General features: G+C 64.5%; 53 protein-coding genes (1 of these 53 running past the window's edge). 33 read left to right on the top strand and 20 right to left on the bottom strand.

Annotated elements, in window-relative coordinates:
- The 8 genes from NOV72_RS27745 to NOV72_RS27780 all read left to right on the top strand — a co-directional run.
- The coding region (locus NOV72_RS27745; RefSeq protein ID WP_143281742.1) for a hypothetical protein at positions 1-93 on the top strand (93 nt) is incomplete at its 5' end.
- An 84-nt stretch (positions 94-177) separates the two neighbouring features.
- A complete protein-coding gene (locus tag NOV72_RS27750; RefSeq protein ID WP_106857736.1) occupies positions 178-918 on the top strand; it encodes a 3-ketoacyl-ACP reductase in 741 nt (246 codons plus the stop codon).
- Between the two features lie 154 nt (positions 919-1,072).
- Entirely contained in the window at positions 1,073-1,648 is a 576-nt protein-coding gene (gene phaR, locus NOV72_RS27755) for a polyhydroxyalkanoate synthesis repressor PhaR (RefSeq protein WP_106857737.1), read from the top strand.
- A 232-nt stretch (positions 1,649-1,880) separates the two neighbouring features.
- Positions 1,881-3,272 carry a 30S ribosomal protein S12 methylthiotransferase RimO gene (rimO, locus tag NOV72_RS27760; protein WP_106857738.1) on the top strand — a complete coding sequence of 464 codons (1,392 nt, stop codon included), beginning with the start codon at positions 1,881-1,883 and terminating at the stop codon, positions 3,270-3,272.
- A gap of 3 nt (positions 3,273-3,275) precedes the next feature.
- Positions 3,276-4,199 carry a sugar kinase gene (locus NOV72_RS27765; protein WP_106857739.1) on the top strand — a complete coding sequence of 308 codons (924 nt, stop codon included), beginning with the start codon at positions 3,276-3,278 and terminating at the stop codon, positions 4,197-4,199.
- A gap of 61 nt (positions 4,200-4,260) precedes the next feature.
- Positions 4,261-5,445 carry a beta-ketothiolase BktB gene (gene bktB, locus NOV72_RS27770; RefSeq protein ID WP_106857740.1) on the top strand — a complete coding sequence of 395 codons (1,185 nt, stop codon included), beginning with the start codon at positions 4,261-4,263 and terminating at the stop codon, positions 5,443-5,445.
- 11 nt (positions 5,446-5,456) lie between these two features.
- Positions 5,457-6,110, top strand: coding sequence for a hypothetical protein (locus NOV72_RS27775; RefSeq protein WP_106857741.1), 654 nt, complete (start codon positions 5,457-5,459; stop codon positions 6,108-6,110).
- Positions 6,111-6,180: 70 nt separating this feature from the next.
- Positions 6,181-7,380, top strand: a complete 1,200-nt coding sequence (locus tag NOV72_RS27780; RefSeq protein ID WP_106857742.1) for a cystathionine beta-lyase — start codon at positions 6,181-6,183, stop codon at positions 7,378-7,380.
- A 14-nt stretch (positions 7,381-7,394) separates the two neighbouring features.
- On the opposite strand, the gene serB is transcribed toward NOV72_RS27780, so the two are convergent.
- Positions 7,395-8,234, bottom strand: a complete 840-nt coding sequence (serB, locus tag NOV72_RS27785; RefSeq protein WP_106857743.1) for a phosphoserine phosphatase SerB — start codon at positions 8,232-8,234, stop codon at positions 7,395-7,397.
- 46 nt (positions 8,235-8,280) lie between these two features.
- Entirely contained in the window at positions 8,281-9,237 is a 957-nt protein-coding gene (locus NOV72_RS27790; RefSeq protein WP_106857744.1) for a LysR family transcriptional regulator, read from the bottom strand.
- A 100-nt stretch (positions 9,238-9,337) separates the two neighbouring features.
- Between NOV72_RS27790 and NOV72_RS27795 the strand changes: the two genes are divergently transcribed.
- The 11 genes from NOV72_RS27795 (at position 9,338) to NOV72_RS27845 (ending at position 22,037) form a co-directional block, all read left to right on the top strand.
- Positions 9,338-10,354, top strand: a complete 1,017-nt coding sequence (locus NOV72_RS27795) for a zinc-binding alcohol dehydrogenase family protein (protein ID WP_106857745.1) — start codon at positions 9,338-9,340, stop codon at positions 10,352-10,354.
- Between the two features lie 152 nt (positions 10,355-10,506).
- Entirely contained in the window at positions 10,507-11,058 is a 552-nt protein-coding gene (locus tag NOV72_RS27800) for a DUF6013 family protein (protein ID WP_106857746.1), read from the top strand.
- A gap of 243 nt (positions 11,059-11,301) precedes the next feature.
- Positions 11,302-12,213, top strand: coding sequence for a non-homologous end joining protein Ku (ku, locus tag NOV72_RS27805; protein ID WP_106857747.1), 912 nt, complete (start codon positions 11,302-11,304; stop codon positions 12,211-12,213).
- Between the two features lie 17 nt (positions 12,214-12,230).
- The gene (gene ligD / locus NOV72_RS27810) at positions 12,231-14,921 is read left to right on the top strand and encodes a DNA ligase D (RefSeq protein ID WP_106857748.1); all 2,691 of its coding nucleotides are present in this window, start codon (positions 12,231-12,233) and stop codon (positions 14,919-14,921) included.
- A gap of 22 nt (positions 14,922-14,943) precedes the next feature.
- Entirely contained in the window at positions 14,944-15,246 is a 303-nt protein-coding gene (locus NOV72_RS27815) for a hypothetical protein (protein ID WP_106857749.1), read from the top strand.
- A gap of 204 nt (positions 15,247-15,450) precedes the next feature.
- Positions 15,451-16,077, top strand: coding sequence for a biliverdin-producing heme oxygenase (locus NOV72_RS27820; RefSeq protein WP_106857750.1), 627 nt, complete (start codon positions 15,451-15,453; stop codon positions 16,075-16,077).
- Entirely contained in the window at positions 16,077-18,449 is a 2,373-nt protein-coding gene (locus tag NOV72_RS27825) for an ATP-binding protein (protein WP_106857751.1), read from the top strand. Before NOV72_RS27820 ends, NOV72_RS27825 begins: the two co-directional genes overlap by 1 nt.
- Positions 18,442-18,906 (top strand): response regulator, encoded by a 465-nt coding sequence (locus NOV72_RS27830; RefSeq protein ID WP_106857752.1) that lies wholly within the window; start codon positions 18,442-18,444, stop codon positions 18,904-18,906. Before NOV72_RS27825 ends, NOV72_RS27830 begins: the two co-directional genes overlap by 8 nt.
- A gap of 74 nt (positions 18,907-18,980) precedes the next feature.
- Positions 18,981-20,906, top strand: a complete 1,926-nt coding sequence (locus tag NOV72_RS27835; RefSeq protein ID WP_106857753.1) for a hybrid sensor histidine kinase/response regulator — start codon at positions 18,981-18,983, stop codon at positions 20,904-20,906.
- Positions 20,907-21,049: 143 nt separating this feature from the next.
- A complete protein-coding gene (locus tag NOV72_RS27840; protein WP_106857754.1) occupies positions 21,050-21,520 on the top strand; it encodes a VOC family protein in 471 nt (156 codons plus the stop codon).
- A gap of 40 nt (positions 21,521-21,560) precedes the next feature.
- Positions 21,561-22,037 carry a VOC family protein gene (locus NOV72_RS27845; RefSeq protein WP_106857755.1) on the top strand — a complete coding sequence of 159 codons (477 nt, stop codon included), beginning with the start codon at positions 21,561-21,563 and terminating at the stop codon, positions 22,035-22,037.
- A 1-nt stretch (position 22,038) separates the two neighbouring features.
- On the opposite strand, the gene NOV72_RS27850 is transcribed toward NOV72_RS27845, so the two are convergent.
- Together NOV72_RS27850 and NOV72_RS27855 are read right to left on the bottom strand one after the other, a co-directional pair.
- Complete coding sequence (locus NOV72_RS27850) at positions 22,039-22,854, bottom strand: ABC transporter permease (RefSeq protein ID WP_106857756.1); 816 nt, start codon at positions 22,852-22,854, stop codon at positions 22,039-22,041.
- Positions 22,851-23,564, bottom strand: coding sequence for an ABC transporter ATP-binding protein (locus NOV72_RS27855; protein ID WP_106857757.1), 714 nt, complete (start codon positions 23,562-23,564; stop codon positions 22,851-22,853). The genes NOV72_RS27850 and NOV72_RS27855 overlap by 4 nt, the downstream gene beginning before the upstream one ends.
- Before the next feature lie 145 nt (positions 23,565-23,709).
- Between NOV72_RS27855 and NOV72_RS27860 the strand changes: the two genes are divergently transcribed.
- Entirely contained in the window at positions 23,710-26,085 is a 2,376-nt protein-coding gene (locus tag NOV72_RS27860; RefSeq protein WP_106857758.1) for an AsmA family protein, read from the top strand.
- Positions 26,086-26,100: 15 nt separating this feature from the next.
- Here the strand turns inward: NOV72_RS27860 and NOV72_RS27865 are convergent, their stop codons facing one another.
- From NOV72_RS27865 to NOV72_RS27895, 7 genes are all read right to left on the bottom strand, one after another.
- A complete protein-coding gene (locus NOV72_RS27865; protein ID WP_106857759.1) occupies positions 26,101-28,209 on the bottom strand; it encodes a TonB-dependent receptor family protein in 2,109 nt (702 codons plus the stop codon).
- A 203-nt stretch (positions 28,210-28,412) separates the two neighbouring features.
- The gene (locus NOV72_RS27870; RefSeq protein ID WP_106857760.1) at positions 28,413-28,796 is read right to left on the bottom strand and encodes a DUF2946 family protein; all 384 of its coding nucleotides are present in this window, start codon (positions 28,794-28,796) and stop codon (positions 28,413-28,415) included.
- A gap of 513 nt (positions 28,797-29,309) precedes the next feature.
- Entirely contained in the window at positions 29,310-29,552 is a 243-nt protein-coding gene (locus tag NOV72_RS27875; protein ID WP_106857761.1) for a DUF2795 domain-containing protein, read from the bottom strand.
- A gap of 36 nt (positions 29,553-29,588) precedes the next feature.
- Positions 29,589-29,855 carry a hypothetical protein gene (locus NOV72_RS27880; RefSeq protein ID WP_106857762.1) on the bottom strand — a complete coding sequence of 89 codons (267 nt, stop codon included), beginning with the start codon at positions 29,853-29,855 and terminating at the stop codon, positions 29,589-29,591.
- Positions 29,856-30,083: 228 nt separating this feature from the next.
- On the bottom strand, positions 30,084-31,820 hold the full coding sequence (locus NOV72_RS27885; protein WP_106857763.1) for a ClcB-like voltage-gated chloride channel protein: 1,737 nt from the start codon (positions 31,818-31,820) through the stop codon (positions 30,084-30,086).
- Positions 31,821-31,964: 144 nt separating this feature from the next.
- On the bottom strand, positions 31,965-32,768 hold the full coding sequence (locus NOV72_RS27890) for an aldo/keto reductase (protein WP_106857764.1): 804 nt from the start codon (positions 32,766-32,768) through the stop codon (positions 31,965-31,967).
- 25 nt (positions 32,769-32,793) lie between these two features.
- Entirely contained in the window at positions 32,794-33,528 is a 735-nt protein-coding gene (locus NOV72_RS27895; protein WP_106857765.1) for a glutathione S-transferase, read from the bottom strand.
- A gap of 188 nt (positions 33,529-33,716) precedes the next feature.
- On the opposite strand from NOV72_RS27895, the gene NOV72_RS27900 reads away from it, so the two are divergent.
- A complete protein-coding gene (locus NOV72_RS27900) occupies positions 33,717-34,958 on the top strand; it encodes a cystathionine gamma-synthase family protein (protein WP_106857766.1) in 1,242 nt (413 codons plus the stop codon).
- Positions 34,959-34,971: 13 nt separating this feature from the next.
- Here NOV72_RS27900 and NOV72_RS27905 read toward each other — a convergent pair whose 3' ends face one another.
- The 4 genes from NOV72_RS27905 to NOV72_RS27920 all read right to left on the bottom strand — a co-directional run bounded on the left by NOV72_RS27905 (position 34,972) and on the right by NOV72_RS27920 (position 40,731).
- Positions 34,972-35,910, bottom strand: a complete 939-nt coding sequence (locus NOV72_RS27905; RefSeq protein ID WP_106857767.1) for a dimethyl sulfoxide reductase anchor subunit family protein — start codon at positions 35,908-35,910, stop codon at positions 34,972-34,974.
- 18 nt (positions 35,911-35,928) lie between these two features.
- The gene (locus NOV72_RS27910; protein WP_106857768.1) at positions 35,929-36,648 is read right to left on the bottom strand and encodes a 4Fe-4S dicluster domain-containing protein; all 720 of its coding nucleotides are present in this window, start codon (positions 36,646-36,648) and stop codon (positions 35,929-35,931) included.
- 11 nt (positions 36,649-36,659) lie between these two features.
- Positions 36,660-39,584: a molybdopterin oxidoreductase family protein gene (locus NOV72_RS27915; protein WP_106857769.1), complete on the bottom strand. Its 2,925-nt coding sequence runs from the start codon at positions 39,582-39,584 to the stop codon at positions 36,660-36,662.
- Positions 39,585-39,660: 76 nt separating this feature from the next.
- The gene (locus tag NOV72_RS27920; RefSeq protein WP_106857770.1) at positions 39,661-40,731 is read right to left on the bottom strand and encodes a YeiH family protein; all 1,071 of its coding nucleotides are present in this window, start codon (positions 40,729-40,731) and stop codon (positions 39,661-39,663) included.
- A 115-nt stretch (positions 40,732-40,846) separates the two neighbouring features.
- Here NOV72_RS27920 and NOV72_RS27925 point away from each other — a divergent pair, with 115 nt between their 5' ends.
- The 8 genes from NOV72_RS27925 (at position 40,847) to NOV72_RS27960 (ending at position 49,071) form a co-directional block, all read left to right on the top strand.
- Positions 40,847-41,737, top strand: a complete 891-nt coding sequence (locus tag NOV72_RS27925; RefSeq protein WP_106857801.1) for a LysR family transcriptional regulator — start codon at positions 40,847-40,849, stop codon at positions 41,735-41,737.
- Between the two features lie 139 nt (positions 41,738-41,876).
- Positions 41,877-42,686 carry a sugar phosphate isomerase/epimerase family protein gene (locus NOV72_RS27930; protein WP_106857771.1) on the top strand — a complete coding sequence of 270 codons (810 nt, stop codon included), beginning with the start codon at positions 41,877-41,879 and terminating at the stop codon, positions 42,684-42,686.
- A 43-nt stretch (positions 42,687-42,729) separates the two neighbouring features.
- Positions 42,730-43,731 carry a sugar kinase gene (locus NOV72_RS27935; protein WP_106857772.1) on the top strand — a complete coding sequence of 334 codons (1,002 nt, stop codon included), beginning with the start codon at positions 42,730-42,732 and terminating at the stop codon, positions 43,729-43,731.
- 54 nt (positions 43,732-43,785) lie between these two features.
- Positions 43,786-45,066, top strand: a complete 1,281-nt coding sequence (locus tag NOV72_RS27940) for an MFS transporter (protein ID WP_106857773.1) — start codon at positions 43,786-43,788, stop codon at positions 45,064-45,066.
- Between the two features lie 658 nt (positions 45,067-45,724).
- Positions 45,725-46,690 carry a 2-hydroxyacid dehydrogenase gene (locus NOV72_RS27945; protein ID WP_106857802.1) on the top strand — a complete coding sequence of 322 codons (966 nt, stop codon included), beginning with the start codon at positions 45,725-45,727 and terminating at the stop codon, positions 46,688-46,690.
- A gap of 104 nt (positions 46,691-46,794) precedes the next feature.
- A complete protein-coding gene (locus tag NOV72_RS27950) occupies positions 46,795-47,874 on the top strand; it encodes a LacI family DNA-binding transcriptional regulator (protein ID WP_106857774.1) in 1,080 nt (359 codons plus the stop codon).
- Positions 47,875-48,666, top strand: a complete 792-nt coding sequence (locus NOV72_RS27955; RefSeq protein ID WP_106857775.1) for a YhfC family glutamic-type intramembrane protease — start codon at positions 47,875-47,877, stop codon at positions 48,664-48,666.
- A 39-nt stretch (positions 48,667-48,705) separates the two neighbouring features.
- On the top strand, positions 48,706-49,071 hold the full coding sequence (locus NOV72_RS27960; RefSeq protein ID WP_106857776.1) for a DUF3022 domain-containing protein: 366 nt from the start codon (positions 48,706-48,708) through the stop codon (positions 49,069-49,071).
- Here the strand turns inward: NOV72_RS27960 and NOV72_RS27965 are convergent.
- Together NOV72_RS27965 and NOV72_RS27970 are read right to left on the bottom strand one after the other, a co-directional pair.
- Positions 49,068-49,496 (bottom strand): PGDYG domain-containing protein, encoded by a 429-nt coding sequence (locus NOV72_RS27965; protein ID WP_106857777.1) that lies wholly within the window; start codon positions 49,494-49,496, stop codon positions 49,068-49,070. The genes NOV72_RS27960 and NOV72_RS27965 overlap by 4 nt on opposite strands.
- A 119-nt stretch (positions 49,497-49,615) precedes the next feature.
- Positions 49,616-50,134: a Spy/CpxP family protein refolding chaperone gene (locus NOV72_RS27970; protein WP_106857803.1), complete on the bottom strand. Its 519-nt coding sequence runs from the start codon at positions 50,132-50,134 to the stop codon at positions 49,616-49,618.
- 164 nt (positions 50,135-50,298) lie between these two features.
- Here NOV72_RS27970 and NOV72_RS27975 point away from each other — a divergent pair, with 164 nt between their 5' ends.
- The 3 genes from NOV72_RS27975 to NOV72_RS27985 all read left to right on the top strand — a co-directional run bounded on the left by NOV72_RS27975 (position 50,299) and on the right by NOV72_RS27985 (position 53,026).
- Entirely contained in the window at positions 50,299-51,189 is an 891-nt protein-coding gene (locus NOV72_RS27975) for a LysR family transcriptional regulator (protein WP_106857778.1), read from the top strand.
- Between the two features lie 112 nt (positions 51,190-51,301).
- Positions 51,302-51,757, top strand: coding sequence for an Lrp/AsnC family transcriptional regulator (locus NOV72_RS27980; RefSeq protein WP_106857779.1), 456 nt, complete (start codon positions 51,302-51,304; stop codon positions 51,755-51,757).
- A gap of 159 nt (positions 51,758-51,916) precedes the next feature.
- Complete coding sequence (locus NOV72_RS27985; protein WP_106857804.1) at positions 51,917-53,026, top strand: saccharopine dehydrogenase family protein; 1,110 nt, start codon at positions 51,917-51,919, stop codon at positions 53,024-53,026.
- Here NOV72_RS27985 and NOV72_RS27990 read toward each other — a convergent pair.
- Both NOV72_RS27990 and NOV72_RS27995 read right to left on the bottom strand, forming a co-directional pair.
- Entirely contained in the window at positions 53,023-53,601 is a 579-nt protein-coding gene (locus NOV72_RS27990) for a P-loop nucleotide/nucleoside kinase family protein (protein ID WP_106857780.1), read from the bottom strand. The two genes, NOV72_RS27985 and NOV72_RS27990, sit on opposite strands and share 4 nt — an antisense overlap.
- A gap of 30 nt (positions 53,602-53,631) precedes the next feature.
- The gene (locus NOV72_RS27995; protein WP_106857781.1) at positions 53,632-54,945 is read right to left on the bottom strand and encodes a cation:proton antiporter; all 1,314 of its coding nucleotides are present in this window, start codon (positions 54,943-54,945) and stop codon (positions 53,632-53,634) included.
- Positions 54,946-55,164: 219 nt separating this feature from the next.
- On the opposite strand from NOV72_RS27995, the gene NOV72_RS28000 reads away from it, so the two are divergent.
- Positions 55,165-56,547: an FAD-containing oxidoreductase gene (locus NOV72_RS28000; protein WP_106857782.1), complete on the top strand. Its 1,383-nt coding sequence runs from the start codon at positions 55,165-55,167 to the stop codon at positions 56,545-56,547.
- Positions 56,548-57,213: 666 nt separating this feature from the next.
- Here the strand turns inward: NOV72_RS28000 and NOV72_RS28005 are convergent.
- Positions 57,214-57,671: the final stretch of an MFS transporter gene (locus NOV72_RS28005; RefSeq protein WP_106857783.1), read on the bottom strand. It continues 784 nt past the right edge of the window; only the last 458 of its 1,242 coding nucleotides appear in the window; its start codon lies beyond the right edge, outside the window — the gene reads right to left on this strand; its stop codon occupies positions 57,214-57,216.

The following is a 57,671-nucleotide window of genomic DNA, read 5'->3' on the forward strand; positions in this document are numbered from 1 at the left end:
CACGAAATGCAGAAGCGCGACGCGAAGAAGGGTCTGGCGTCGCTGTGCATCGGCGGCGGGATGGGTGTCGCGCTGGCCGTGGAACGTCCGTAATTCACCGGCAGTCACTGGCGGGATAGGGAAGGGCAAGCGGGCGGCAAGGAGATCGCCGTCCGCATAACGAAAATGGAGTGAGGAATGACGAAGCGCATAGCGTATGTAACCGGCGGGATGGGCGGCATCGGCACCAGCATTTGCCAGCGTCTGCACAAGGACGGCTTCACGGTCGTCGCGGGCTGCGGGCCGAATTCGCCGCGCCGGGTGAAATGGCTGGAAGACCAGAAGGCGCTCGGCTTCGACTTCATCGCCTCGGAAGGCAACGTCGGCGACTGGGAATCGACCAAGAACGCGTTCGACAAGGTCAAGTCCGAAGTCGGCGAGATCGATATCCTCGTGAACAACGCGGGCATCACGCGCGACGTCGTGTTCCGCAAGATGACGCACGAAGACTGGACCGCCGTCATCGACACGAACCTGACGAGTCTCTTCAACGTGACGAAGCAGGTCATCGACGGCATGGTCGAGCGCGGTTTTGGCCGCATCATCAACATTTCGTCGGTGAACGGTCAGAAAGGGCAATTCGGCCAGACGAACTACTCGACCGCCAAGGCCGGCATTCACGGCTTCACGATGGCGCTCGCGCAGGAAGTGGCCACCAAGGGCGTGACGGTCAACACCGTGTCGCCGGGCTATATCGGCACGGACATGGTGAAGTCGATTCGCCCGGAAGTGCTGGAGAAGATCGTCGCGACCATTCCCGTGCGGCGTCTCGGCACGCCCGACGAGATCGGCTCGATCGTCGCGTGGCTCGCGTCGGATGAATCCGGTTTCTCGACCGGCGCGGACTTCTCGCTGAACGGCGGCTTGCATATGGGCTGACGGGCGGAGGCTTCCCGCGCGCTTTCGGGCGCGCGGGAAGCCTCCACTCGCCGGGTACATCAACGATGCGGCGAACACGCAGCAGCGCTTTTTTGCGACAACGCAAGACCTGCTTGCTGCCATCGCAGTAAAGTTTTGCGTTTAAAGGCGTTAAATGACCACCACTACTACTACAAAGAAAGCCGCCGAACGACTTATCAAAAAGTATCCGAACCGTCGGCTGTATGACACGGAAACGAGCACTTACATCACGTTGTCGGATGTGAAGCAGCTCGTGCTCGATCAGGAAGACTTCAAGGTGCTGGACGCGAAGAGCAGCGACGACCTCACGCGCAGCATCCTTCTGCAGATCATTCTGGAAGAAGAGAGCGGCGGCCTGCCGATGTTTTCATCGGTGATGCTCTCGCAGATCATCCGCTTCTACGGTCACGCGATGCAGGGCATGATGGGCACGTATCTGGAAAAGAACATCCAGGCGTTCATCGACATCCAGCAGAAGCTGACGGAGCAGAGCAAGGGCATCTACGACGGCAACGCGCTCAACCCGGAAGTCTGGTCGCAGTTCATGAACATGCAGGCGCCGATGATGCAGGGCATGATGACGAGCTACATCGAGCAGTCGAAGAACATGTTCGTGCAGATGCAGGAGCAGATGCAGTCGCAGGCGAAATCGATGTTCAACACGTTCCCGTTCCCGACGCCCACGCCTTCGCCGACCGAGAAGAAGTAATCCATTTTGGGGGCGGGTTCGCGCGCCCGGGAGAGCGAGCGCGCGCCGTCGACTTTCACGAAGGCGTCGCTATCGATCGCGACGCGCTCGTGAATTCTCTTGCGCGAGCGTTCGCCGAGGCGGACGCGTAGCGGGACAGATGCGCTTGCTGCGACCGCGCGGAACCGGCGTCCCGGCAGTCCGGGGTAAAATATCGGATTGGCCTCGTGCGCTCCCCCAAGACACTGTCCCCGTGAAAAACTCTTTAGATTCAACCGCCAGAACGACTCCCGCGCCGAAAATCGGCATGGTGTCGCTCGGCTGCCCGAAGGCGCTCGTCGATTCCGAGCAGATCATCACCCAGTTGCGCGCCGAAGGTTACGAAATCTCCGGCACCTATGACGGCGCGGACCTGGTCGTCGTCAACACCTGCGGCTTCATCGACGAAGCCGTGCAGGAAAGCCTCGACGCCATCGGCGAGGCGCTGAACGAAAACGGCAAGGTCATCGTCACCGGCTGCCTCGGCGCGAAAAAAAGCGCGAGCGGCTCGGGCCTTATCGAAGAAGTGCATCCGAAAGTGCTCGCCGTCACCGGTCCGCACGCGACCAACGAAGTGATGAACGCCGTGCACACGTATCTGCCGAAACCGCACGATCCGTTCACCGACCTCGTGCCGCCCGCCGGCATCAAGCTCACGCCGCGCCACTACGCGTATCTGAAGATTTCGGAAGGCTGCAATCATCGTTGCACGTTCTGCATTATTCCGTCGATGCGCGGCGATCTCGTGTCGCGCCCCGTCGCCGAAGTCATGCTCGAAGCCGAGAATCTCTTCAAATCCGGCGTCAAGGAACTGCTCGTCATCTCGCAGGACACGAGCGCATACGGCGTCGACGTGAAGTACCGCACGGGCTTCTGGAACGGCAAACCGCTCAAGACGCGCATGACCGATCTCGTCGGCGCGCTGGGCGAACTGGCCGCGCAATACGGCGCATGGGTGCGGCTGCACTATGTCTATCCGTATCCCAGCGTCGATGACGTGATCCCGATGATGGCCGAAGGCCCGCTGCGCGGCCACGTGCTGCCGTATCTCGACGTGCCGTTCCAGCACGCGCACCCCGAAGTGCTGAAGCGCATGAAGCGTCCCGCCAACGCGGAGAAAGTGCTCGAACGCGTGAAGACGTGGCGCGAAATCTGTCCCGACCTGACCATCCGCAGCACGTTCATCGCGGGCTTTCCGGGCGAGACCGAAGCGCAGTTCCAGACGCTGCTGGACTTCCTCGAAGAAGCGGATCTGGATCGCGTCGGCTGCTTCGCGTATTCGCCGGTCGAAGGCGCCACCGCGAACGAACTCGACGGCGCATTGCCCGACGAAGTGCGCGAGGAACGCCGCGCGCGTTTCATGGAACTGGCCGAAGAGCTTTCGGCGAAGCGCATGAAGAAGAAGGTCGGCAAGACGCTGAAGGTGCTCGTCGACGAAGTGAGCACGGACGGCGGCATCGGCCGCACGGCGGCGGATGCGCCGGAAATCGACGGCGTCGTGTACATCGCGCCGGCGGCGAAGGCATCGAAGCGCTACAAGGCCGGCGACTTCGTGTCGGTGAAGATCACCGGCGCCGATGGCCACGATCTCTGGGGCGAGGTGTAAGCCATGGCGCAAACGCCGCACATTCTCGCGCTCGGCGAGGCGATGATCGAGTTCAATCAGTCAACGCGCGACCAGCCCGAGTATCTGCAAGGCTTCGGCGGCGACGTGTCGAACTTTCTGATCGCGGCATCGCGCCAGGGTGCGGCGACGGGCTTCGTGTCGGCGGTCGGCAACGATCACTTCGGCCAATTGCTGCTCGACTTGTGGCGCGCGGAAAACGTCGATACATCGACCGTGCGCGTGGACCAAGACGCCCCCACGGGCGTCTACTTCGTGTCGCACGGCGAGAGCGGGCATCGCTTCGACTATCTGCGTGCGGGCTCGGCGGCGAGCCGCTACGCGCCGCCGCATCTGCCGCTCGACGCGATCGCCGCGGCGAAGGTCGTGCATCTGTCGGGCATCAGCCTCGCGATCGGCGTATCGGCGTGCGACGCCGCGCTCGCCGCAATCGATCACGCGCGCACGCACGGCGTGAAGGTCAGCTTCGACACCAACCTGCGCCTCAAGCTGTGGCCGCTCGCACGCGCGCGCGCCGTGATGCTCGAAGCGATCCGCTCGACCGATATCTGCCTGCCGAGCTGGGACGACGTCACCCTGTTCACGGGCCACGACGACAAGGACGCGATCGTCGATGCGCTGCTGAATCTCGGCCCGAAAGTCGTCGCGCTGAAGCTCGGGAAGGAAGGCGCGTATATCGCGACGCCGGACGAGCGGCGCGTGGTGCCGGGCCGCGTCGTGCAGGCCGTCGATGCGACCGGCGCCGGCGATTGCTTCGGCGGCGCGTTCATCGCGCGCATCGTCGCGGGCGACGATCCCTTCGCGGCGGCGCGCTATGCGAACGTCGCGGCGGCGTTGTCGACGCAGGGCTTCGGCGCGGTGGCGCCGATCCCCGACAAGGCCACGGTCGAGCGCGCGCTCGCGCAGTGACGTATCGGCTATCGAACATCGAACGAATCACCGGATCAACACAACCAGCGGAGATGGCAACATGCAACGTGAAGTAGTGGTGGTGAGCGGCGTGCGCACGGCAATCGGCGATTTCGGCGGTTCGCTGAAGGATTTCTCCCCGACGGATCTCGGCGCGCGTGTCGTGCGCGAGGCGCTTTCGCGCGCGAATGTCGCGGGCGACGAAGTGGGTCATGTGGTGTTCGGCAACGTCGTTCATACCGAGCCGCGCGACATGTATCTCGCACGCGTCGCGGCGCTCGATGGCGGCGTCTCGCAGCATGCGCCCGCGCTGACGGTGAACCGCCTGTGCGGTTCGGGCCTGCAGGCGATCGTGTCGGCGTCGCAGTCGATCCTGCTCGGCGATGCCGACGTCGCGATCGGCGGCGGTTCGGAAAACATGAGCCGCGCGGCGTACATCATGCCCGCCGCGCGCTTCGGCCAGCGCATGGGCGACACGCGCATCGTCGACATGATGGTCGGCGCGCTGAACGATCCGTTCGACAAGATCCACATGGGCGTGACGGCCGAAAACGTCGCGCAGAAGTTCGGCATCACGCGCGAGATGCAGGATGCGCTCGCGCTCGAATCGCATCGCCGCGCGGCGAAGGCGACCGAAGCCGGCTACTTCAAGGAACAGATCCTGCCGATCACGCTGGCGTCGAAGAAAGGCGACACCGTGTTCGAGCGCGACGAGCACATGCGCATGAACGCGACCATCGAAGACTTCGCCAAGCTGAAACCCGTCTTCGCGAAGGAAAACGGCACGGTGACGGCGGGCAACGCGTCGGGCATCAACGACGCGGCGGCGGCCGTCGTGCTGATGGAACGGTCCGTCGCGGAGAAGCGCGGCGCGAAGCCGCTCGCGCGCCTCGTCGCTTACGCGCATGCGGGCGTCGATCCGAAGATCATGGGCATCGGCCCGGTTCCCGCGACGCAGAAGGTGCTGGAGCGCGCGGGCCTGACCGTGAACGACCTCGACGTCATCGAAGCGAACGAAGCGTTCGCCGCGCAGGCGTGCGCCGTGTCGCAGGAATTGAAGCTCGATCCCGCGAAGGTCAATCCGAACGGCTCGGGCATTTCGCTCGGCCATCCGATCGGCGCGACCGGCGCGCTCATCACGGTGAAGGCGCTCTACGAACTGCAGCGCATCGGCGGACGTTACGCGCTGGTGACGATGTGCATCGGCGGCGGGCAGGGCATCGCGGCGATTTTCGAGCGTATTTGAAGGACCGAAGGATGATGCAAAGCAAGAAAGGGCCGCACCTCTGCGCGGCCTTTGCGATCTCGGCGGCGCTGGTTGCGCTGTCCGGCTGCAATTCGCCGATGCCGCCGGGTTCGTCCGGCGCGTCCGGTGTGCTTCCAGCCGATCAGCGCGAACCGGCGGGCGCCGATGCGCACGGCGCGCAGGCCGCCATCGAGAAGCTTGCGCTGCCGCCGCAAAAACCGTTGACGCCGAATCCGGAATACGCGCGTTTTCCGCGCTATGTCGGCACGCTCGGCGACAAACAGATCGAGATGAAGCTCGGCGCGAAAACCGACGAGCCGTCCGGCGTGCACGGCGAATACAAGTTCGCCGGCAGCCCGAACGTGATTCTGGTCGCCGGCGATCGTGACGGCGACACGCTCGAAATCGAGGAATCGAACGACGGCACGCATATCACGGGCAACTGGGTCGGCAAATTCGCGGCGGACGGCAGCGTGTCGGGCGAGCGCATGGACCCGGACGAGTCGAACGCGCAGCCGTTCGATCTGCGCCCGGCGGTGCCCGGCAAGACCTTGCCGCGGACAAGCGCGAGCAAGCCATCGCCCGCGCCGTCGCTGGAACCCGCGCCGCCCGCGCCGCCGAAGAACGCCGTCGGCGGCACGAGCAACGTCACCATCGGCGAATAGCCGGTCCCATCTTCACGCCGCCGGGCGTTTCCGGCGGCGGCTTGTCCTTATTTCGCTCCATACCGCTCTCATGACCGATTCCACCAACAACGCCACCGACCGCGACCTGCAGACGCGCATCGTGCAGCCCGAGGATCGCATCACGCCCGGCTTCGAATCGTTCTCGGTGCCCGTCGCGCGCGCGTCGACGGTCGTGTTCCCCGATCTCGCGACCATGCGCTCGCTCGTCTGGAGCGACGATTCGAGGTGGCGCTACGGCCTGCACGGCACGCCGACGACCATCGCGCTCGCGCAGCGCCTCGCCGCGATCGAGGGCGGCGAATACGCGCTGTTGCAGCCGTCCGGGCTCGCGGCGATTTCCAACGTCTACTTCGGTCTGGTGAAGGCGGACGATCACGTGCTCGTGCCCGACAACGCCTATTCGCCGAACCGCGATCACGCCGACTGGCTCGCCGACGACTTCGGACTCGAAGTCACTTACTACGATCCGATGACCGGCGCGGGCGTCGCCGATGCAATCCGTCCCAACACGAAGCTGATCTGGCTCGAAGCGCCCGGCTCGGTGACGATGGAAGTGCAGGACGTCCCGGCGATCGTCGCGGTCGCGCGCGCGAAGGGCATCGTCACGGCGATCGACAACACGTATTCCGCGGGCCTTGCGTTCAAGCCGTTCGAACATGGCGTCGACATTTCCGTGCAGGCGCTGACGAAGTATCAGTCGGGCGGCAGCGACATCCTGATGGGCGCGACCATCACGCGCGATCCGGAACTGCACAAGAAGCTGAAGCGCGCGCGCATGAGAATGGGCATCGGCGTTTCGGCGGACGATGCGTCGCTCGTGCTGCGCAGCCTGCCGTCGATGAAGGCGCGTTACGAAGCGCACGACCGCACCGCGTTCGCGCTCGCGCAATGGCTCAAGACGCGCGCCGAAGTGACGGCGGTGCTGCATCCCGCGCTGGAAGATTGTCCGGGCCACGCGTTCTACGCGCGCGACTTCGAGGGCGGCGCGGGCGGCCTGTTCTCGATCGTGTTCGATGGCCGCTACACGGCGGCGCAGGTCGATGCGTTCGTCGAAGCGCTCGACCTGTTTTCGATCGGCTGGAGCTGGGGCGGCGCGCACAGCCTCGCGATGCCGTACAACATCCGCTCGATGCGCACCGCGTCGCAGTGGCCGCACGAGGGCGTGCTGGTGCGCTTTTACGTCGGCCTGGAAGCGGAAGCGGACTTGCGCGCGGATCTGGAAGCCGCGCTCGCCAAGGCGTTTGCCTGAGAAGCCGGCGCCGGTCAGAAAAGACGCAACAATCCGTCGAGTCCGACGAAGTTGAACGCGACGCTCGCCGACTGCCGCACGACCGGCTTCGCGCGGAACGCCACCGACAAGCCGGCTTCGGCCATCATCTTCAGATCGTTCGAGCCGTCGCCCATCGCGATGGCGCGTTTCGGATCGATGCCGATCTTCGCGCACGTATCGACGAGCGTGCGCGCCTTCTCATCCGCGTTCACGATGTCGCCGACGACCTTGCCGGTCAGCTTGCCATCGACGATTTCGAGCGTGTTCGCACGCGTGTAATCGAGGCCGAGGCGCGCCTTCAGACGCTCGGTGAAGAACGTGAATCCGCCCGACACGAGCAAGGTTTTCAGGCCGGCGGCGCGCGCGCCTTCGAGCATGCGTTCCGCGCCCGGCGAGAGCTTCAGCCGTTCGTCGTAGACGCGCTCCAATGCGCTCGCGTCGAGACCTTTCAGCAGCGCGACACGCCGCGTGAGGCTTTCGTTGAAATCCTTGATCTCGCCGCGCATCGATGCTTCCGTGATCGCCGCGACTTCGGCCTTCAGCCCGCAGAAATCGGCGATCTCGTCGATGCATTCGATCGTGATGAGCGTCGAGTCCATGTCCATCGCGACGAGGCCGAAGTCGGCGAGCTTCGCGTTCGGCTCGACGTAAGCGTAATCGAGCGCATGAGCGCCGCAATAGGCGTCGATGTCGGGGCGCTGAAGCGGATCGGCATCGACGAGGCGCAGCAGCGTGTCGTCGGCGCGTTGCGTCGCCCGCGAGCGGGCGAGCGCCGCGAGCGGCCGCAGATGCGAATCGGAGATGGCGTGGGGACTTTGAATGACGAGGTTCATCGGAGGGCAGGCGCGTGAAGGCGGAAACCGCCATTGTAAAGAACCTTCAGCGCTGCACGCGCGCCGGATCGACGTCCCAGTAAGGCGGCTCGCCGAACCGCGCCGCGAGGAAGTCGATGAACGCGAGCGTCTTCGGCGGCACGAACGCGCGGCTCGGATACACGGCCCAGATCGCGACGGTCTGCGCGAGCGGATAGTCGTCGAGCACGGTGACGAGCTCGCCGCTCGCGATGAGCGGCGCGACGCTCCACGTCGATTTGAGGCCGATGCCGATGCCCGCCGCGAGCGCGTCGCGGATCACTTCGCCGTTGTCCGTCACGAGCCGCCCGGACACGCGCACGTCGATCACGCCGGTCGGCGTCACGAAGCTCCAGTCGCGCTGATCGGCGAGGATCACGCATTCGTGCGCGGCGAGATCGGCCGGATGACGCGGCGTGCCGTGCTCGGCGAGATACGCGGGCGACGCGCACAGCACGCGCCGGTTGCTCGCGAGCTTTTTCGCGACGAGCGTCGAATCCTTCAGCGCGCCGATGCGGATCGCGAGGTCGATGCCTTCATCGACGAGATCGATGACCTGGTCGGTCATGCGCAGATCGACGCTCACGCCGGGATACGCGCGCAAAAACGCGGGAATCAGCGGCGAAATGTGCTGACGGCCGAGCGACGAGGGCATCGTCACGCGCAGCCGGCCGTGCGGATGCTCCCGCGCGCGCCCGACCGACGCCCGCGCGGCTTCGGCCGCGTCGAGCAGTTCGCGCGCGTGCGTCGCGAAGATTTCGCCTTCCTGCGTGACGGAGACGCGCCGCGTCGTGCGATGCAAAAGCCGCGCGCCCAGCATGCGCTCCAGCCCCGCGATGCGCGCGCTCGCCACCGCCGGCGACAAGCCGAACTCGCGCGCCGCCGACGACAGATTCGCCAGCGCCGCCGCCCGCATGAAGAGACCGACGTCGAGCAGATCGAGGCGTTCGCGGGTTGCGCTGTCCGTGAGAGGTTCGCTCGCCATTCGATGGATTTCCCGAAAAATGTTTCATCGATTATGACGGTTTTCCAGATGGCGATCGCGCACTAAGATCGAAGCACATCCACTCGACGGAGCCACCAGCATGAAAGCCATCGGTCTGACGCGTTACCTTCCGATTTCCGATCCCGAATCGCTCGTCGACATCGAGCTCGACCAACCCGTGCCGGCGGGCCGCGACCTGCTCGTGAAAATCGAGGCGATCGCCGTCAATCCCGTCGATACGAAAGTGCGCGCGCCGAAGGACAAGGTCGAAGCCGCGCCGCGCGTGCTCGGCTGGGACGCGGCGGGCGTCGTGGCGGCGGTCGGTCCCGAGGTCACGCTGTTCAAGGCGGGCGACCCGGTCTACTACGCGGGCGACATCACGCGCCAGGGCGCGAACAGCGAGTTTCATCTGATCGACGAGCGCATCGTCGGCGCGAAGCCGAAGTCGCTCGATTTCACCTGCGCCGCCGCGCTGCCGCTCACGACCATCACCGCGTGGGAAGCGCTCTTCGACCGCCTGCGCGTGTCGGCGGAAGGCAAGGACGCGGGCAAGTCGGTGCTGATCGTCGGCGGGGCGGGCGGCGTCGGTTCGATCGGCATCCAGCTCGCCAAGCGCGTCGCGAAGCTTCAGGTGATCGCGACGGCCTCGCGGCCCGAATCGGCGAAATGGGCGGAAGATCTGGGCGCGGATCACATCGTCGATCACTTCGGCGACATTCCGAAGCAGATGAAGGACATCGGTTTTCCGCAAGTGGACTACGTGCTGATTTTCAACGACACCGACAAGCATTTTCCCGCCGCCGCCGATGTCATCAAGCCGCAAGGCGCGATCGCGACAATCGTCGAGAACGCGAAGCCGTTGCCGGTCGAAATGCTGAAGTCGAAGAGCGCGGCGTTTCACTGGGAGTTCATGTTCACGCGCGCGATGTTCAAGACGCCCGACATGATCGAGCAGCACAAGCTGCTTTCCGAAGTGGCGCGGCTGATCGACGCAGGCGCGATCCGCACGACGCTCGGCAAGGATCTCGGCAAGATTAACGCGGCGAATTTGCGTGAGGCGCATCGCCTGCTGGAAGAAGGGCGGACGGTCGGCAAGCTCGTGCTGACCGGCTTTTGACCACGCGTTGACAAACGTCACCGACGTTGCCGCGCACGCGGGTTTTCCACTAGGATGAGCCCGCATGCGGGGCGCTAGACTGATTCCCGCCCACAGTATGCCGGCGCCGCGCGGCGCCGGTCTTCCTTAGCGCTCGATACGGAGGTGGCGGCATGAATCGTCGTTTGATCGTTCGTCGCATCGTTTCCGTCGCCGCGCTCGCGATGTGCGCAGCGACCGCCCACGCGACGCCAGGCATCAAGGTTCTCTCCGAAGCGCCCAATGACGGTCCCATCAAGTACACGGTGAAGATGGCGTCGAAGAATTTCGGCAACGAGCAGGAAACGCGCACCATCCGTTCCGGCCAGACCGACGACTTCACGTGGCAAGGCACGGCGCCGAACGGCGCGCAAGCCGTGCCGGACGGCTGCCCGCAGGCGGCGTCGGTGCCGAAGAGCGCGGACGGTCAGGCGGTGCGGCAGGTGCAGATCCGCTTCGCGCCGGTCGTCGCCGACAACGGTTCCGCGAACGTGCAGATCAGCTTTCGCGCCTACGCGCCGAAGGGCACGAGCAAGGTGAGCGTGGGCGGCAAGAGCCTGCAATGTCCGGTCGATAATCGCTTCAGCCAAATCGTGCGTTTTTCCATGCCGACGTCTACGGGTTCGAAGAAGACCGTCACGCTCGACGATGGCACGCAACTGACCGTCACGGCGAGCCGCAAATAATCGCTAACGTTGAATGCGCCGATTACGATCGGCGCTTATTTTAATGCGTCGCTCGCAACTAACGGTCTTTTTACTCAACGCCTGCAACGACACTCGTCAGTAAAGCTTACAGATCGGCGGGGCGAATCGTTTCGCGAGTCGGCGCAAGCGGCCAGACGCGGCGCGCATCGGCGCACGTGCGCCGCTTGGCACGCTTCCTGCGAATCGGGTAGATCGACTCGATCCGACAGCGAAGGTGCCAAGATGCCGCACATGATCTGGAAAGGCGCGATCAGCTTCGGGCTGGTCCACGTGCCCGTGCAACTCTATCCGGCGACGCAGTCGGAGAAGGTCGGCTTCAATCTGCTCGACAAGCGCTCGATGGATCCGATCGGCTACAAGCAGATCAACAAGAACACGGGCAAGGAAGTCACCCGCGACAACATCGTGCGCGGATTCGAATACGAGAAGGGCAAATATGTCGTGATGACCGACGCCGAAATCCGCGCGGCCAATCCCGAATCGACGCAGACGGTCGATATTCTCGCTTTCGTCGATGCGCCCGAAATCTCCTTCCTCTCGCTCGATACGCCTTACTATCTCGCGCCCGATCGCAAAGGCGAAAAAGTGTACGCGCTGCTGCGCGACGCGTTGAAGGACACCGGCAAGGTCGGCATCGCGAGCGTCGTGCTGCACAACAAGCAGCATCTGGCGGCGCTGATTCCCGTCGGTCCCGCGCTCGCGCTCAACACGCTGCGCTGGGGCGACGAAGTGCGCGACTTCGACCAGTTCAAGTTCCCCGACGAAGACACGAAAAAGGCCGGCGTCACGCCGAAGGAACTGGAGATGGCGAAACGCCTCATCGACGACATGAGCGACACGTGGGACCCGGCCAAATATCACGACACCTTCAAGGACGACATCATGGCGCTCGTCGACAAGAAGGTGAAGCAAGGCAAGGTCGCCGAAGTGATGAAGATCGACGAGGGCGGCGAGGAGAAAGCATCCGCCGATATTCTCGATCTCTCGGAATTGCTCAAGCGCAGTCTGAAGAAAGGCGGCGCGCCGACGAGACGCGGCGCCAAGGCCGCACCGTCCGACGACGATACCGGCGACGAATCCGGCGAGGAAACGGCGCGTCCCGCGCGCAAGACGACGCGTCGCAAACGCGCATAGGTCACGCATAGACGACGATGGCCGACAAACTCGAAACCTATCAGCGCAAGCGGACCTTCGACAAGACGCCGGAGCCGTCCGGCGCCGCGAGACGCAGTGCGCGCGCGAAGAAGTCCGCGAAGCACGCGTTGTCCTTCGTGATCCAGGAACACGACGCGCGCCGCCTGCATTACGACTTCCGTCTCGAACTCGACGGCACGCTCAAATCGTGGGCGGTGCCCAAAGGGCCGAGCCTCGATCCGTCGGTGAAGCGGCTCGCCGTGCATGTCGAAGATCATCCGCTCGATTACGGCTCGTTCGAAGGCGACATTCCCGAAGGCAACTACGGCGCGGGCAGCGTCATCGTGTGGGATCGCGGGACGTGGGCGCCGCAGTCGGGCAGCGTCGAGGAAGCGGAACGCGAGTACGAGAAAGGCAAGCTCAAGTTCGTGCTCGACGGCGAAAAGCTGCACGGCGGCTGGACGCTCGTGAAAAGCCACATGCGCGGCAGCGGCGACAAGGAGCAGTGGCTGCTCATCAAGGAACGCGACGACGAAGCGCGTCCCGAGGCCGAATACGACATTCTGCTGAAGCAGCCGGGCAGCGTGATGTCGGCATCGCTCGGCGCACGCGACAAGAGCGGCGCCGTGCGCGAGCGCACCGAACGCAAGGCCGCCGCGAAGAAAGCGCCGGCGCGCAAGACGGCCGGCAAGCGGGCGAACGGACACGCGCATCCGGATATCGTCGCGAATCGCAGCGCCGAGTCGTTGCGCACGTTGTCGCACGAACCGGCGATAGAAGGCGCGGTCGAGGCGAAGCTGCCCCCGACCTTCAAGCCGCAACTCGCGACGCTCGTCGATGCCGCGCCGCCCGGCGATGATTGGTCCTACGAAATAAAGTTCGACGGCTATCGCGTGCTCGCGCGCATCGAAACGATCAAAGGCAAGCGCGAAATCCTTATTTTCACGCGCAACGGCAACGACTGGACCGCGAAGTTTTCGAAGCAGGTGAAGGCGCTCGAACGGCTCGATATCGAAAGCGGCTGGCTCGACGGCGAAGCCGTGGTGCTCGACGATCGCGGCCTGCCGGATTTTCAGGCGCTGCAGAATGCGTTCGACGTGGGACGGCCGCAGGACATCGTCGTGTATTTTTTCGACGTGCCGTATCTGAACGGCTACGACCTGCGCAACGTGCCGCTCGTGCAGCGCCGCGCGATTTTGAAGGCGCTCGTCGAGCCGGTCGACGATCCCGTCCTGCGCTATTCGCAGGACTTCGCCTTTCACGCCGACGATCTCCTGAAAAGCGCCTGCGACATGGCGCTCGAAGGCATCATCGGCAAGCGGATGGACGGCACGTATGTGTCGGGGCGCAGCACCTCGTGGATCAAGCTCAAGTGCCGCCGCCGGCAGGAGTTCGTGATCGGCGGCTATTCGGAGCCTTCGGGCAGCCGCGGGCAGTTCGGCGCGCTGCTGCTCGGCGTGTACGACACCCACGGCAAGCTGCAGTACGCGGGCCGCGTGGGCAGCGGCTTCGATCACGCGACGCTCGTCGCGGTGAAAAAGGAACTCGACAAGCGTGAAGTCAAGCGCATGCCGTTTGCGAGCGAGCCGCAGGAACGCAGCCGGACGCCCGTGCATTGGGTGAAGCCGGAACTCGTGGCCGAATGCAATTTCGCGGAATGGACCAAGGAGCGTATCGTGCGACAAGCCTCGTTCGTCAGTCTGCGCGACGATAAACCCGCGCGCCAGATCGTCAAGGAAGAGCCGGTGGCGGCCAGGAAAGTCGCGGCGAAAAAGACGGCTGCCGCGAAAAAGGTCAAGGCAGGCTCGGCTGAAATCGAAGGCGTGAAGATCAGCCATCCGGATCGCGTGATCGACAAGTCGACCGGCCTGCGCAAGATCGATGTCGTCGAGTATTACGCGTCCGTCGCCGGCTGGATGCTGCCGCATCTGAAGGACCGGCCGGTGTCGCTCGTGCGCGCGCCCGAAGACATCGCCGGCGAGTTGTTCTTTCAGAAGCACAGCGCCAAGCTCGCGATTCCGCATATCAAGCAGCATGCCGATATCGATCCGGGGCATCCGCCGCTGCTCACGATCGAATCGCCGAAAGCGCTCGTCGGCACCGCGCAGATGGGCACGATCGAGCTGCACACGTGGAACGCGGTGGCGTCGAACATCGAGAAGCCGGATCGCATGGTGTTCGATCTCGATCCGGGCGAGGGCGTCGGCTGGGAGCGCATGATCGAGGCCGCGAAGCTGACGAAGCATCTGCTCGATGAACTCGGCCTCGCGTCGTTCTGCAAGACGAGCGGCGGAAAGGGATTTCATGTGGTCGTGCCGCTCGCGAAGCAGGCGGGCTGGGACGACATGAAGGACTTCTCGCAGGCAGTCGCGCAGCATATGGCGAGCACGCTGCCCAAGCTCTTCTCCGCGAAAATGGGCATGCAGAATCGCAAGGGCAAGATCTTCATCGACTATCTGCGCAACAACCGCGGGTCGAGCACCGTGGCGGCGTTCTCGTTGCGTGCGCGGCCGGGGCTCGGGGCGTCGATGCCGCTTTCGTGGGACGAACTCGACGAGGTTGAGAGCGGCGATCAATGGAACATCGGCAACGTGCGCGAGCGGCTCGACGCGTTGAAGAGCGATCCTTGGGCGGGCTATGACAAGGCGCGTCAAAGACTCACGGCCGAGATGAAGAAACGGCTCGGCATGAACGGCCCACGCAAGTGAGCGTTCGAACAGGGAGACGATCATGAAGCAGACGAACACCACGCCGGCGAGCGCGCCCGAACGCGGACGCGAGATGGCGAGCAAGGACCGCAAGACGCAGGCGCGCGACGATGCATCGAACGTGCCGCTGCCGCACGAGGCGGATCAGAACGTGGAATCGCAGCATGAACACGCGCCGCGCGATGTCGGCATGCAGGCGCATGAGGACATCGAACGCGGTCTCGTCGATACGGATCGACGCGGCGGCGACGACTATCAACGCGACACGCAGCGCGACGAACACGTGAACGCGAACAGCGACGAAGGGCAGTCGCGCAAGCGGTGAACCAAACGGTGAAGAGCCTTCGTACATGGCACCGGGCGGCTCGCTTGCGTAGAATGAAACGTTGCTGACGAACGTATCTCGAAGGCAACGTTTGAAGCGTTTTTTCTACCGACGCACACGCGGCAGGGATGTGCAAAACGGTAAGCCCTTCCGATGCCCGTACTCCTTGCCCCGCTTTGTGGACCGAAGACAACATAACGGAACATGCCACTCGACCTTCTGTCCCGTCTGAAGAACGAAAGCGCCGCGTGCCATACGCGGCTTGAGAATGCGCTCGACCTGATGCGCGACGATCTCGATCGAGATGAATACATCGCGCTGCTCGAACGATTCTATGGCTACGTCGCGCCGTGGGAAGCTGCGGTTGCCGCCTGCATGCCGGCATCGCTCGGGAACTTCTTCGATGCGCGCCGCAAGGCGCAACTCCTCGCCGCCGACCTCGCCGCGTTGACGGGCGAAACACAGCGGAGCGCTTGCGTGCCGCACGCCGATTCGCACGATGACCTGCCGCGCATGCGCAACATCGGCGATGCGTTCGGCTCGATGTACGTGATGGAAGGCAGCACGCTCGGCGGGCGCTTCATCGCGCCTCATGTCGCGGAGCGTCTCGATCTCGCGCCGGGTCGCGGCAATGCCTATTTCGACGGCTACGGCGCGCGAACGGGCAGCATGTGGAACGCATTCCGCGAGACCGCCACGGCGAGCGTGCCCGAACATCAATACGACGACGCGGTGAAAGCTGCGATCGCCACCTTCGAAAGCCTGCACGCGTGGCTGTGCCCCGATTCGGCCGATGTTCGCCTCTTGCAGCCGGCGGCGGGAGCGGTCTGATGAGCACGTCCGCAAGCGAGCCGCCCATCGGGGCCGGGACTTCGCGCGAAGCATCGCAGGAACCGCCCGACGCCGAGGCGCGCCGGCGCACGCTCAGCTCGGGCGTCGCGAGCAAGGACTGCGATGCCGAACCGATCCACATTCCCGGCGGCATCCAGCCGCACGGCTTTTTGCTCGTGCTCGCCGACGACCTGCGCATCGTGCAGGCGAGCGAGAACCTCGCATCGCTTGCGGGCGCGAACGTCGGCGCATTGCTCGACAAGCCGCTCGATGCCGTGCTCGGCGCGGCGGCCGCGCAGCGCATCGCGCGGGCGGCCGTCACGTCGTCGCTCGAAGACGCGCCGCTTTACATCGGGCCGGTCGACGTGACGCCTCCGTCTTCCGACAGCGCACTGCGCTTCGATGTCACGATGCATCGTCATGACGGCGCGCTCGTCGTCGAGCTGGAAGGCGCCGCGGCGACCCACGACGCGTTCGCCTCGATGTATCCGCTCGTGCGCACCTTCGCGCGCGGCCTTCAGGACGCGGCGAACGTGCAGTCGCTCGCCGAACTCGCGGTGCGCGAAGTGCGCGCGATCACCGGCTTCGGCCGCGTCATGCTCTACAGCTTCGACGAGGAAGGCCGCAGCCATGTGCTCGCGGAAGATCGCGACGATGCGTATCCGTCGTTCCTGCATCAGTTCTTCCCGGCGTCGGACATTCCGCGCCAGGCGCGCGCGCTGTATCTGAAGAACCGCATCCGCCTCGTCGCCGACGTGAACTACACGCCCGCGCGCCTCGTGCCTGACGTGAACCCGCTCACCGGCCGTCCCACCGACCTCACGTACGCGACGCTGCGCAGTTTCTCGCCGGTGCATCTGGAGTACATGCGCAACATGGGCACGCATGCGTCGATGTCGGTGTCGATCGTCGTGCGCGGGCAGTTGTGGGGGCTCGTCTCGTGTCACGATCACGACGCGCGCATCGTGCCGTTCAACACGCGCATCGCGGTCGAGCATCTCGGGCACATGTTGTCGCTGCAGATCGAAGCGAAGGAAGAGCGCGCCGAAGGCGAATATCTGGCCGCGCTGCGCCGCACGATGGGCCGCCTGATTTCCGCGATGGGCGAGCACGAGAACTTCGTCGCCGGCTTGCAGGCGTTGCCGACGGATGTGCTGAGCTTCGCGCGATCGGCGGGCGCGGCGATCGTCTTCGACGACCAGATCACGCTGCTCGGCTCGACGCCCGACGAGGACACGGTGCGCGCGCTCACGCACTGGCTCGCGGAAAATACGTCCGGCGTATGGGCGACGGATTCGCTCGCGCGCGAATGGCCGCCCGCGAAAGGGCACGAGGACGACGCGTGCGGCGTGCTCGCGGTGCCCGTTTCGCAGATTTTCCGTAACTATCTGCTGTGGTTCCGGCCCGAAGTGATGCAGACCATCAAGTGGGCGGGCGAGCCGGTCAAGATAGAAGGCGCCGATGGCGCGAGCGCGCCGCGCACGAGCTTTTCGCCGTGGCTCGAAACGGTGCGCGGACATTCCGCGATGTGGCGTCAGGGCGAACTCGAAATCGCCGGCGAACTGCGCGGCGCGTTGCTGAACATCGTGCTGCGCCGCGCGGAAGAGCGCGCCGAACTCGCGACCGAACTCGCGCGCGCGAACAAGGAGCTCGAGGCGTTCTCGTATTCGGTGTCGCACGACCTGCGCGCGCCGCTGCGCCATATCGCGGGTTACGGCGATCTGCTGCGCGAGCAGGAAGGCGAACGCATGTCGGACAAGAGCCGGCGCTTTCTGAACAACATGCTGGATTCGGCGCGCTTCGCGGGCACGCTCGTCGATGATCTGCTGACCTTCTCGCAGATGGGCCGCGCGGCGCTCAGGCCCGCGCTGGCCGATCTCGGGCAACTCGTGCGCGGTGTCGTGGAGGAGTTCGAGACGGAGAGTGCGGGAAGGCGCATCGAATGGGTCATCGGCGAATTGCCGCGCGTCACCGGCGACGCGGCTTTCCTGCAGCTTGCGCTACGTAACCTGATTTCGAACGCGGTGAAATATACGCGGACGCGGGAATCGGCGAAAATCGAGATATTCGCGACCCGCAACGGCGATGAATACGTGATCGGCGTGCGCGACAACGGCGTCGGCTTCGACATGAAGTACGGCGCGAAGCTGTTCGGCGTGTTTCAGCGGCTGCATCGCGCGGAAGAGTTCGAAGGCACGGGCATCGGGCTTGCCAACGTGCGTCGCATCGTCGAGCGTCACGAAGGACGAACATGGGCCGAAGGGCGGCTGGGAGAGGGCGCAATATTCTATTTCTCCCTGCCGGTCGTTTTCCGCCATGCGAATGGAACGCAGGGCGCGCCAGGTACAAAGTCAAGAAAAGACCATGCTTAAACCGATTTTGCTCGTCGAAGACAACCCGAACGATCTCGAACTCACGCTCGTCGCGCTCGACAAGAGTCAGCTCGCGAACGAAGTGATCGTCGCACGCGACGGCCAGGAAGCCATCGACTATCTCACCTGCGAAGGCGAATGGAAGGAACGCGCGCCCGGCAATCCGGCGGTGATCCTGCTCGACCTGAAGCTGCCGAAGATCGACGGTCTCGAAGTGCTCGACACGATCCGCTCGAACGCATCGCTGAAGAGCGTGCCGGTCGTCATGCTGACGTCCTCGCGCGAGGAACAGGACCTCGTGCGCAGCTACGAACTCGGCGTGAACGCGTACGTCGTCAAGCCTGTGGAATTCGGCGAGTTCGTCGAGGCGATCAGCGATCTCGGCGTATTCTGGGCCGTGCTCAACGAACCGCCGCCGGGCTCGACGCGCTTCCGGCGCCCCACGTCCGCGCAATGACCGAAGCGCCCATGTTCGCGAACCCGCCCCGTCCCATGCGCCCGCAAGCGTCCTTTGAAGAGGACGTCTAGATCATGCAGCCTCTGCATCTGCTTCTCGTCGAAGACAACGCACTCGATGCGGAGCTGACGATCGCCCAACTGGAACGCGCGGATTACGCGGTCGATGCGTCGATCGTGTACGACTCCGCGGCCTTCATCGCCGAGCTGGATAAAAAGCGCTTCGACGTCATCCTCGCCGATTTCGTGATGCCGACGTTCTCCGGCATCGAGGCGCTCACGATCGCGACGGAGCGCTCGCCGGACACGCCGTTCATCTTCGTGTCGGGCCTGCTCGGCGAGGAACATGCCGTCGATATGCTCAAGCGCGGCGCGACCGATTACGTGCTCAAGCAGCGTCTGCAACGTCTGCCCGCCGTCGTGCGCCGCGCGATGCGCGAGAGCGCCGAGCGTGCGCAACGCATCGCGGTCGAGCGCGCGCTACGGGAAACGGAGACGCATTTCCGGCTGCTCATCGACGCGCTGAAGGACTACGCCGTCATCACGCTCGATCCCGAAGGGCGTATCCGCACGTGGAACGCGGCGTCCGAGCGCATTCTGGGCTTTCCCGCGCAGGACGTGCTCGGCCAGTCCGCGAGCATCTTCTATGCGCAGGAAGACCGCGAAGCGGGCGTGTTCGAAGCCGAGCTGGAGACGGCGCGGCGCGAAGGCAGCGCGAGCGACGACCGCTGGCTCTGGCGCAAGGACGGCCATTCGTTCTTCGCCTCGGGCGTGACGACCGCCATCCGCAGTGAGCATGACGAGCTAATCGGCTTCTCGAAGATCGTGCGCGACGCGACCGACGCCCACATGGCCGCCGACGCGCTGCGTCTCGCGAAGGATCAGGCGGAATCCGCGAATCGCGCGAAGGACCATTTTCTGGCGGTGTTGTCGCATGAACTGCGCACGCCGCTCACGCCGATTCTCGCGGCCGTGCGCCTGCTCGAGATGAAACACGCGCTGCCGCGCGACGCGCATCCGACGCTCGATCTCATTCGCCGCAACGTGGAACTCGAAGCGCGTCTGATCGACGATCTGCTCGATCTCACGAGCATCGCGCGCGGCAAGCTGTCGCTCAATTTCGCGAGCGTCGCGCTCGATACCTTGCTGACGAGCGCGCTCGATATGTCCGAGGCCGATCTGCGCGCGAAGGGCCTCACGCTCGACACACGTTACGATGCGAGCCGCTTCGTCGTGCTCGGCGATGCCGCCCGTCTGCAGCAAATCGTCTGGAATCTGATGAAGAACGCGGTGAAGTTCACGCCGGCGGGCGGGCGCATCGAGGTGCGCACCTGGAACCCCGATCCGGCGACGATCGCGGTTTCGGTGACGGACAGCGGCATCGGCATCAGCGCCGAGGCGCTGCCGCGCATCTTCTCCGCGTTCGAGCAGGCCGACGATTCGATCACGCGCTCGTTCGGCGGCCTGGGGCTCGGCCTCGCGATCGCGAGCACGCTGGCGCAGAAGCACGGCGGCACGCTCTCCGCCTACAGCGAAGGGCGCGATGCCGGCGCGCGTTTCACGCTCACGCTGCCGCTCGCCCGCGTTCAGCCTGCGCACGAAGACGCGCCGCTCGTCGAGGCCGCGAGCCGGGAGCAGGGACGCGCGCTGAAGGTGCTGCTCGTGGAGGACAACGAGCAGACGTCGTCGGCAATGGCCGAGGTGCTCGAAATGCTCGGCCACGAAGTGACGGTCGCGGTGACTGTCGCCGAGGCGCTCGAACGCTCGAAAAGCGGGCCGTTCGATCTGCTCGTCAGCGATATCGGCCTGCCCGACGGCAGCGGGCTCGACATCGCGCGTGCGTGGCAGACCGTTCAGCCCGACAAGCCTTCGGTGGCAATCACGGGTTATGGCATGGACGAGGACATTCGCCGCTGCCGCGAAGCGGGGTTTCGCGATCATCTGACCAAGCCCGTCAATTTTTCGCGGCTCGAAGCACTGATCCAATCGCTCGCGGATTAGGCGTCGAAATAGGCGATCGACGCGCCGCCAAACAAAATTTGACGGCGGGATGCGTAGTCGTGTCGATTGACCGGCTGCCCGTTCGTTGTAGGGTAGAGAGCCGCGCCGAATCCGGCGCGCCTCATTCACTACACGGAGCCGATATGTCCAATTCCGCCGTCAAGCCGATCCCCGAAGGCATGCATTCGTTGACCCCGCATCTCGTGTGCGCGGGCGCCGCCGAAGCAATCGAGTTCTACAAGCGCGCGTTCGGCGCCGTCGAGCTGGGCCGCATGCCCGGACCGGACGGCAAGCTCATGCACGCACTGGTCAAGATCGGCGATTCGATGCTGATGCTCGTCGACGAATTTCCGCAATATGGCTCGGTCGGTCCGCAGGCGCTCAAGGGATCGCCGGTCACGATCCACCTGTATGTCGAAGACGCCGACGCCACCGTGAAGCAGGCCGAAAGCGCCGGCGCGAAAGTGACGATGCCCGTCGCCGACATGTTCTGGGGCGACCGCTACGGGCGTCTGGAAGACCCGTTCGGCCATCAATGGTCGGTCGCGACGCACACGCGCGACGTCACGCCGGAAGAAATGAAGCAGGCGATGGGGCAGCAACCGTGCGCATGACGCACGCATGACGCACGCATCCACGAACGGAGATCCGCACATGCACAAGATTTCACCCTGTCTGTGGTTCGAAGGCGGCAACGCCGAAGCGGCCGCGAACTTTTATGTCGAGACATTCAGGAACGCGCGCATCAAGGACATCATGCGCAGCACCGAATCGGGCCCGAGTCCGGTCGGCAGTGTCATCGCCGTGATGTTCGAGCTCGAAGGCGAGGCGTTTCTGGCGCTGAACGGCAATCCCGAATTCAAGTTCTCGCCGGCGCTTTCCATGTTCATCAAATGCGAGACGCAGGAAGAAATCGACCATTACTGGGACACGCTGCTGGAAGGCGGCCAGTCGATGGCCTGCGGCTGGCTCACGGACCGCTTCGGCGTGACGTGGCAAATCGCGCCGACGCGTCTGCTCGGGATGCTGCAGGACCCGGATCCGGTGAAGGCCGATCGCACCATGAAAGCGATGCGCGAGATGATCAAGCTCGATATCGCGGCGCTCGATCGGGCCTACAACGGCCAGTAAGCTACGCGGCGCGCTTGCGGGGCTTTCGTTCGACGAGCTTCGACGCGATGAACCGGTGGTCGGGCGAAAACAGCCGCCGGTACGTCAGCACGACCGCGCCGACCACGCCGAGCCCCGACGCCGCCGCGATCAGAAACATGATGACGATCTGATAGCGCACCGCCTGCAACGGCGACTGCCCGGCCAGCACCTGGCCCGTCATCATGCCCGGCAGGCTGACGAGACCGACCACGGCCATCTGGTTCAGCGTCGGAATCATGCCCGCGCGCACGGCCTGGCGCGCGGGCCCTTGCGCCGCTTCCCAGCGCGAGGCGCCGAGCGCGAGCGACATCTCGACCGCCGCGCGTCCGGCGGTCAGTTCCTCCGTCATGCGCTCGATGCCGAGCGACACGCCCGTCAGGCAGTTGCCGAGGATCATGCCGAGAATCGGAATCGCGTATTGCGGCTCGTACCACGGATGAATCCGGATCACGACGAAGAGCCCGAACGCGCCGATCACCCACGAACTGCCCCAGATCGACAGAATGCTGTCCGCGCGCTGTCCCGCGTAGGTCCGCCGTCCGCGTCCGGAGGCGGCGAAGCCCGCGATGATCGTCATCAAAGCCATTAGCGGCAGCACCACATACCAGCGGCTGAACGCGAACACCCAGCCGAGCACGTAGCCGATCAGCAGCAGTTGCACGACAGTCCGGATCGCTGCGACGAGCAGCTTGCGCTCGAGCCCGAGATCGAGCGCAACCGACAACGCGCCATTCACGACGATCAGCGCCGCCGCGAGACCGATATCGAAGAGACTGAGGGTCTGATAGCCGTTCACTTCGCGCCGCCTCCGAGCGTGCCCGCGTTCATCGTGAGATGACGCGTGGCGACGCGCCGCGCCTGTTCCAGATCGTGCGACACCCAGATGCACGCGCGCTCCGCGTCCGCTTCGAACCAGGCACAGACGAGCGCTTCGATCGAACGGGCGGAAGCCGGATCGAGCGACGCGGTCGGTTCGTCGAGCAGCAGCACGTCCGGCGCGAGTTGCAGCACGCGCACGAGCGCCGCGATCTGCGCTTCGCCGCCCGACAGATCGCTCGCGAGCTTGTCGAGGAAGTCGTCGGCGCGGCCGGCCGCGAGCGCCAGTTGCATCGCGATATCGCGATCGAAATGCGCGTCGCGATAGGTCTTCAGCGTGAACGGATAGCGAAGATTGTCCTCGACGGTGCCATCGAGCATCGCGGGCCGCTGCGCGATATACGCGACGCGCCGCCGGTAGGCCGGAATGCGCGCCCGCGCGATGCGCTCGCCGCGCCACGCGACATGACCGGCATCGCATGCATCGAGCAGCGCGAGCGTGCGCAGAAAGACGCTCTTGCCCGAGCCCGACGGTCCGGTGATCGCCGCGCGCTGACCCGCGTGGAGCGCGAAGTCCGTGGGATGCAGCAGCACCGCGCCGCGCACGGCGTCGCGACGCACGACGCCGTGCGCGGCGACGAGTTCGAGCGACGGCGAAGGCGAAAGAGCAGGCGATGTCGCGTCGGGCATCGTTGTTAGAGGTGGTCTCGTTCTTCGAGCGCACATCTTACGGACATTCTGCGTTCAGCGGCTACATAACCGGGCCGACGTACGCGTTGCGCGGGCACACTATGTGCTGCCGCACTCATAATCAGAAAAAACGGATGGAGCCGTCATGCCGCAGGCCCGAACGACCGGAAAAAAAATCGGAAGGATCGTCGCATGGTTTTTTGCCGCTCTCGCGGTTCTGATCGCAATTCTGGTGGTCATATTCCTGACTTTCGACTGGAACCGCCTGCGGCCCTGGGTCGATGACAAAGTGTCCGAGGCAATCGGCCGCCGCTTCGAGATCACGGGCGATCTGAAAGTCGGCTGGCATCGTCCGCCGAACGAAACGGGCTGGAAACGCTGGGTGCCTTGGCCGCGCTTTTCCGCCGAAAAAATCACCATCGCGAATCCGGACTGGACGCGCCAGAAATTCTTCGCGACGCTCGACGAGATCGACTTTCAGGTGGCCGTGCTGCCGCTGCTCGCGCACGACATCGTGGTGCCGACGATCAATCTCGTGAATCCGTCCATCGATATCGAGCGGCTCAAGGACAATCGCAACAACTGGACGTTCAAGTTCAAGCAGTCGAACGAACCGTCCACCTGGAACCTGAAGCTCGGCGATATCTCGCTCGCGAAGGGCACCGTCGACGTGCGCGATGAAGTCACGAAAGCCGAGATGCACGTGGTCATCGATACGCTCGGGCAGCCCGTGCCGATCGGCGAAGCGATGAAGCAGCAGGAAGCGGCGTCCGCGAAGTCGTCGGCGGAAATGGTCGGCAAGAGCGGCGCGGCGAAGCTCAACAAGCAGGCCGACGTTGCCGCGGCGTCCGAAGCGTCGGCCGCGTCCGCTGCATCGGCTGCGGCCGCGGCGAACGCATCGACGCCGAATCCGGCGAGCACGTCGGCCAATACCAGCATCACGACCAAGGAAGGGCCGAAGCCGCCGATTCCGCCGTACGCGTTCGGCTGGACCGTGAAGGGCACGTACAACGGCGGCAAGGTGTCCGGCGACGGCAAACTGGGCGGCGTGCTCGCCGTGCAGGACGCGACGCGCCCGTTCCCCGTGCAGGCCGACGTGCGTCTGGGCGATACGCATATCGCGTTCGTCGGCACCGTGACCGATCCCGCGCATCTCGCGGCGCTCGATCTGCGGCTGTGGATTCAGGCCGTCAGCATGGCGCATCTCTATCCGTTCACCGGCGTGACATTGCCCGAAACGCCGCCGTTCGCCACCGAAGGGCGGCTCACGGGCCAGTTCCGCGAAGACGGCAACGTGTTCCACTACGAGAATTTCACCGGGCGCGTGGGCGGCAGCGACATCAACGGCTCGCTCGTCTATGCGGGCAAGAAGCCGCGTCCGCTGCTGCAGGGCGAACTGGTGTCGCATCTGTTGCAGTTCAAGGATCTCGCGCCGATCATCGGCGCCGATTCCAACGCGAGCAAGGCCAAGCGCGGCGACACGGAAAAGCAGCCGTCGTCGAAGGCGCTGCCGACCGAGGAGTTCAAGACCGATCGCTGGAAGGCCATCGACGCCGATGTGAAGTTCACCGGCGAGCGCATCATCAAGGATCCCGATCTGCCGATCACGAACCTCTACACGCACGTCATCATGACGAACGGCGTGCTCTCGTTCGAGCCGCTCAAGTTCGGCGTGGCGGGCGGCTCGCTCGCCTCCAACATTCATCTCGACGGCAGCGCCGCGCCGCTGAAGGGCCGCGTATCGGCGCAGGCGCGGCATCTGAAGCTGAAGCAGCTTTTCCCGACCGTGAAGACGATGCAATCCGCGCTCGGTGAAATCAACGGCGACGCCGCGCTCTCCGCCACCGGTAACTCGCCGGCGGCGCTCGCGGCGACATCGAACGGCGAGGTGAAGGCGCTCATCACGCAGGGCACCGTCAGCCGTCTCTATATGGAGGCGGCGGGGCTGAACGTGGCGAACGTCGTGTACGAAAAGCTCTTCGGCAAGCGCGACGTGAACATCAACTGCGCGGCGGCGGATTTCGTCGTGACCGACGGCGTGCTCGATTCGCGCGTCTTCGCGCTCGATACCGACGACGCGGTCATCAACGTCGATGGCACGATCAATCTCAAGAGCGAGGACATGGATCTCGGTATCCATCCGCACACGAAGGGCCTGCGCATCTTCTCGCTGCGCTCGCCGCTGTACGTGAAGGGCACGTTCAAGGATCCGCATGTCGGGGTGAGCCCGGTTCTGGCGCTGCGCGGCGCCGCCGCCGTGGGGCTCGGGCTGATCAATCCGTTCGCGGCGCTGATTCCGCTCATCGCGCCGAGCAACAGCAAGCCGCTGCCTTGCCAGCAGATGCTCGCCGACATCGGCCGTCCGCCGACCGCGCCGCCCGCCGGGCAGAAGCAGCAGGCGAAGGCGGCGCCGGCGTATATGTCGTCCGATGCGGCGGCGAGCGGCGCGGCGAAGGACAAGGGCGCGAAGAAGCCCGCCGCGCCCGCGCCGGCGAGCGCGGCGCAGTATCGCGGAAGCTGATGAATCGCCGCGTGGCTAGAACGCGTAGCGCACGCCCGCGAAGATGCTGCGGCCTTCGCCCGGATAGAAGATCGCGGTGGACGACGCCGTTTGCGCATTCGCGATGGTGCTGATGTCGCTCACGTAGCGCTTGTTGGTCAGATTGCGCGCATCGAGAAAGACCGACAGTCCGTTGCGAAAATCCATTCCCGCCTGCACGCCGAGCAGCGTGTAGCCCGGCACGCGCAGCGTGTTGGCGTCGTCGGCCCAGGCGCCCGCCGGCACCCAGTCGACCGATGCCGACAGGTGAAACCCGTTCGGCCGCGCGTAGCCGAGCACCGCGCGCAGCACATTCACCGGCACGCCCGCGATGCGGTTGTTGCCGTACTGCGGATCGTCCTTGAAGCGGAAATCGCTCAGATTCCACAAGCCCGACAGCGTGATCTTGTCGCCCGCGCCCGCCCGCGTGACGTCGCGCCACACATCGACCGACACGCCCGCCTCGATGCCCTGCAACACCGTCTTGTTCGCGTTGAACGTCGATGCCGGGATGTCCGGATTCGTCGTGTATTGCAGCAACTGGTCGCGCACGAGCGAGCGATAAGCGGTCAAGTCCCAGCTCACCCGATCGCGCGTGCCGCGCGTGCCGAGTTCGAGCGTCCACGCGTGTTGCGACGTGAGCGGCGTGAAGCGCGTCGTGTTCGCGAAGGTTTGCGTGAGATCGGTGAAGTCGGGCACGTCCTGGCTGCGCGTGATGTCGATATACGCCTGAATCTCGCGATTCGGTTGCCACATCAGGCCGAGCTTCGGATTCACGCCGCTGAACGTCTCGCTCGCCGACTTGTAGTTCGGGTCGGCCGCGAGCCCGCCGTGATCGACGTACTTGCGCACGTCGCGCAGCGCCTTGAAGCCGGCCATCAGCGCGACCGTCGGCAGGAAGAACAGGCGGTCTTCGACGTACGCCTCGTAGTTGTACGCGCGTTGCGTCGAGTCGAGCGTCTGCGCGCCTTCGTTGCCCGACACGTTGACGTACTGCCGCGCCTGCGTGGTGCCGCCGAAGACGCGCGCGCCGGCGATCAGGTCGTTGCGCATTCCACCGACGTTGAACGTCGCGGTGTAGCGCGGCGCGAAGCCGTAGGTCCAGCCGTCCTGATCGATGACCTGAAAGATCGGGTGATAAAGACTCTTGTGGATCGCCCATGTGACGAAGTCGAGCTGGCCGACATCGAGCCTGACTGTCGTCTTGTTGGCGATGCGCTCGGTCCGCGTATCGCGCGCCTGATCGCCGGCGAGCGCGCTCGCGGATGCCTTCGTCGGATTGTTCAGGGCGTCGCTCAGCGACAGCGTGCCGGGAAGCTGCTGATCGACGACATAGGCGCCGAGATAGAAGCGCGTTTCGACGTCCGGCAAGAAGCGATAGCCGATATTCGCGTTGAACTGCTCGTACTGGCCGCGCTCGTGATCGCGATAACCGTCCGCATGATTCACCGAAAACGTGCCGATGAAGTCCAGCGGCCCCATCACGCGCGAGAACTGCGCGCTGCCTCTGACCGTGCCGAAACTGCCGCCTTCGAGGCGCAGGATGTTCGGTGCATCGGCGGTGTAGGCGCTGGGCGTGACGAAATCGATCGCGCCGCCCATCATCGACGATCCATACGCGAGGCCGTTGCCGCCTTTGTAGACATCGACGGACTGCAGCGCGAGCGGATCGATCTGGTAGTAGTCGCCGCTGCCGTCGGCGAGATTGGTCGGAATGCCGTCCTGGAGAATCTCCAGGCCGCGCGTATGGTAGCCGCGCGCGATGCCGGAGCCGCGAATCGACACGCGCAACTCCTGCCCGTAGCGGTTCTGCACGAACACGCCGGGCACGTTCTTCAGCACGTCGCGCAGCGTGAAGGCGTAGGTGTTCTGGTAGTCGGCGCTATCCACGAAGCCGATGGAACCGACCGTCTGATCGAGCGTGCGCTTCTCGTCGGCGACGTTTTGCGATGTCAGCGAACGTTGCGCCTGACCTTGCACGATCACCGCGGGAAGTGTTGTCGGCTCGCCGTTATACGGCGCTTGTGCGGCTTGCGCGAAGGCGCGTGTGGCGAACAGCGCCGTGATGCCGGTGACGAGGGCGCTTTGCCGGGCGAGTCGCTTCATGATTGCGTTCCCGCGATGTCGAGCGTTCGGGACGCGCGTTCGATGCGCGCGCGCGCGTGCGGATAGGCGGACGGCACGGAGCCGCCGCTCGTTGAGAGAGTGAGCATGGTTCTTCTTGAATTCGTGGTGAAGGAGCGCGGCGCGACGTTACGGACGCGCGACGCCGTCCGATGCCGCGATGGCATCGAACCGTCTGGACGAAGTCAGATGAGAACCGGTGGCGCGCGTGGTTGCGCGGTGGTGAAGGCGGGAGCCGGACGTTCGGCACGAACCGGCGCGACGGCGACGGTGCGGCGCGCGGGAACGTCGAGCGTCGCGGAGGCGCGTACGCTCGAAATCGCCGGCGCATGCGCGAAGAAATGACAGTAGCCGCAGGCCTGATCGTCCAGATGCGCGAGCGCGTCCGGAGCGTGATGGCCGCTATTCAGCTCGATTGCGGATGCATGCGCCGAGCAGAGTTCGGCGCTGAAGTCACCGGCGCGCGCATTGGACGCGAGCAGTTGCGAGACCATCGGCGCGAACGTGATCAGCAGCATGGCAAGCAATGCCAGCAGTGAACCCGTCCGTTGATGGAAGCGACCGCGCATGAAGGTTTGTTCAGATCCCGAGTGCCGGGATTATGCCATCGGGTTACTTTGTATTACAAAGCGGGAAGGGCATAAATTCCGGGGATTACGCGGCAGGCATGTCGTCGCGGGTTGTCCCCATGAACTGTTGAGCACTCTGTTGAAAAGACGCCTAAAAGTCTTCTAAATGCTTGATGCCCAAGCAAAAGTCAGGCGCGCTTCATGGTGCATCAAAGCGCGTCGGGCTTTGCATAACTTATCCCCAGCGCACGGGGAAAGGGCTGTGGAAAACCGCTTGGCGACTCATCTAGATTCTTGATTTCGCGCTGAAATCCCCGCGCGACGCGGATCGCGCCACTTTTTCGTACTCGTGAAGCACATCAGCAAGACGGCCGAGTTATCCACAATTTCTGTGGATAGCGGTGTTGAAAAGACGCGCGTATCGGTGTTAAGTGTTTGATGCACAACGTTTTGTACGACCTGACCCGAGCCGCGCGAGCGACGGCGCACAAATTCTGCGCGCCTCGACGCCGATCAGATTGAAATGCCCGGTCCGCCGTTGCTGCCGAGAAGCTGCTCCACGGAATTCGCGTCCGTGTAGTCCTGTTCGGGCAAGCCGTCGAACACGGTGATGACGTCGTTGGAGACGCCCGCTTCGCGCGCCGCATCGACGATCGCGTCCTTGTTGGCGGGGTACTTCACGAGGCGCAGCACCTGAGCGATTTCGTCGTCGATCGGCTCGTCGTTCAATGCGTGTTTTGCGGGCGTGTCGGTCATTCCGAGGTCCAGGGTCGAGTCGTGAAGGGAAGGGCGTCAGGTCTGCACCTGAATGGGCTGGCTCGCCATGCCGTGGCTCGGCGCTCGCGACTTCGGCAGCGGCACATGACGCCAGCGCGCATGATCGAGATCCTGCGCCGAGACGTCGGGCGCGGGCGGCGCAACGGGCGCGGCGTTGATGCGCAGCGCGGCGCGCGTCGCGGCGATCGTGGCGGTGGATACATCGGTCGAACTCGTGTGCAGCGGCGCGGCATAGCACGAGACCGAAACCAGCGCCATCGACAACAACGTTGAGGTCTTCATCGGGCAACCCCTCCTCACGTAAGCAGCGAAAGGCACCAAGCAAAGCCTATGCCGACGGGCTTTTGCGCTGCTCGCCGTGCACGCGGTCCGTTCGGACGATGCGCGCACGGGCGCGACGAGTGGGCGTCGCGCGGACGTATTTCGAGTGAAATGTGAAGTTGGTCCGACTTGCGCGCGTGACGCGCGTACGCGCCGTTGCACGCCGCGAAATTGCACGGCTGCGCAGTTTCAGCGCGACGTCGGATTCAAACGGAAGTATGCGTCCAGAAGGGAGGTTTTGTACACGACGCCGAGCAGGAGCGGCTGCGTCTTTTTCTCGATCACCGGAAGCCGCTCGCCCTGAAACGCGAGGAAGTGCTGCAACGCTTCGCCGAGCGACATGTCGGGCGTGAGCACGTCGAATTGCGGCTGAAGATAGTCGGCGGCCGTCTTGGTTTTGGTGTCGTGCTCGTCGAGAAGATCAGACGTGATGTCCTTCAGCGCAACCACGCCGCGAAAGCACTCGGCTTCATCGACCACGTACAGATACTTCACCGGATATTCGAGGAACACGCGCGTCATGTCCTTGATGTTCGCGGTGAGCGGCACGACGGTGTCCGCCGGCTTGACGAGTTCGCGCATCTGCGTCGCGGCGAGGCGCAGGCGCTCCTTCTCGTCACGATTGCGGCGCAGCGTGACTTCGTACATCGACGTCTGCTCGGACGTGCGCGCGATGAAGTAGGCGATTACGCACGCGAGCATGAGCGGCAGCATGACCTGATACGAGAGCGTCATCTCGAAGATCATCAGGATCGCCATGAGCGGCGCGTGCGTGGCGGCGGCGAGAAACGCGCCCATGCCGACCATCGCGTAGGCGAACGGCGCGGAAGTCGAGTCCGGCCAGATCGAATGCACGCCGATGCCGTACAGACACCCGAACACCGCGCCGACGAAGAGCGTCGGCGTGAAGATACCGCCGACCGCGCCCGAGCCGGCCGTGGCCGCCGTCGCGATGATCTTGAAAACGAGCACGGTGAGCAGCGCGGTCCACGTCCACGGCTCGTGCAGCAGCGAGTTCACGACTTCGTAGCCGTTGCCCCAGACCTCGGGCCACCAGATCGAAATCACGCCGACGATCAGGCCGCCGAGCGCGAGGCGCACCGGCAACGGCAAGGGCAGCGTCGAAAAGCGCTTTTTCGATGCCGCGAGCAGCCGCAGGAAATGCGGCGCGAGCACGCCCGACAAGAGCCCGAGCACGACGAAGAGCAGCACTTCGACGCCCGTGACGGTCGGAAACACCGGCATCTCGTACGGCGGACGATAACCGGCGAACTCGCGCATCGTGATATTGGCGACGACCGACGACACGACGATCGGCCCGAAGCTTTCCATCGCCATCGAGCCGAGCACGAGTTCGGTGACGAAAAACGCGCCGGCGATGGGCGCGTTGTACGCCGACGTGATCCCGGCCGCCGCGCCGCACGCGACGAGCAGACGCAAACGCGGCGGATCGAAGTGAACCCAGCGCCCGACGAGCGACGACACGAGCGCGGCGAGCTGCACCATCGAGCCTTCGCGACCGATGGAGCCGCCGCTCGAAATGGTGATGAGCGAGGACAGGCTGCGCCAGAGGCTTTGCCAGACAGGCACGACGCCGTCGCCGATGGTGACGGCTTCCATGTAGTCCGTGCTCACGTTCTTGCTGGCGTGCCTGCGCGCGATCAGCAGACAGACGCCCGCGATAAGGCCGCCCACGGCCGGCAGAAGGACGCGCACGGGCCAGGGCAGCGTATGCGCGAGCGCGACGAGCCCTTCCGACGGATTGCCGAGAAGACGTTGCAGAACCTGAATGCCTTCGCGAAAGACGGACGTCGCGAAGGCGCCCGCCACGCCGACGACGACCGCCCAGACGAGCATCGTATGCGAGTCCGAGAGACGGAAGAGATGTTGGGCGCGTGTCCGCAGCTTGAGCAGGAATGAGAGCACTTTTGCTTGATTCGTGGAAAGCTTAGAAGCAAACGGAATAAGGAGTCGCAAGGATAGCATTGCGGGGCGGCGCTGCGGGCACGCGTGCGGCGCACGAAAAAAAGCCCGGCGCTCAGGTCCGGGCCGTGTCGGCTACGCCGCGCGTCACCACTTGGGCGCGAACGGCGGGTTCGCGTGGCGCCTGCCTTCGTCGAGCGCGTCGATTTTCGCGATGTCGTCGGCGTCGAGCTTGAGCTTTTGCGCGTCCCAGTTCGCTTGCTGATGGTCCGGATTCGTCGATGCCGACAGCACCACGATATCGCGCGACAGCAGCCACGCGAACGTCACCTGCGCGGGCGTCGCATCGTGCTTTTCCGCGATCGCCTCGAGCGTCGCGTCGGTATGCGCGCGGCCTTCGCCGAGCGGCATGTAGGCGGTCACCTTCACGCCGAGCTGCTGCGTCGCGTCGACGAGCTTGCGGTTCGCGAGAAACGGGCTCACTTCGAACTGGTTCGTGACGATCTCCTTGCCGCCCGGCGCCTTCAGCGCCTCGTCGAGCAATGGAGCGGTGAAATTCGACACGCCGTAATGACGGATCAGTCCGAGCTTCTGCGCTTCCTGCATCGCAGCGAGCGTTTGCGCGATAGGCACCGCGCCGTCGGGCGACGGCCAGTGCACGAGCGCGAGATCGATCGTGCCGATATCGAGCTTCGCGTGGCTGTCCTTCAGGCTCGCGATGAGCGCATCGCGCGAGAGCCGCTCCCACCAGACTTTCGTCGTGACCCAGATGTCGTCGCGCGGCACGCCCGAGTCGCGCACGCCCTGGCCGACGGCCGCCTCGTTGTTGTAGAACTGCGCCGTGTCGATATGACGGTAACCGATTTGCAGCGCGCTCTTCACCGCATTCGTGGTTTTCGCGGCATCGACGCGAAACGTGCCGAGACCGAAGGAAGGAATCGTTTCTACCATGCTGGCTCCTGATCTGTGTTGAGGGTCAAGCGTCCTGATCGAGTTCGGGATAGTGCCGGAAAATGCCCGATTCGTTGAACGGAATGCGCCGCTCCGAATCGACATAAGCCGCGATGTTCGGCCGCTGCAGCACCGCGTCGTGGATCGCGGCGACGCGCGGATACTGTGCGCCAAACTTCTTCATCGCGCGCGGAAAGGCGTAATGCAGGCCATCGACGATCTGGAAGATCGAAAGATCCACGTAAGACGTCGAGTCGCCGATCATCTGCGTGTCGCCGTGCGGATTCTGCTTCAGCACGTGCTCGAAATACTTCATGAACTTCGGCACGCGCTCGTCGAGAAAATTCTGCGTGCGGATCTTCGCCGCGTCCTTCTGATCTTCGTAGTAGAGATCGGTCGCGAGCGGATGATGCGTGTCGTGCACTTCGGTGACGAAATCGGCGATCGTCAGTTGCAAGCCATGCGCGACGTGGCGCAGGCCTTCGTCCTTCGGCGCGAGTCCGAGCGTCGGCCCGAGATACAGCAGAATATTCGCGACGTGCGGCACGATCAGCTCGCCGTCTTTCAGGAACGGCGGAGCGAAGGGAATGTGCGGCTCGGTCTTGCTGTTGAGGACTTTCATCATCGCGTCCATGCCGTAACCGTGCTTTTTCGATTCGCGCGCGACGTCGATGTATTCGGCGCCGGCGTCTTCCAGCGCGAGCCGGACGAATTCGCCGCGGCCTTGCAATCCGTCCCAGTAATGGAGTTCGTAAGCCATCGAAAAGGCTCCTCGTCGATGCGGGCCGCGTCTGCGGCGACAGTTGAGTGTGCGCGTGTTCACTGCGCAATGAAACGCGCGTGCGAAGCAACGGGCGAGCAACACGCGTTCCCGTTTCGCAACGACGCCATGATCCCCGCGGATCGTGCCAAAATCGATGTTTTGCGATTCGACGTAGCGGAGAGGAGATGGACAAGCAAGGCTTCACCACAGGCATCGTTCACGGCGACAGAATCGTGGGCGCCGAGCATGGCGGCGTGCGTCAGCCGATCCACACATCGGTCCAGTACGGATTCGAGCGCGTGGAAGATCTGATCGGCGTCTTTCAGGGCACGAAAAAAGGCGGCTTCAACTACGCGCGCCAGGGCACGCCGACGACCGCCGCGCTCGAACGCAAGATCACGAGCCTCGAAGGGGGCGTCGGGTCGATCTGCTTCGGCACCGGCATGGCGGCGCTGACCGCCGTGTTCCTCACCTTGCTGCGCGCGGGCGATCACGTGGTGTCGAGCCGCTATGTGTTCGGCAACACGAACAGCCTTTTCGGCACGTTGAGAACGTTCGGCATCGAAGTGACGATGGTCGATGCCACGTCGACAGCCAACGTCGCGAACGCGATCCAGCCGAACACGCGCATGGTGTTCGTCGAGACCATCGCGAATCCGGGCACGCAGATTCCCGATCTGGCGGGCATCGGCGAACTGTGCCGCGAGCGCGGTCTCGCGTATGTCGTCGATAACACGATCACCTCTCCCGCGCTCTTTCGCCCGAAGGCGGTCGGCGCGAGTCTCGTCGTCAATTCGCTGACGAAGACCATCGCCGGACATGGCGCGGCGCTCGGAGGCGCGGTGACGGACACGGGTCTTTTCGACTGGAGCGCATATCCGAACATCGCCGACGACTATCGCCGCTCGCCGTCGAAGGAGCAAGGGCTCCTGCAGATCCGCAAGAAGGGGCTGCGCGACATGGGCGGGTCGCTCTCGTCGGAGCAGGCGCATTCGATCGCGATGGGCGCCGAAACGCTCGCGCTGCGCGTCGCGAAATGCAGCGAGAATGCGCTCGCGCTCGCGCAGTTTCTGGAGCAGCACGAGGCCGTCGGGCGCGTGTTTTATCCGGGGCTCGAGAGTCATCCGCAATACGAGATCGCGCAGGCGCTGTTCAAGGGCGCGTCGTGGCTGCTGTCGTTCGAGCTGCGTAACGCGGATCGCATGATCGAGGTCGTCAACGCGCTGCAATTGCCGGTCAAGGCGACGGGACTCGGCGACACGCGCACGCTGATCATCCCGGTCGCGCCGACCATCTTCTACGAAGCCGGCCCGGAAGTGCGCAAGTCGATGGACATTTCCGACGGCATGCTGCGCTTGTCCGCGGGCATCGAGGATATCGACGATCTCATCGCCGATTTCGATCAGGCGCTCAAGCTCGCGGCCTGAAAAACATCGCGAATCACGAAGCGCGCGCGTAGTAGATGTTCTGCGGATGCCGCGCTTCGGCGAAGAAAAACCATCGCTCGGCGACGAGTCCCAGATACTGCGCGACGCAAGCCAGACAGAACAGCGTCACGGACTGCGCGCCGATCCCGAGCAGCATCAGGACGAACGGCACGCCGAACGCGCCGACGAGAAACGTCCACTTGATGCGCGCGATCGCTTCGGCCGATCGTCCATGAAAGAACTCGCGCAGATTGAACGCGCCCGCCGTGAAGCCGCGCGATTTCTGCACGACGTTCGGTCCTTTGATGCCCGTCGCGCTTTGCACGGTCGACTTCGGCCGCAGGCGGGCATTGCGCCTGAGCGACGCGACGCGCGTCGCGCAGCCTGCGAGCGTCAGCGTGCATGCGCAGGCCGCAAGTCCCGCCGCGAGCGACGGCGCGAGCCACGCGGCGCATGCCGTCGCGAGCGTGAACCCGGACGCGCAGCCGAGCAGCACGAAGTTGACCATCGTGAGCGGCGTCGCCCATTCCTGCAGGAAGCGCAGGCACGCGTAGATCATCGCGGTGCAGACGAAGAGCGCCGCCGACGCGATCACGCCGATCACACCGATGACGAGCGACCACGGCGTGCCCAGCCAATGCGCGACGCCGTACAGCGCGGCACACGCGAGAAACGCGGGCAGGCACAGGCATTCGCGCGAGAGCCAGGACGTGCGCCACATCGCGATGGCGCGCCACGCGCGCTCCGGATGCCCGAGATGAAAGAACGACGCGACGAGTCCGAGCCCGCCGAGCACGACCGACAACGCCGCGCCGGCGACGAAGAACATCTGCGAGGGCGCGCCGGTCGAGCCGAGCTTCGCGAACAGTTCGACGCCGACGAGCGCGATCAGCAAGCCTTGCGCGGCGCCACTCAACGTCGTGAGAAACACGACGGAAAACGCGGGTTTCATGTGTGAGCTCCGATGCAGTCAGACGCGCACGGCCATCGCCGCGAGGTTCAGGTCGCCGTGCGCTTCGGGCGCGGCTTCGTCGCTGGAATGACAGCCGCACGCGCCGCCGCTGCCGCATGAATTCACCGGACGCCGCGGCAAATAATGATTCGCGGGCTTCGTGTCCCATTCGGGCATCAACTGATAGCCGCCGCGTTCCTCGATCGCTTTCGACACCACCGACTCGGGATCGTGGATATCGCCGAAGAGCCGCGCCGAAGTCGGACAGGCGAGCACGCATGCGGGCTTGCGATCGCGCTCGGGCAGCGCCTCGTTGTAGATGCGATCGGCGCACAGCGTGCACTTCGTCATTTCCTTGCGCGCTTCGTCGAGCTCGCGCGCGCCGTACGGACACGCCCACGCGCAGTACTTGCAGCCGATGCACTTGTCGAAGTCGACGAGCACGAGGCCGTCTTCCTTGCGCTTGTAGCTCGCGCCGGTCGGACAGACGGGCACGCACGGCGGGTCTTCGCAGTGCAGGCAGGACTTCGGAAAGTGGATGGTGTCGGCGAGCGGAAACTCGCCCGCTTCGTAGGTCTGCACGCGGTTGAAGAAGGTGCCGGAAGGATCGGCGTCGTACGGGCGCTGATCCGCGAGACTGCCCGCTTCGCCGGACGTGTTCCACTCCTTGCAACTCGTCACGCAGGCGTGGCATCCGACGCACACGTTCAGGTCGATCACGAGGGCCATTTGAGTCATGACGGTCTCCTTCAGTCGTTACGCTTGATGGCGTTGCGCAGGCGCGCCGCGAACTCGCCGCGCCCGGCGAAATACGTCTGCACGACGCGCTGGATCGAGCCGGCCATGCCCGGCGATGGAGGCATCGGCGCGAATTGCGGCAGCGTGTGGCGCGCGTCAGCTTCGGCGGGATAGACGCGCACGCGCACGTCGTACCAGGCCGCCTGTCCGGTGATCGGGTCCGAGTTGGAGAAGCGCGCGCCTTCGTTTCTGGATGCCGGAAGCTCGTCGGTGATGAGGTGATTGAGCAGGAAGCCGCGTTGCGATTCGTTGGCGTCGGGGCCGAGACTCCACGCGCCCGACGCCTTGCCGATCGCGTTCCATGTCCAGACCGTGCCCGGTTCGACCGCCTCGCTGTAACGCGCCATGCAGCGCACCTTGCCCCATTGCGATTCGACGTAGATCCAGCCGCCGTCCTCGATGCCGTTCGCCTGCGCCATGCGCGGATTCATGTACAGCATGTTCTCGCCGTGAATCTGCCGCAGCCACGCGTTCTGCGAGTCCCACGAGTGATACATCGCCATCGGGCGCTGCGTGACGGCTGCGAGCGGATACGTCGCGAGATCGGTCGTGGCGAGTTCGAGCGGCGCGTACCAGAACGGCAGCGGATCGAAATACTGCTCGATGCGCGCGCGCAGATGCTCGGGCGGCTGCCTGCCTTGCGTGCGTCCCCGTGCGGCGAGACGGAACTTCTGCATCACGTCGGAGTAGAGCTGGATCAGGATCGGCTCGCCGAACTTTCGAAAGCCCTTGTCGACGGCGAATTGCAGATAAGGCCCGTTGCAGTTGCGCATGTATTGCAGCGGCTCGGGCAAGGTGTAGTGATAGACGCAATCGTGCTTCGCGTACTCTTCCCACTGGTTCGGATTCGGCTCGCCGACGAGCGCATCCTTGCCGTCCTTGCCGCGCCAGCCGATCAGAAAGCCGACGCCCGATCCCGGCGCCGTCTGATGATTGACGATGAAGTCCGGATAGTCCCGATACTTGCGCGCGCCTTCGGGCGTCGTGAACGCGGGCAGCTTGAGCCGGCTGCCGAGTTCGACCAGCACTTCCTGAAACGGCCGGCATTCGCCCGTGCGCGGCACGACGGGCACGCGCACCGAATCGACGGGGCCGTCGAACTCGGAGATCGGGCGATCGAGCATCGACATCGCGTCGTGGCGTTCGAGATAGGTCGTGTCGGGCAGGATGAGATCCGCGAACGCGGTCATCTCCGACTGGAACGCGTCGCACACGACGATGAACGGAATCTTGTACTCGCCGTTCTCGTTCTTGTCGGCGAGCATCTTGCGCACTTCCATCGTGTTCATCGACGAGTTCCACGCCATGTTGGCCATGAAGATCATCAACGTGTCGATGGGGTAGGGATCGCCGCGCCACGCGTTCGTGATGACACTGTGCATCACGCCGTGGACCGCGAGCGGATATTCCCACGAAAACGCACGGTCGATGCGCACGGGCGTGCCGTCGTCGTGAATGAACAGGTCTTCGGGCGAAGCGGGCCAGCCGAGCGGGCCGCTCGCGAGCGGCGTGTTCGGCTTGACCTGATCGGGATGATTCGGCGGCTTGGCGGACGGCGGCACCGCGCGCGGAAACGGCGACTTGTGACGGAAGCCGCCCGGGCGGTCGATCGTGCCGAGCAGCGACATCAGCACCGCGAGCCCGCGGATCGACTGGAAGCCGTTCGAATGCGCGGCGAGCCCGCGCATCGCGTGAAACGCGATGGGATTGCCCGTCACGGTAGCGTGCTTCTTGCCCCAACTGTCCGTCCATTCGATCGGCAGCGTGATCTTGTGATCGCGGCTCACCTGGATCATTTCGGCGGCGAGGCGCTTGATCGTCGCGGCGGGAATGCCGGTGATATCGGCGGCCCATTCGGGCGTACACGACTTCACCTGCTCGCGCAGCAGCGCGAAGGACGGCGCGACGGGCGTGCCGTCGTCGAGCGTGTAGCGGCCGTCGAGCGCGGGCTCGGCGTCAGCGGCGTGATGCGCGACCGCGCGATTCGTCTTCGTGTCCCACCACAGATGATTTTGCGGAAAGAGCGCGTTGCGCTCGGGCGTATCGCCGTTTTTCACGAAAAGCCCGAACGTATCGCTCGCTTCGTTCATGTCGAGCAGTTCCGCCGCGTTCGTGTAGCGCGTGACGAACTCGTGATCCCAGGCGTCGGCGGCGATCAGTTCGTGGATGAGCGCCATGAAGAGCGCGCCGTCGGTGCCGGGGCGGATCGGCACCCATTCGTCGGCGATGGCCGCGTAGCCCGTGCGGATCGGATTGATCGCGATAAAACGCCCGCCCGCGCGCTTGAACTTGGAAATGGCGATCTTGAGCGGATTCGAATGATGATCTTCCGCCGTGCCGATCATGAAGAAGAGCTTCGCGCGATCGAGATCGGGGCCGCCGAATTCCCAGAACGAGCCGCCGATCGTGTAGATCATCCCGGCCGCCATGTTGGCCGAGCAGAAGCCGCCGTGCGCCGCATAGTTGGGCGTGCCGAAGTTCTTCGCGAAGAGGCCGGTCAGCGCCTGCATCTGGTCGCGGCCGGTGAAGAGCGTGAACTTCTTCGGATCGGTGGCGCGAAGGTGGGCGAGACGTTTTTCGAGCGTGTCGAGCGCGACGTCCCACGAGACCGGCTCGAACTGCGCTTCGCCGCGCAGTGCGCCGGGCTTGCGCATCAGCGGCTGCGTGAGACGCGCGGGCGAGTACTGCTTCATGATGCCCGAAGCGCCTTTCGCGCAGATCACGCCTTGATTGAGCGGATGGTTCGGATTGCCGTCGATGTACCGGACTTCGCCGTCGCGCAGATGCACGCGGATGCCGCAGCGGCATGCGCACATGTAGCACGTCGTGGTCTTGACATCGAGCTTCTCGTTCTGGGTGCGAGCGCCGTGTTCCATGACTTGCTCCTTCAAAAGCGTTATCGCGCGAGGGGACACTCGCGCGCATCGATGCATCGGTACTTCAGTGCATCGTTCAGCCGAACAGCCGCTCGACGCCGAGCGTGATCGCGAGGCCGCCGCCGACGAGCCACGCATACAGGATCGCGCCGGTGGCGAGGGCGCGCGGGCCGGCTTCGCGGATCTGCGCGATGCGCGTCTCCATGCCGAGCGCGGTCATGGCCATCGTGAGGGCGAACGTGTCGAGCGTGTTGATCGTGCTGGTCGCGACATCGGGCAGCACATGCAGCGAGTTCACGACGACGAGCGCAAGAAAGCCGAGCGCGAACCAGGGCACCGCGATCTTGCCTTTGCCTTGCGCCGCGCCTTCCGAACCGGCACGCGAGCGGCTGATCCAGAAACCGACCACGAGCAGCACGGGGACCAGCAGCATCACGCGCGTCATCTTGACGATGGTCGCGATGTGCGTCGCTTCCGGGCTCACGTTGCTCGCCGCGCCGACGACCTGCGCCACTTCGTGGATCGTGCCGCCGAAGAACAGACCCGCGCCGAGCGTATCGAGATGCAGCCAGCCGGCGTTGAGCGCGAGCGGGTAGAGGAACATCGAGAGCGTGCCGAACAGCACGACGCTGCCGACGGCCATCGCGCTCTTGTGCGGCTTCGATTGCAAGGTCGATTCGAACGCGAGCACCGCCGCCGCGCCGCAGATCGCGCTGCCGGCCGCGGTGAGGAGCGCCGTGTCGCGGTCGAGCTTCATCAGCTTCATGCCGGCCCACGTGCCGATCACGAGCGTGCTGACGACGACCAGCACCGACACCGTGAAGCCCGACAAGCCGACTTGCGCAATTTCCTGGAGACTCACGCGCAGCCCGAAAAACGCGACCGCGATTCGCAGCAGCTTGCGCGCGGAGAAGTTGACGCCTGCCGCCCAGCTATCGGGCATGCCGTGACGCAGCGCGTTGCCGTACACCGCACCCGCGACGATACCGACGATCAACGGGCTGATCCCGAGACCGGCGACGGCGGGAATGCTGGCGAGTCGCGTGACGGCGGCGGCGAACAGCGCGACGAACAGGATGCCGTTGAGCTGGCCGCGCGTCGAGGACGCGGCTGGCGCGAGTGTGTGTGCGGACTGAACCGTAGACATGGATGAACCCGTTTTGAATTGGATGATTCGATGGGCTAATCCTATTCCCGATATATCAATATGAAAAATCGTGATTTAGAATGGGAAATATCGGATGGGCTGATATTTGATCGAAATGACCCCGGAACAACTGATAACTTTTGCAACAGTCGCGGAGCACGGCAACATAAGTCGTGCGGCGGTGGCGTTGCACCTGTCGCAGCCTGCCGTGTCCGGGCAGTTACGGCTCTTGCAAGAGGAATTCGGCGAGCCGCTGTATCAGCGCGATGGCCGCGGCGTGCGTCTGACCGCCGCCGGCGAACAGTTGCTGGGCCACGCGGAGCGCCTGCGCGAGACGTATCGCGCGGCGCATGCGCTACGCGACGCGCTGCGCGGGCTGGAGCGCGGCACGCTGCGCATCGGCGCGAGCACGACGCCCGCGAGCTATCTGCTCCCGTATCTGATCGCGGCGTTTCACAAGCGCTTTCCGGATGTTCTCGTCACGACCATCGACGGCAATACGGCCGATATCGTCGCGGCCCTCGGTTCGCTCGATATCGCGCTGGTCGAAGGCTCGCCCGGCCACGATCTGCCGCTCGGCACGACCGTGACGTCGTGGCGCGAGGACGAGATCGTCGCGATTCTGCCGAACGGCCATCCGCTCGCCGACGGGCGCGAATCCGTCACGCTCGATGAACTCGGCGCGCATCCGCTCGTGCTGCGCGAGCCGGGCTCGGGCGTGCGGCAGGTCATCGAGCGCGCGTTCGCGGATGGCGAAGCGCCGATGCGCGTCGCGCTGGAAATCGCGGGTGTCGAGGGCGTGAAGGAGGCGGTGCGCGCGGGCATGGGCATCGGCTTCGTGTCGGCGATGTCGATCCGTCACGAAGACAACGCGTTGCAGCGCGTGCGCATCGCGCCGAACCCGCTCACGCGGCGCTTTTCCATCCTGCTGCCGCATGCGGCCACGCCGTCGCGCGTCGCCGCGCGCTTTCTGGAACTGTGCGACGAGCCCGGTCTGCTCGGCTAGGGAATTCCACTATGGCGCGTCGGTGGCGGTCTGACGCACCATTCGTTCTCAACGGAGGCGCTGCGGCGTCTTTTTTGAAAATTGTTTATGGAACCGGTTCCAAACGAGTTTTGGCATCGAAATCGACAGCGAGACGCAAGTGAACGAGATTTCCCGGATCGACAAGGCAAGCGCCGAAATCGTGATCGTCGCGAGCGCGTTCGGCGCGGACGCGATCCGGCGCGATGGCCACGCCGTCTGGGCCGCCGCCGCGGCACGCGCGGGCGCGGACGGCGTCGAAGTCCGCCGCGAATTGTTCGCGAGCGAAGCCGATGCGCGGCGCGAATCACTCGCGCTGCTCGGCGAACGGCTCCGCGCGCTGGATTTGTGGTCCGTCTATTCGACGCCCGCGACGCTTTTTCACGACGACGGCTCGCTCGACCGCGAAGCACTCGGACTCGCCATCGACGAGGCGGCGGCGCTGAACGCGCGCATCGTCAAACTGCAACTGGGCGGCACGGAAAGCGGCGTCGCGACCGATCCGGCCACGCTCGACCGCCTGATGACGGGACTCGCCGCCTCGAAGGCGCGTGTCGTCGTGGAGAACGGGCAACTGAAGGCGGGCGGGACGATCGGCGCGTTCGAAGCGCTTTTCGCCGCGCTGCCGGAGAAAAGCGGTCTCGCCATGACCTTCGACACCGGAAACTGGCACTGGGCCGAACAGGATCCGCTCGACGCCGCCAAGCGCCTCGCGCCGTATGTCGCCTACGTGCACTGCAAGGCGGTCATGGGCGAAGGCGCGCGCCGTTTCGCCGCCGCGCCCGCGAACGGCGACGCGCGTTTCGCGACGCTGCTCGCGCACTTGCCGGGCGACGTGCCGCGCGGCATCGAATATCCGTTCATTCCCGGCGCGGACGTTTCGCTCGACGGCGACGCCGCGCGTCAGGTCGCGCGAATCGCGGCATTCTGAATTACGCATTTTGCATTCAGCATTCATCTGCAAAGGACACGACATGCAAGCCAAGTCTGAAGCACTCGACGTCGTCACCTATGGCGAAGCGATGACGATGTTCGTCGCGGCCGTCACCGGCGATCTCGCGAAGGCCGGTCAGTTCACGAAGCGCGTCGCGGGCGCGGACCTGAACGTGGCAATCGGCCTGTCGCGCCTCGGGTTCAAGGTGGGCTGGATGAGCCGCGTCGGCAACGATTCGTTCGGCCGCTACGTGCTCGACGTGCTCGCGTCCGAAGGCATCGACGCACGCCGCGTGACGATCGACGAGCGCTATCCGACCGGCTTTCAGCTCAAGGGCAAGTGCGACGACGGCAGCGACCCGGCCGTCGAATACTTCCGCAAGGGTTCGGCCGCAAGCCACCTGTCGCTCGACGATTACGCCGCGGACTACGTGCTCGGCGCGCGTCATCTGCATCTGACGGGCGTTGCGCCGGCGATTTCGGCGACCTCGCGCGAGCTCGCGTTCCACATGGCCCGCGAAATGCGTGCGGCAGGCAAGACGATCTCGTTCGATCCGAACCTGCGCCCGACGCTCTGGCCGTCGCGCGAGGCGATGGCCGAGTCGCTCAACGCGCTCGCCGCGCTGGCCGACTGGGTGCTGCCCGGCGTATCCGAAGGACTGACGCTGACGGGCCGTGCGAAGCCGGAAGACATCGCCGCGTTCTATCTCGACCGTGGCGCGAAGGGCGTCGTCGTCAAGCTGGGCGCGCATGGCGCGTACTTCCGCACGGCGGATGGCGAAGCGGGCATCGTGCCGGGCGTGCCGGTCGACAACGTCGTCGATACGGTCGGCGCGGGCGATGGCTTCGCGGTCGGCGTCGTGAGCGCGCTGCTCGAAGGACGCGACGTGCGCCACGCGATCGCGCGCGGCAACCGTATCGGCGCGCTGGCGATTCAGGTGATCGGCGACAGCGAAGGGCTGCCGACGCGCGCCGCGCTCGATCTGCTCGAAGCACAGGATTTCAACGACAAGACGGCCAAAGCCGCGTTCGATCTGGCCTGACGAACAAGAGGCCATCCGCCGGGAAACACAACCGAATTGCGTCCGGAGACAACCATGCAATCCTCAACTCCCAAACTCGCGATGCGCCGCTGGTGGGCGATCATGCCGATCGTCTTCATCACGTACAGCCTCGCGTATCTCGACCGCGCCAACTACGGTTTCGCCGCGGCTGCGGGCATCAATCAGGATCTCGGCATCAGCAAGGGATTGTCGTCGCTGATCGGCGCGCTGTTCTTTCTCGGCTACTTCTTCTTCCAGATTCCCGGCGCGATCTATGCCGAGCGCCGCAGCGTGAAGAAGCTCGTGTTCTGGAGCCTGGTGTTGTGGGGCGGATGCGCGACGCTCACGGGCATGGTGAGCAACATTCCGTCGTTGATGGTGATCCGCTTCGTGCTCGGCGTCGTCGAGGCCGCGGTGATGCCGGCGATGCTCGTCTTCATCGCGAACTGGTTCACGAAGTCGGAGCGCTCGCGCGCGAACACGTTCCTTATCCTCGGCAATCCGGTGACGGTGTTGTGGATGTCGGTCGTATCGGGCTATCTCGTGAATTCGTTCGGCTGGCGGCACATGTTCATTGCCGAAGGTGTGCCTGCGATCGTCTGGGCGGTGATCTGGTGGTTCATCGTGAAGGACAAGCCGGCGCAGGTGAACTGGCTGACGGACCAGGAAAAGAAGGATCTCGATGCGACGCTGCGCGCTGAACAGGCCGCGATCAAGCCGGTGAAGAACTATCGCGAGGCGTTCAAGTCGCCGGCGGTGATCAAGCTGTGCGCGCAGTATTTCTGCTGGAGCATCGGCGTGTATGGTTTCGTGCTGTGGCTGCCTTCGATTCTGAAGAGCGGATCGACGCTCGGCATGGTCGAGACGGGCTGGCTCTCGGCGGTGCCGTATCTGGCGGCGACCATCGCGATGTTGCTGGCTTCGTGGGCATCCGACAAGCTCCAGGCGCGCAAGGCGTTCGTGTGGCCGTTCCTGCTGATCGGCGCGGTGGCGTTCGCGGGATCGTATTTGCTTGGTTCAACGAACTTTTGGGCTTCGTATGCGTTGCTCGTGATCGCGGGCGCGGCGATGTATGCGCCTTACGGACCGTTTTTCGCGATCGTGCCGGAGTTGCTGCCGAAGAATGTCGCTGGCGGGGCGATGGCGCTCATCAACAGCATGGGCGCGCTGGGATCGTTCGTCGGATCGTATTTCGTGGGCTATCTGAATGGGGCGACCGGGTCGCCGGCGGCCTCGTATGTGTTCATGAGTGCGGCTTTGTTGCTTGCTGTCTGGCTCACTTTGGCGGTTAAGCCGCAGGCTGCGGTGCGGGCGGGGGTTGTTGTGAGGTCTTGAATGCTTTTTTTGTTGTTTTCGCAGGATCCCGATTTGCTTCTGGTTTATTAGCGTTGCCCCTGTGCGGGGCGGCAGTCACATTCTTTGCTGCTGCAAAGAAAGTAACCAAAGAAAGCAGCTTTTGAGGCCCGCGGTCACACGCAAGTTGGCCACGTTTCTCCTTGCAGATGGCCCTCGCCTAAGTGTCGCCCTCACAGGCCCAATCGGGCTTGGATCGCGCACGGTTTGCCGCGCCAGTCACCAAGGCCGCTGGTTCAGCACGAAAGAGTTCCGGCACAGCGCTGTGCGCTGCCGTTGGGTATGTGGGGGAAACCGTCGAGAAAGAAGCGCACGCGGCCCCCCGATTGACCCATCGGCCGCGAAGCGGGCTGGAGCCATTTCGTGCTGAGCCAATCTGGCGTGTGGTGCGATGTGTCAGATCGTGCGCGATCCAAGCCCGATAAGACCTTTGAGGGCACTCGCTACTCTGGGGGCCATTCAGCCAATCGCCTGTGCCGCGGCCGGTGTGAGGTACTTTGGATGGGGATAGCTGCTTTCTTTGGTTACTTTCTTTGCAGCAGCAAAGAAAGTGACTGCCGCCCCGCACAGGGGCAACACAAATAGACCGACACGAATTCAGGATTTCACAGAAGCCCAAACCGACCGAAAAAAAGCCATGCTGAAAAAAATCGTAGTCTACAAACCCTTGCCAACCGACGTGGAAGCCTACCTTCGCGACAAAGCGGACGTAATCAACGTCGATCCAAAAGATCAAGCCGCATTCACAGCGGCGCTAGAGCACGCTGACGGTGCCATCGGCGCAAGCATAAAGATCACCCCGTCCATGATCGAAGGCGCCAAAAACCTGAAAGCGCTGTCGACCATCTCCGTAGGCTACGATCAATTCGACGTCGATGACCTCACGCGCCGCGGCATCGTGCTCACGCACACACCCGACGTGCTCACCGAATCCACCGCCGACACCGTCTTCGCGCTGATCCTCGCAAGCGCGCGCCGCGTCGTCGAACTCGCGGAATGGGTGAAGGAAGGCCACTGGACATCGAGCATCGGCGAGGCATGTTTCGGTGTCGACGTCCAGGGCAAGACGCTCGGCATCGTGGGCCTCGGACGCATCGGCGGAGCGGTCGCACGGCGCGCCGCGCTCGGTTTTCGCATGAACGTGCTTTACACGAACCGCAGCGCGAACGAGCAGGCGGAAAAGGAATTCGGCGCGAAGCGCGTCGAGCTCGACGAACTCCTCGCGCAATCCGATTTCGTCTGCCTGCAAGTGCCGCTTACGCCGCAGACGCGCGGGCTCATCGGCGCGAACGAGTTGAAGAAGATGAAGCAGAGCGCGATTCTGATCAACGCATCGCGCGGGCCGACCGTCGACGAAACCGCGCTCGTGGAAGCACTGAAAAACGGAACGATTCGCGGCGCGGGCCTCGACGTGTTCGAGCAGGAACCGCTGCCCGCCGGCTCGCCGCTCCTCGCGATGAAGAACGTCGTCGCGCTGCCGCATATCGGCTCGGCCACGCACGAAACGCGTCACGCGATGGCGCGCAACGCCGCCGAAAATCTCATCGGCGCACTGGACGGCACGCTCACGCGGAACATCGTCAATCGCGGCGTGCTCGCGCGCTGAAAGCGTGGGGCCGGGCGGGCATGCGCTAACATGCGCGATGCGAGGAGAACGATAATGACGGCATCGCGTCCCGCCTCACGGCGAAGCGCGCGCCCACGACCACTATGTCCGACGATCCCACATTGACGAACCGCCCGGCCGCATTCGGCGCGCGCCGCGCAACGATCACCGATGTCGCCCGCGAAGCCGGCACGGGCAAGACCAGCATTTCGCGCTATCTGAACGGCGAAATGGGCGTGCTGTCGCCCGACTTGCGCGAGCGCATCGAGGCGGCCATCGCGAAGCTCGACTATCGGCCGAATCAGATGGCGCGCGGCCTGAAGCGCGGGCGCAATCGCCTGATCGGCATGCTGCTCGCCGATCTGACCAATCCGTATTCCGTCGAAGTGCTGCAAGGCGTCGAGGCCGCGTGCCACGCGCTCGGCTACATGCCGCTCATCTGTCACGCCGCGAACGAGATCGACATGGAGCGGCGCTATCTGCAACTGCTGACCACCTATCGCGTCGAAGGCGTGATCGTCAACGCGCTCGGCGTGAAGGAAGAACTGCTGCAAGGCTTCGCGCAAGGCGGCATTCCCGTCGTGCTCGTCGATCGTTCGGTCGATGGTTTCATCACCGACATGGTCGGCCTCGACAATCCCGCCGCCGTGCAGCGCGCCACGCGTCATCTCGTCGACGAAGGCTTCGACGAACTGCTGTTCATCGTGCAGCCCGTCACGCACGTAAGCTCGCGGCGCATTCGTGAAGCCGCGTTTCGCGAGACCGTCGCCGCGCTCGGCGCCAGCGGCTCGACGCTCGTCATCGATCTCGCCGATGCATCGCCCGCGCTCGCGGAACTCGACACGCGGGTCGCGGCGGCGAAAGCGGCGGGCAAACGCGTCGCGCTCTTCGCGGCGAACGGGCCGGTCGCGCTGCGCGTCGCGGTGCATCTGAAGGAGCGCCACGGCGCCGACTGGCAAGCGAGCGTCGCGCTGATGTCGATCGACGATTCCGAATGGGCGCAACTCGCCGGCATGACGACCGTCCGCCAGCCGACGTACGATATCGGCCGGCGCGCGGTCGAATTCCTGCACGAGCGGCTCGGCGGCGCCGCGATGCCCGCGCGCGAATGCCTGCTGCCGGGCGAACTCGTCGTGCGCGCATCGACGACACGGGAAACTCACCAAGCATCACAGGGAATCTGAATGGTCAGTGTTTCGACGTTGCTGAGCCTCGCGCTCGCGACGCTCATCATCGCGGCGATGCCCATCGTGCTGTACAAGAAGGTGCGGCCGCGCTTCGGCATCGTGCCGCGCGAGGCGATCCTCGGCATCGCCGTGTTCGCGCTCTTCGCGATGGTCATCGAACGCGCGCTGCACGGCTTCGTGCTGAGCAATCCGGTCACGTCGGCGTGGCTCGCGAATCCCGCGATATTCGTGATCTACGGCGCGATCGCGGCGGGCTTGTGCGAGGAAGTCGGACGTTTTCTCGCGATGAAATGGCTGATTTCGCGCGAGCCGGGCGCGCTCGATCGTCACGGGCCCGCGCTCGGCTACGGCATCGGGCACGGCGGGGCGGAAGCGTGGATCGTCGGCGTGCTCGTGCAGGTGCAATGGATCGTCTACGCGGTGCTCGCGGATCGGGGTACGCTCGACTCGCACTTCGCGAGCGCGCCGCTTGAAGCGCTCGCGCGCATCCATCTGGTGCTGATGAGCCTGTCGCCGTTATCGGCGGGCATTTTCGTCGTCGAGCGGGCGAGCGCCTTCGTGTTGCAACTCGGTTTTTCCGCGCTGATGTGGCAGATGTTGCGCGAACGCTCACGCCACGCGCTCGCGTTGCTCATCGCCGCGCATGCGCTCGTCGGCTTGCCCGCCGCGCTGTTTCAGGCGCGGCTCGTGCCGCTCGTCGCCGCCGACGCCGTGTATCTCGTGCTCGGCGTGATCGTCGCGGTGGCGCTCGTGCGCTACTATCGGCGCGCCGCTGGTCGCGTCGCCTGAACGCGAACAAGCTGGCTTCAAACCGGATTTCGACATCGAATGGACGACTATCAATACGACTGTCCGAGCGCGGACATCGACATGCTCGCGCACGTGATCTGCGATCTCTTTCCCGAGCAGACGCAATTCGCCGAACGCAAGGACGATGCAGGCCGGACTTCGCTCGTGATTCACTACGTGGCGATGCGCTTCGGGTCGAGCGCGCGGCGCATCACCATCGACGTGCGTTTCGATCCGGCCGCGCTCGCGCGATATCGTGCGCTGCCGGCGCGCATGCACGCGCGCAGTTATGCGGTGCTGCGCGCCTATGTGGAAGCGACGCTCGGCTCGCTCGAAGAGATGTACGCGGACGGCCAGACCGTGCCGCGCGAAGTGGACATCGAGATGGGCGAGGACTTCGCCTAGGCCTCGCGATAGACCTTCGCGAAGCGCGCCGCCTTCACGACGCCATAATCGCCCGGCGCGTATTGCATGACCCAGTCGCCGGCGTCGCCGGTGAGGATGTCGCCGGCGGCGGACCGGGCGATGGAGAAGGGCTCGTGCATCTCCTTCGCGAGCACGACGCTCGGACGGTTGCGATACGTGCCCGCCTCGCCGTGCGCGATGCCGCCTTCCGGCACGTACCGGGCGTCGAAGCGCTCGCGCGACACAACCCAGCGCTCGCCGCCGCTGCCGGTGACGATCGCGTCGCCGCTCGCGTAGCGGTTCGGGCCTTCGAGACTCATGAGTTCGCCCGATGCCGCCGCAAATTCGACGGCGACGGCTTCGTCTTTCACGACGCGGCGCGCGGCGGGATCGGTGGCGAGGTCGAGGTTTGACAGATGGAGCATGGTGCGATCCGGAGTGACGTTGGCGGAGCGGGATCGTAACGGCATTCGCGCCATTTTGCACCCGGCGGACGAAAAAAAGCCCGCATCGCGCGATGCGGGCTTTCCGGTTCGGCAAACGCTCAGGGCTTGGTCGCCGAAGCCGCGTCCGCACCCGCCGCATGCGGCCGGCGATGCGCGTGAGTGCGCTTCGACTTGCCGTGCTCGTCGCGGAAACTCGTATCGGCGAGCTTCTTCTGTTCGGGCGAAAGGCTCGCGTAAAGCGGCTCGAAAGCTTCGACGAGGCGCTTCGTGCCGTCCGCGTTCGCTTGCGTGATCTGCTCGTATTGCTTCATGTCGTCGAGCGCGGACATGGTCTCGCGCTGCGCAATGCGCTGGCGATACAGATCCGCCATCGTGCGGCCGTTGTCGCGCATCACGTCGGCGAACTTCGACCACTGATCTTCCTGCTGCGGCGTGATCTTGAGGCTCGAATGCAGATCCGCGATACGCTCTTCGACGCGCGCTTCGCGCTTGCTCGCGCCCGGAGCGGATGCCGCGGCCTGCGCGGCAGGCGCCGATGCCGAAGCGGGCGCCGACGTCTGCGCGAAAACCGGGCTCAATGCGCACAATGCGGCCAATGCAACGAGTGTTCTTTTCATTCGGGTTACCTTCGATCGATATGGAAAGCGGCGTGCTTCGTTAGCCGCGCTGAAAGGCAGCGCGATGAGCACGCCATCGGCGGATATTAGTATCACGATTGCATGCGAATTCGCCTGCATTGCCACAACTGCTTACATTCGAAACGTCTCTGGAAAATAACGCAGTGGATACCTTGTTGAGCATGCGGGTCTTTGTCGCGATCGTCGAGGCCGGGAGCCTGAGCGCGGCGGCCGAGCGCTTTTCGATCTCCGCGCCGATGGCGGGCAAGCATCTGCAGGCGCTGGAAGCGCGGCTCGATGCGCGTCTTCTCGTGCGCACGACGCGGCGTCAGAGTTTGACCGAGATCGGCCGCGAATACTACGAGCGCTGCCGCCGTATTCTGTCGGAAGTCGATGACGCCGATTCACTCGCCGAATCGATGAGCGCGACGCCGCGCGGCGTACTGCGCGTGACGGTGCCGCTCACGTACGGCGTGCAGTTCGTCACGCCCGCCGTGACCGAGTTCCTCGCGGCATTCACGCAGATCAGCGTCGAGCTCGATCTGACCAACCGCGTGGTCGATATCGTGGAAGAGGGTTTCGATGCCGCCGTGCGCATCGGCGCGCTGGCCGATTCGAGCTTCGTCGCGCGTCCGCTCAAACCGTATGCGATGACGGTGTGCGCATCGCCGTCCTATCTCGCGCGAGCGGGCACGCCCGCGACGCCAGCCGATCTCGCGAGTCACGAGTGCCTGGGTTTCGTGCATCTGGGCCGCGAGGCGGGCTGGCGGCTCGAAGGCGAGGACGAAGCGATGCACGCGCATCGCACGCAGTCCGCGCGCTTTCGTGCGAACAACGGACAGGCGCTCAAGAAGGCGGCGCTCGCGGGATTCGGTCTCGTGCTTCAGCCGCATGCGCTCGTTGAAGACGAGCTAAAAAGCGGCACGCTCGTCGCGGTGCTCCAGAATTGCCTGCCGAAACCTTCGCCCGCGCATCTCGTCTATCCACGCGATACGCGCGCAACGCCCAAGCTCGCGAGCTTCGTCGATTTCATGATGACGAAGCTAGGCGTCTGACGAAGGTTCGTTTCGCAATGTCTCGGCGATAATGCAAAACACAAAACGCCGGATGCCAGATGGCATTCAAAACGCATAGCGCAAAACACAAAATGCCAACGGAGACGCCTACATGAGACCACCGCGCCTCGACCAGCTCGACGACATCGATCGCAATCTTGTCGCGCTCTTGCAGATGAACGCGCGGGAGAGCGTCGCGAATCTCGCGCGGCAACTGGGCGTCGCGCGCACGACGGTGATCGCGCGCATTGCGCGGCTCGAAAAGAACAACGTGATCGCCGGCTATGGCGTGCGGCTCGGGCAGGACGTCCTCGACGCGAGCATTCAGGCTTATGTCGGCATCAAGCTCACGCCCAAGTTCGGCCGCGATCTGCAAAAGCGCTTTGCGCGCATGCCGGAGATTCAGTTGCTCTGCGCGGTGAGCGGCGAGTTCGATTACGTCGCGTGGCTGCGCGCCGATTCGCCCGACCGGCTGAACGATCTGCTCGACGAAATCGGCGCGCTGGAAGGCGTCGAGCGGACGACGACCTCCATCATCCTCGCGCGGAAGATCGATCGCGCCGGCTGAGCGCGTGCGCTGCACATTGCAGCGTTCGATCGTCGGAATGACGAAAATCATCGTCGAAGCGCATCATTTTGCGTCTAGGATCAGTATTCCCGCGCTCCTAAACTGTGTGAAGAAGGACATCGGATTGACCCGCCATCCGCACACACCAAGGAGATGAATATGAAAGTGGCCCTCGTCGGCGCCGGATTGATCGGTCAGAGCATTGCCCATTTGCTGCGTGAAACGGGGGACTTCGAAGTCGTCGCGTTCGATCGCGACGAGCACGCGCTCGCGCTGCTCGAGGCGCAAGGCATCCCGACGCGCCGCGTCGATTCCGCCGATACGCCCGCGCTGCGCCAGGCGCTGGTCGGCTTCGATGCGCTCGTCAACGCGCTGCCGTATTACCTCGCGATCAATGTCGCGTCGGCGGCGAAAGCGGCGGGCGTGCATTATTTCGATCTGACCGAGGACGTGCGCGCGACCCACGCGATCCGCGCGATCGCCGACGATTCCGAGCTCGCGTTCATGCCGCAATGCGGCCTCGCGCCGGGCTTCATCGGCATCGTCGCGCACGATCTGGCAAAGCGTCTCGACGACGTGCGCGAAGTGAAGATGCGTGTCGGCGCGCTGCCCGAGTTTCCGACGAACGCGCTGAAGTACAACCTGACGTGGAGTATCGACGGCCTTATTAATGAATATTGCCAGCCGTGCGAGGCGATCCGCGAAGGGCGCACGCAATGGGTGCAGCCGCTCGAAGGCGTCGAACATTTTTCGCTCGACGGCACCGAGTACGAGGCGTTCAATACGTCGGGCGGACTCGGCACGCTATGCGAAACGCTCGCGGGAAAGGTCGAGACGCTCGACTACAAATCGGTGCGCTATCCGGGTCATCGCGACCTGATGAAGTTCCTGCTCGACGATCTGCGCATGTCCACGGACCGCGACGGCCTCAAGACGATGCTGAAGCGCGCGGTGCCCTCGACGGCGCAGGATGTCGTGCTGATTTTCGTCACCGTGACGGGCATGCGTCGCGGGCAACTCGTGCAGGACGTGTTCACGCGCAAGATCTTCGCGAAGGACGTGTGCGGCGTGCCGATGAGCGCGATCCAGATCACGACCGCCGGCGCGATCTGCGCGGAACTCGATCTGTTCCGTGAAGGCGCGCTGCCGCAAAGCGGCTTCGTGCGTCAGGAGCAGGTGCCGCTCGGCGCATTCCTCAATAACCGCTTCGGCAAGCTGTACGAAGGCGCGAACGCGGTCGCGACGGCGCGCCAGCTCGCCGCCGCTTAAGCGACGAGGCGTGCGAGCAGTTCGTCGCACGCCTGACCGGACGGCGCCGTGTTGTCGAACATGACGAGCGTCTGCGCGAGCGCCGCGTCCGGCACGAAAAGGCGCTGACGATATTCCTCCCAATGCGCGAGCTTGTACGCATCGTTCGGATCGCCACGCGCGACGATACGCTCGCGCGCCACGTTCTCCTGCACATGCACCCAGACGACGCGAATGGCGACGTCGTCATCGATGCCGAGCCATGCGCGATCGAAGAGGCGCGACGTGCGCACTTCGCGCGTGAGCGGCGCGACGATCACGACACTCACGCCGAGCGCGAGATTTTCAGCGGCGGTATCGACGAGACAGCGATACTCCGGATCGCGAAAATGTTCGATGAAAAGCGGACTGTCCCGGTCGTGCGGGTCGCCCGTCAGCGCACCGATCGCCGCCGCGCTATAGGCGCCGTAGAGCGTGTCCTTGTCGAGCAGGCAGAAGGGCTCGCCGGCCACCTGCATGAGCGGCGCAAAGAGCCGCCTGGCGAGCGTCGTCTTGCCGGTGCCGGCATGGCCGCAGAAGAAGATCAGATGCTTCACGCGTGATCGGTCCAAAAAAGAAAGGGCGAATCATTCGTCCGAATTTGCGCGCTGATAACGGGTCATGAGCGGCGTGGCGGTGATGCCATGCACGATGACCGAAGCGGCGATGGTCGCGATGACGAGCGGCACGAGCGGCGCGGCCACGTCACGCGGCGCATGCTCGAGCGCATAGAGCAAATAATAGAACGAGCCGACGCCGCGTATGCCGAACCAGCTCATGAGCCGCCTCTGCGCGCCCGTCGCATGCGAGCCGACGAGCGATGCCTTGACCGCCGCCGGCCGCAACACGAAGAACAGCGCGACGATGAGCGCGCCCGCCTTCCAGGTGAACAGGTCGCGCCACATCGTCGCGAGCACGGCGCCGACCATCAGCATGACCGCCACTTCGGCGATGCGTTCCAGCTCGATCGTGAAGCCGTGCACGCGCTCGGCCATGAACGCGTGCGCGCGCTGCGGATCGGAGGCGGCGGCGCCGACATCGTCCGCATCGATCTTGCCGACCGCCTGCCGCGCGGACTTGCCGCCGCTCTCTTTTTGCTCGACGCGGCGCATCGCGAGGCCGGCTGCGAAGACCGCGAGAAACGCATAGGTATGCAGCAATTCGGCGACGCCGTACGACAGCGCGATGAGCCCGAGCGCATAAAAGCCTTCAGGCCCGAGCGCTTCGCCGTGGCGCGTGCGCAAATACGCGACGAGCCGCACCGACAGCGCGCCCAGCAGCCAGCCGCTCACGAGCGCGCCCGCGATGCCCCACGCGGCCTGCAACGCGAAGCCCCAGTGCAGCGCCTCGCCGGGTGTCGCCTCGAAACTGCATACCGCGATGCCGAGCAGCGCGAAGGGCAGCGCGATGCCGTCGTTGAGGCCGCCTTCGCCCGTCAGCGAGAAGCGCAGCAGGTCGATGTCGCCGGGCGTTTCGACCTGCACGTCGTGGGCGAGCACGGGGTCGGTCGGCGCGAGCATCGCGGCGAGCAACAGCGCCGGCCCCCAGCCGAGGCCGAGCGCATACGCGGCGAATAGCGTGAGCACGGCGACCGTGAGGACCATCGCGACGAGGCCGAGCCGGATCGGCAGAAGCCAGAGGCGGTCGGTGGGCGGCACACGCAGCCGCAGGCCGATCGCGAACAGCGACACGAGCATCGCGACTTCGGTGATGCGCCTCAGAACGGTTGCATCGGTCGCGAGGTCGAGCGTCAGCAGATTGCTCGCGCCGGGACCCATCGCGAAGCCGATCGCGAGATAGCACATTGCGGTGCTGATCGGCAGGCGCTTGAACGTCGAGCTGGCGAGGCCCATGAAAATGAGCACGCCGCCAACGACGAGAAACCAGATCGTCTCGATCATGAATGCCTTCGGGTTTCGTGTGCCGATGGTTGGACGGACCGCGCGACGTGGCGCGCGTCACATTCATGACATCGACAGCACGCGCCATGCCTGTTTTACTTTTGCGCGCTTCGGGCAGGGCCGCTGCCTCGCGGTTCACTTGCGCGTAAGATGCATTTCGATCCTTGTAGCGCGATTCGTCATCCGCTTCATTCGCTTCATTCGAACGGAGAATCCAGCATGGCACAGCACTTCGATGCGGTCGTCATCGGCACGGGGCAGGGCGGTTCACCGCTTGCCGTGCGGCTCGCGCAAAGCGGCAGGCGCACGGCCGTGATCGAGCGGCATCTGTTCGGCGGCACCTGCGTGAACGTCGGCTGCACGCCGACCAAGACCTATGTCGCGAGCGCGCGGGCCGCGCATGTGGCGCGCACGGCGGCGCAATACGGCGTGATGATCGGCGGCGATATCACCATCGACATGGCGCGCGTGAAGGCGCGCAAGGACGAGGTGATCGGCGGCTCGCGCACGGGCATCGAGAAGTGGCTGCGCGGGACGAAGAATCTCACGGTGTTCAAGGGACATGGACGCTTCACGGGACCGCGCACGCTTTGCATCGAGGCGAGCGATGGCTCGACGCAGGACATCGATGCCGAACTCGTGTTCATCAACACGGGCACGCGCGCGCTGGTGCCGGAGATCGACGGGATCGAGCGTGTGCCGTATCTGACCAATGCGTCGATTCTCGAACTGACCGAGGTGCCCGAGCATCTCGTGATCGTCGGAGCGAGCTATATCGCGCTCGAATTCGGGCAGATGTTCCGTCGCTTCGGCAGCCGCGTGACCTTGCTCGTGCGCGGCGAGCGCATTTTGACGCGCGAGGACGAGGACGTCGCGCGCGCGATGCAGGACGTGTTCGTGCGCGAAGGCATCGAGTTCCGGTTCGGCACGCAGATCGAGCGCGTGGAGCCGTCGGCAGGCGGCGTGCGCATTTTTTGCGGCGATGAAACCATCGACGCGTCGCATCTGCTTTGCGCGACGGGACGTACGCCGAACACCGACGATCTCGGCCTCGAGCATGCGGGTATCGCGGTGAACAGGCACGGCATGATCGACGTGGACGGTCAATTGCGTACGCAAGCGGAAGGCGTGTATGCACTCGGCGATGTGAACGGGCGCGGTGCGTTCACGCATACGTCGTGGAACGACTACGAGATCATCGCTTCGAATTTGCTCGATGGCGAGTCGCGCAGCGTCGATACGCGGATCATGGCTTATGCGGTGTTCGTCGATCCGCCTTTCGCGCGTGTGGGGATGAGCGAGGAGGAAGTGCGCAGGGATGGCCGCGAGGCGCTCATCGCGACGATGCCGATGTCACGCGTGGGGCGCGCACGCGAGCGCGGCGAGATTGATGGTTTCATGAAGGCGCTCGTCGATGCGCGTACCCGGCGGTTCTTAGGCGCGGCGATTTATGGCATCGAAGGCGATGAAGTCATTCACACTTTTATCGAAATTATGAATGCGGACGCGCCGTTTACTACGCTGCAGCGGGCTATGCATATTCATCCTACGGTGAGTGAGTTGGTTCCTACTTTGCTTGAAGGGCTTAAGCCTTTGCGGTGAGGTTTTTTTGTTGTTTTCGCAGGATCCCGATTTGCTTTTGGTTTATTAGCGTTGCCCCTGTGCGGGGCGGCAGTCACTTTCTTTGCTGCTGCAAAGAAAGTAACCAAAGAAAGCAGCTTCTCAGGCCCGCGGTCACACGCACGTTGGCCACGTTTCTCCCTGTCGATGGCACTCGCCTAAGTGTCGCCCTCAAAGGCCCAATCGGACTTGGCTCGCGCACGGTCTGGTGCACCACATGGTTTAGGGCGCTGGTTCAGCACGAAATAGCTTCGGCACAGCGCTGCGCGCTGCCGCCGGGTCTGCAAGGGAAACCAACCTTCCGCGAATGCGGTGAGATAGACGCGTTAGCAACGAAGCACACGCAGACCCGATTGACCCATCGGCCGCGTAGCGGGCCGGCGCCATTTCGTGCTGAGCCAACTTGTTGTGTGGTGCGATGCGTCAGACCGTGCGCGATCCAAGCCCCGTGAGTTTTGTGGGAGCACTCGCTACTCTGGGGGCCATTAGGTCAATCGCCTGTGCCGCGGCCGGCATGAAGTACTTTGGATGGGGATAGCTGTTTCTTTGGTTACTTTCTTTGCAGCAGCAAAGAAAGTGACTGCCGCCCCGCACAGGGGCAACGCTAATAGACCGACACGAAATCGGGATCCGGCGGAGAAAACCCCCCTAAACCCCCACCGAAGGCTTAGCCTCATCACCAGGGACCCCATGCGCAGTCCGTGTCTCCGGCATAGCGAGCCACACCATCAGCACTGCAAGCGCGCCGGCACCGGCGAGTCCGAAGAAGCTTATCGCCGTGCCGAAGCGGTCGGCGGCGAATCCGGCCGCAGCAGTCGAGAGTGTCGCGCCCACTCCCGCCGCCAAACCGAAAAACCCGATCGTCAGGTTGTAGTGCCCGCGTCCACCCGCGACATCGGCGGCAATGAGCGGCAGCATCACACCGAACACGGCAGCGCTGATGCCATCGAGCATCTGCACCGGCACGAGCAGATAGGGGCTGCTCACGCCCGCAAACAAAATCGCCCGCACCGGCAATGCGCAGAACCCGAGAATCAGCACCGGCCTGCGGCCCCACTTCTGCGCCTGTCGCCCGACCCAGGGCGACAACGCCGCCACGATGAACT

Source organism: Caballeronia novacaledonica (assembly GCF_900258035.1).
Lineage (GTDB): Bacteria > Pseudomonadota > Gammaproteobacteria > Burkholderiales > Burkholderiaceae > Caballeronia > Caballeronia novacaledonica.

Bases quoted from the DNA above. Each gene is read 5' to 3' on its own strand.
- NOV72_RS27750 (WP_106857736.1), top strand. From the start codon at position 178: ATGACGAAGCGCATAGCGTATGTAACCGGCGGGATGGGCGGCATCGGC.
- phaR (WP_106857737.1), top strand. From the start codon at position 1,073: ATGACCACCACTACTACTACAAAGAAAGCCGCCGAACGACTTATCAAA.
- NOV72_RS27765 (WP_106857739.1), top strand. From the start codon at position 3,276: ATGGCGCAAACGCCGCACATTCTCGCGCTCGGCGAGGCGATGATCGAG.
- bktB (WP_106857740.1), top strand. From the start codon at position 4,261: ATGCAACGTGAAGTAGTGGTGGTGAGCGGCGTGCGCACGGCAATCGGC.
- NOV72_RS27775 (WP_106857741.1), top strand. From the start codon at position 5,457: ATGATGCAAAGCAAGAAAGGGCCGCACCTCTGCGCGGCCTTTGCGATC.
- NOV72_RS27780 (WP_106857742.1), top strand. From the start codon at position 6,181: ATGACCGATTCCACCAACAACGCCACCGACCGCGACCTGCAGACGCGC.
- serB (WP_106857743.1), bottom strand. From the start codon at position 8,234: ATGAACCTCGTCATTCAAAGTCCCCACGCCATCTCCGATTCGCATCTG.
- NOV72_RS27790 (WP_106857744.1), bottom strand. From the start codon at position 9,237: ATGGCGAGCGAACCTCTCACGGACAGCGCAACCCGCGAACGCCTCGAT.
- NOV72_RS27795 (WP_106857745.1), top strand. From the start codon at position 9,338: ATGAAAGCCATCGGTCTGACGCGTTACCTTCCGATTTCCGATCCCGAA.
- NOV72_RS27800 (WP_106857746.1), top strand. From the start codon at position 10,507: ATGAATCGTCGTTTGATCGTTCGTCGCATCGTTTCCGTCGCCGCGCTC.
- ku (WP_106857747.1), top strand. From the start codon at position 11,302: ATGCCGCACATGATCTGGAAAGGCGCGATCAGCTTCGGGCTGGTCCAC.
- ligD (WP_106857748.1), top strand. From the start codon at position 12,231: ATGGCCGACAAACTCGAAACCTATCAGCGCAAGCGGACCTTCGACAAG.
- NOV72_RS27815 (WP_106857749.1), top strand. From the start codon at position 14,944: ATGAAGCAGACGAACACCACGCCGGCGAGCGCGCCCGAACGCGGACGC.
- NOV72_RS27820 (WP_106857750.1), top strand. From the start codon at position 15,451: ATGCCACTCGACCTTCTGTCCCGTCTGAAGAACGAAAGCGCCGCGTGC.
- NOV72_RS27825 (WP_106857751.1), top strand. From the start codon at position 16,077: ATGAGCACGTCCGCAAGCGAGCCGCCCATCGGGGCCGGGACTTCGCGC.
- NOV72_RS27830 (WP_106857752.1), top strand. From the start codon at position 18,442: ATGCTTAAACCGATTTTGCTCGTCGAAGACAACCCGAACGATCTCGAA.
- NOV72_RS27835 (WP_106857753.1), top strand. From the start codon at position 18,981: ATGCAGCCTCTGCATCTGCTTCTCGTCGAAGACAACGCACTCGATGCG.
- NOV72_RS27840 (WP_106857754.1), top strand. From the start codon at position 21,050: ATGTCCAATTCCGCCGTCAAGCCGATCCCCGAAGGCATGCATTCGTTG.
- NOV72_RS27845 (WP_106857755.1), top strand. From the start codon at position 21,561: ATGCACAAGATTTCACCCTGTCTGTGGTTCGAAGGCGGCAACGCCGAA.
- NOV72_RS27855 (WP_106857757.1), bottom strand. From the start codon at position 23,564: ATGCCCGACGCGACATCGCCTGCTCTTTCGCCTTCGCCGTCGCTCGAA.
- NOV72_RS27860 (WP_106857758.1), top strand. From the start codon at position 23,710: ATGCCGCAGGCCCGAACGACCGGAAAAAAAATCGGAAGGATCGTCGCA.
- NOV72_RS27865 (WP_106857759.1), bottom strand. From the start codon at position 28,209: ATGAAGCGACTCGCCCGGCAAAGCGCCCTCGTCACCGGCATCACGGCG.
- NOV72_RS27870 (WP_106857760.1), bottom strand. From the start codon at position 28,796: ATGCGCGGTCGCTTCCATCAACGGACGGGTTCACTGCTGGCATTGCTT.
- NOV72_RS27875 (WP_106857761.1), bottom strand. From the start codon at position 29,552: ATGACCGACACGCCCGCAAAACACGCATTGAACGACGAGCCGATCGAC.
- NOV72_RS27880 (WP_106857762.1), bottom strand. From the start codon at position 29,855: ATGAAGACCTCAACGTTGTTGTCGATGGCGCTGGTTTCGGTCTCGTGC.
- NOV72_RS27890 (WP_106857764.1), bottom strand. From the start codon at position 32,768: ATGGTAGAAACGATTCCTTCCTTCGGTCTCGGCACGTTTCGCGTCGAT.
- NOV72_RS27895 (WP_106857765.1), bottom strand. From the start codon at position 33,528: ATGGCTTACGAACTCCATTACTGGGACGGATTGCAAGGCCGCGGCGAA.
- NOV72_RS27900 (WP_106857766.1), top strand. From the start codon at position 33,717: ATGGACAAGCAAGGCTTCACCACAGGCATCGTTCACGGCGACAGAATC.
- NOV72_RS27905 (WP_106857767.1), bottom strand. From the start codon at position 35,910: ATGAAACCCGCGTTTTCCGTCGTGTTTCTCACGACGTTGAGTGGCGCC.
- NOV72_RS27910 (WP_106857768.1), bottom strand. From the start codon at position 36,648: ATGACTCAAATGGCCCTCGTGATCGACCTGAACGTGTGCGTCGGATGC.
- NOV72_RS27915 (WP_106857769.1), bottom strand. From the start codon at position 39,584: ATGGAACACGGCGCTCGCACCCAGAACGAGAAGCTCGATGTCAAGACC.
- NOV72_RS27920 (WP_106857770.1), bottom strand. From the start codon at position 40,731: ATGTCTACGGTTCAGTCCGCACACACACTCGCGCCAGCCGCGTCCTCG.
- NOV72_RS27925 (WP_106857801.1), top strand. From the start codon at position 40,847: ATGACCCCGGAACAACTGATAACTTTTGCAACAGTCGCGGAGCACGGC.
- NOV72_RS27935 (WP_106857772.1), top strand. From the start codon at position 42,730: ATGCAAGCCAAGTCTGAAGCACTCGACGTCGTCACCTATGGCGAAGCG.
- NOV72_RS27940 (WP_106857773.1), top strand. From the start codon at position 43,786: ATGCAATCCTCAACTCCCAAACTCGCGATGCGCCGCTGGTGGGCGATC.
- NOV72_RS27950 (WP_106857774.1), top strand. From the start codon at position 46,795: ATGTCCGACGATCCCACATTGACGAACCGCCCGGCCGCATTCGGCGCG.
- NOV72_RS27955 (WP_106857775.1), top strand. From the start codon at position 47,875: ATGGTCAGTGTTTCGACGTTGCTGAGCCTCGCGCTCGCGACGCTCATC.
- NOV72_RS27960 (WP_106857776.1), top strand. From the start codon at position 48,706: ATGGACGACTATCAATACGACTGTCCGAGCGCGGACATCGACATGCTC.
- NOV72_RS27965 (WP_106857777.1), bottom strand. From the start codon at position 49,496: ATGCTCCATCTGTCAAACCTCGACCTCGCCACCGATCCCGCCGCGCGC.
- NOV72_RS27970 (WP_106857803.1), bottom strand. From the start codon at position 50,134: ATGAAAAGAACACTCGTTGCATTGGCCGCATTGTGCGCATTGAGCCCG.
- NOV72_RS27980 (WP_106857779.1), top strand. From the start codon at position 51,302: ATGAGACCACCGCGCCTCGACCAGCTCGACGACATCGATCGCAATCTT.
- NOV72_RS27985 (WP_106857804.1), top strand. From the start codon at position 51,917: ATGAAAGTGGCCCTCGTCGGCGCCGGATTGATCGGTCAGAGCATTGCC.
- NOV72_RS27995 (WP_106857781.1), bottom strand. From the start codon at position 54,945: ATGATCGAGACGATCTGGTTTCTCGTCGTTGGCGGCGTGCTCATTTTC.
- NOV72_RS28000 (WP_106857782.1), top strand. From the start codon at position 55,165: ATGGCACAGCACTTCGATGCGGTCGTCATCGGCACGGGGCAGGGCGGT.